The sequence below is a fragment of the Kitasatospora sp. NPDC093550 genome, assembly GCF_044764985.1.
In the GTDB taxonomy this organism is placed as follows: Bacteria; Actinomycetota; Actinomycetes; order Streptomycetales; family Streptomycetaceae; genus Kitasatospora.
In genome coordinates this window covers 1-56,119 of sequence record NZ_JBIWJF010000009.1, presented here as the reverse complement: position 1 = coordinate 56,119, position 56,119 = coordinate 1, and the positions used below count along the sequence as shown (strand labels likewise).

At 73.2% G+C, this 56,119-nt stretch carries 51 protein-coding genes and 1 tRNA gene (1 of these 52 cut by a window edge); 10 read left to right on the top strand and 42 right to left on the bottom strand.

Going from position 1 to position 56,119, the window contains the following annotated elements; translation table 11 throughout:
* From ACIRD3_RS16440 to arc, 22 genes are all read right to left on the bottom strand, one after another.
* Positions 1-856, bottom strand: the 5' portion of a protein-coding gene (locus tag ACIRD3_RS16440) for a proline racemase family protein (RefSeq protein WP_402216485.1). 173 nt of this gene lie to the left of the window's left edge; the window shows 856 of its 1,029 coding nt (coding positions 1-856); the start codon lies at positions 854-856; its stop codon lies off the left edge, out of view.
* Complete coding sequence (locus ACIRD3_RS16435) at positions 856-2,223, bottom strand: aldehyde dehydrogenase family protein (RefSeq protein WP_402216483.1); 1,368 nt, start codon at positions 2,221-2,223, stop codon at positions 856-858. The genes ACIRD3_RS16440 and ACIRD3_RS16435 overlap by 1 nt, the downstream gene beginning before the upstream one ends.
* Positions 2,224-2,319: 96 nt before the next feature.
* Positions 2,320-3,324: a proline racemase family protein gene (locus ACIRD3_RS16430; RefSeq protein WP_402216481.1), complete on the bottom strand. Its 1,005-nt coding sequence runs from the start codon at positions 3,322-3,324 to the stop codon at positions 2,320-2,322.
* Between the two features lie 88 nt (positions 3,325-3,412).
* On the bottom strand, positions 3,413-4,348 hold the full coding sequence (locus ACIRD3_RS16425; protein WP_402216478.1) for a dihydrodipicolinate synthase family protein: 936 nt from the start codon (positions 4,346-4,348) through the stop codon (positions 3,413-3,415).
* Between the two features lie 62 nt (positions 4,349-4,410).
* On the bottom strand, positions 4,411-5,922 hold the full coding sequence (locus ACIRD3_RS16420) for an NAD(P)/FAD-dependent oxidoreductase (RefSeq protein WP_402216475.1): 1,512 nt from the start codon (positions 5,920-5,922) through the stop codon (positions 4,411-4,413).
* Entirely contained in the window at positions 5,903-6,250 is a 348-nt protein-coding gene (locus ACIRD3_RS16415; protein ID WP_402216472.1) for a (2Fe-2S)-binding protein, read from the bottom strand. Before ACIRD3_RS16415 ends, ACIRD3_RS16420 begins: the two co-directional genes overlap by 20 nt.
* Before the next feature lie 82 nt (positions 6,251-6,332).
* Positions 6,333-7,493, bottom strand: coding sequence for an NAD(P)/FAD-dependent oxidoreductase (locus ACIRD3_RS16410; protein WP_402216470.1), 1,161 nt, complete (start codon positions 7,491-7,493; stop codon positions 6,333-6,335).
* 155 nt (positions 7,494-7,648) lie between these two features.
* Positions 7,649-8,542, bottom strand: coding sequence for a twin-arginine translocase subunit TatC (tatC, locus tag ACIRD3_RS16405; RefSeq protein ID WP_402217043.1), 894 nt, complete (start codon positions 8,540-8,542; stop codon positions 7,649-7,651).
* 165 nt (positions 8,543-8,707) lie between these two features.
* Positions 8,708-9,031: a Sec-independent protein translocase subunit TatA gene (gene tatA / locus ACIRD3_RS16400; RefSeq protein ID WP_402216468.1), complete on the bottom strand. Its 324-nt coding sequence runs from the start codon at positions 9,029-9,031 to the stop codon at positions 8,708-8,710.
* Between the two features lie 192 nt (positions 9,032-9,223).
* On the bottom strand, positions 9,224-9,415 hold the full coding sequence (locus ACIRD3_RS16395; RefSeq protein ID WP_402216465.1) for a hypothetical protein: 192 nt from the start codon (positions 9,413-9,415) through the stop codon (positions 9,224-9,226).
* A 48-nt stretch (positions 9,416-9,463) separates the two neighbouring features.
* Positions 9,464-9,694: a hypothetical protein gene (locus ACIRD3_RS16390; RefSeq protein WP_402216463.1), complete on the bottom strand. Its 231-nt coding sequence runs from the start codon at positions 9,692-9,694 to the stop codon at positions 9,464-9,466.
* Positions 9,695-9,697: 3 nt separating this feature from the next.
* A complete protein-coding gene (locus ACIRD3_RS16385) occupies positions 9,698-10,654 on the bottom strand; it encodes a WYL domain-containing protein (RefSeq protein WP_316520336.1) in 957 nt (318 codons plus the stop codon).
* On the bottom strand, positions 10,651-11,625 hold the full coding sequence (locus ACIRD3_RS16380) for a helix-turn-helix transcriptional regulator (protein WP_402216460.1): 975 nt from the start codon (positions 11,623-11,625) through the stop codon (positions 10,651-10,653). The genes ACIRD3_RS16385 and ACIRD3_RS16380 overlap by 4 nt, the downstream gene beginning before the upstream one ends.
* Before the next feature lie 259 nt (positions 11,626-11,884).
* Positions 11,885-12,292, bottom strand: coding sequence for an FKBP-type peptidyl-prolyl cis-trans isomerase (locus ACIRD3_RS16375; protein ID WP_402216458.1), 408 nt, complete (start codon positions 12,290-12,292; stop codon positions 11,885-11,887).
* Positions 12,293-12,444: 152 nt separating this feature from the next.
* Entirely contained in the window at positions 12,445-13,764 is a 1,320-nt protein-coding gene (locus ACIRD3_RS16370) for an FKBP-type peptidyl-prolyl cis-trans isomerase (protein WP_402216455.1), read from the bottom strand.
* Between the two features lie 215 nt (positions 13,765-13,979).
* The gene (locus tag ACIRD3_RS16365) at positions 13,980-14,969 is read right to left on the bottom strand and encodes an FKBP-type peptidyl-prolyl cis-trans isomerase (RefSeq protein WP_402216453.1); all 990 of its coding nucleotides are present in this window, start codon (positions 14,967-14,969) and stop codon (positions 13,980-13,982) included.
* A gap of 118 nt (positions 14,970-15,087) precedes the next feature.
* Positions 15,088-16,449 carry a Pup--protein ligase gene (pafA, locus tag ACIRD3_RS16360; RefSeq protein WP_402216451.1) on the bottom strand — a complete coding sequence of 454 codons (1,362 nt, stop codon included), beginning with the start codon at positions 16,447-16,449 and terminating at the stop codon, positions 15,088-15,090.
* A 120-nt stretch (positions 16,450-16,569) separates the two neighbouring features.
* A complete protein-coding gene (gene prcA / locus ACIRD3_RS16355; protein ID WP_402216449.1) occupies positions 16,570-17,325 on the bottom strand; it encodes a proteasome subunit alpha in 756 nt (251 codons plus the stop codon).
* Positions 17,326-17,356: 31 nt separating this feature from the next.
* On the bottom strand, positions 17,357-18,199 hold the full coding sequence (gene prcB / locus ACIRD3_RS16350) for a proteasome subunit beta (RefSeq protein WP_402216446.1): 843 nt from the start codon (positions 18,197-18,199) through the stop codon (positions 17,357-17,359).
* Between the two features lie 161 nt (positions 18,200-18,360).
* Entirely contained in the window at positions 18,361-18,579 is a 219-nt protein-coding gene (locus tag ACIRD3_RS16345; RefSeq protein WP_402216443.1) for a ubiquitin-like protein Pup, read from the bottom strand.
* 184 nt (positions 18,580-18,763) lie between these two features.
* The gene (dop, locus tag ACIRD3_RS16340; RefSeq protein ID WP_402216441.1) at positions 18,764-20,275 is read right to left on the bottom strand and encodes a depupylase/deamidase Dop; all 1,512 of its coding nucleotides are present in this window, start codon (positions 20,273-20,275) and stop codon (positions 18,764-18,766) included.
* Positions 20,276-20,505: 230 nt separating this feature from the next.
* Positions 20,506-22,272, bottom strand: a complete 1,767-nt coding sequence (gene arc / locus ACIRD3_RS16335; RefSeq protein WP_402216439.1) for a proteasome ATPase — start codon at positions 22,270-22,272, stop codon at positions 20,506-20,508.
* Between the two features lie 284 nt (positions 22,273-22,556).
* Here arc and ACIRD3_RS16330 point away from each other — a divergent pair, with 284 nt between their 5' ends.
* Positions 22,557-22,862, top strand: a complete 306-nt coding sequence (locus ACIRD3_RS16330; protein WP_402216436.1) for a ferredoxin — start codon at positions 22,557-22,559, stop codon at positions 22,860-22,862.
* 15 nt (positions 22,863-22,877) lie between these two features.
* Here ACIRD3_RS16330 and ACIRD3_RS16325 read toward each other — a convergent pair whose 3' ends face one another.
* The 3 genes from ACIRD3_RS16325 to ACIRD3_RS16315 form a co-directional block, all read right to left on the bottom strand.
* Positions 22,878-23,534 carry a hypothetical protein gene (locus ACIRD3_RS16325; protein WP_402216434.1) on the bottom strand — a complete coding sequence of 219 codons (657 nt, stop codon included), beginning with the start codon at positions 23,532-23,534 and terminating at the stop codon, positions 22,878-22,880.
* A gap of 78 nt (positions 23,535-23,612) precedes the next feature.
* Positions 23,613-24,572, bottom strand: a complete 960-nt coding sequence (locus ACIRD3_RS16320) for a tRNA (adenine-N1)-methyltransferase (protein WP_402216432.1) — start codon at positions 24,570-24,572, stop codon at positions 23,613-23,615.
* A 72-nt stretch (positions 24,573-24,644) separates the two neighbouring features.
* On the bottom strand, positions 24,645-25,856 hold the full coding sequence (locus ACIRD3_RS16315; protein ID WP_402216429.1) for a site-2 protease family protein: 1,212 nt from the start codon (positions 25,854-25,856) through the stop codon (positions 24,645-24,647).
* 165 nt (positions 25,857-26,021) lie between these two features.
* Here ACIRD3_RS16315 and ACIRD3_RS16310 point away from each other — a divergent pair, with 165 nt between their 5' ends.
* Complete coding sequence (locus ACIRD3_RS16310; protein WP_402216426.1) at positions 26,022-26,930, top strand: RecB family exonuclease; 909 nt, start codon at positions 26,022-26,024, stop codon at positions 26,928-26,930.
* Positions 26,930-27,601, top strand: a complete 672-nt coding sequence (locus ACIRD3_RS16305) for a response regulator (RefSeq protein ID WP_402216424.1) — start codon at positions 26,930-26,932, stop codon at positions 27,599-27,601. Before ACIRD3_RS16310 ends, ACIRD3_RS16305 begins: the two co-directional genes overlap by 1 nt.
* A 146-nt stretch (positions 27,602-27,747) precedes the next feature.
* On the opposite strand, the gene ACIRD3_RS16300 is transcribed toward ACIRD3_RS16305, so the two are convergent.
* From ACIRD3_RS16300 to metH, 3 genes are all read right to left on the bottom strand, one after another.
* Positions 27,748-29,343, bottom strand: coding sequence for an ABC transporter substrate-binding protein (locus ACIRD3_RS16300; protein WP_402216422.1), 1,596 nt, complete (start codon positions 29,341-29,343; stop codon positions 27,748-27,750).
* A 246-nt stretch (positions 29,344-29,589) separates the two neighbouring features.
* The gene (locus ACIRD3_RS16295; RefSeq protein ID WP_402216421.1) at positions 29,590-30,294 is read right to left on the bottom strand and encodes an HAD family hydrolase; all 705 of its coding nucleotides are present in this window, start codon (positions 30,292-30,294) and stop codon (positions 29,590-29,592) included.
* 139 nt (positions 30,295-30,433) lie between these two features.
* Positions 30,434-33,946 carry a methionine synthase gene (gene metH / locus ACIRD3_RS16290; protein WP_402216419.1) on the bottom strand — a complete coding sequence of 1,171 codons (3,513 nt, stop codon included), beginning with the start codon at positions 33,944-33,946 and terminating at the stop codon, positions 30,434-30,436.
* Between the two features lie 143 nt (positions 33,947-34,089).
* Between metH and ACIRD3_RS16285 the strand changes: the two genes are divergently transcribed.
* Positions 34,090-35,184, top strand: a complete 1,095-nt coding sequence (locus ACIRD3_RS16285) for a hypothetical protein (RefSeq protein ID WP_402216417.1) — start codon at positions 34,090-34,092, stop codon at positions 35,182-35,184.
* 28 nt (positions 35,185-35,212) lie between these two features.
* On the opposite strand, the gene ACIRD3_RS16280 is transcribed toward ACIRD3_RS16285, so the two are convergent.
* Positions 35,213-35,734 carry an SRPBCC domain-containing protein gene (locus ACIRD3_RS16280; protein ID WP_402216415.1) on the bottom strand — a complete coding sequence of 174 codons (522 nt, stop codon included), beginning with the start codon at positions 35,732-35,734 and terminating at the stop codon, positions 35,213-35,215.
* A gap of 356 nt (positions 35,735-36,090) precedes the next feature.
* Between ACIRD3_RS16280 and ACIRD3_RS16275 the strand changes: the two genes are divergently transcribed.
* Positions 36,091-37,044, top strand: a complete 954-nt coding sequence (locus tag ACIRD3_RS16275; protein WP_402216412.1) for a PAC2 family protein — start codon at positions 36,091-36,093, stop codon at positions 37,042-37,044.
* Between the two features lie 74 nt (positions 37,045-37,118).
* Here ACIRD3_RS16275 and mshC read toward each other — a convergent pair whose 3' ends face one another.
* The 6 genes from mshC to ACIRD3_RS16245 form a co-directional block, all read right to left on the bottom strand.
* Complete coding sequence (gene mshC / locus ACIRD3_RS16270; protein WP_402216410.1) at positions 37,119-38,348, bottom strand: cysteine--1-D-myo-inosityl 2-amino-2-deoxy-alpha-D-glucopyranoside ligase; 1,230 nt, start codon at positions 38,346-38,348, stop codon at positions 37,119-37,121.
* A gap of 241 nt (positions 38,349-38,589) precedes the next feature.
* On the bottom strand, positions 38,590-39,420 hold the full coding sequence (locus tag ACIRD3_RS16265) for a carbohydrate-binding protein (RefSeq protein WP_402216407.1): 831 nt from the start codon (positions 39,418-39,420) through the stop codon (positions 38,590-38,592).
* A 141-nt stretch (positions 39,421-39,561) separates the two neighbouring features.
* Complete coding sequence (locus ACIRD3_RS16260) at positions 39,562-40,491, bottom strand: AraC family transcriptional regulator (protein WP_402216405.1); 930 nt, start codon at positions 40,489-40,491, stop codon at positions 39,562-39,564.
* A gap of 182 nt (positions 40,492-40,673) precedes the next feature.
* Entirely contained in the window at positions 40,674-41,471 is a 798-nt protein-coding gene (locus ACIRD3_RS16255) for an SCO1664 family protein (RefSeq protein ID WP_402217040.1), read from the bottom strand.
* A gap of 44 nt (positions 41,472-41,515) precedes the next feature.
* A complete protein-coding gene (locus ACIRD3_RS16250; protein ID WP_402216402.1) occupies positions 41,516-42,085 on the bottom strand; it encodes a DUF3090 domain-containing protein in 570 nt (189 codons plus the stop codon).
* Positions 42,086-42,330: 245 nt separating this feature from the next.
* Positions 42,331-43,023, bottom strand: coding sequence for a histidine phosphatase family protein (locus ACIRD3_RS16245; protein ID WP_402216400.1), 693 nt, complete (start codon positions 43,021-43,023; stop codon positions 42,331-42,333).
* A gap of 169 nt (positions 43,024-43,192) precedes the next feature.
* On the opposite strand from ACIRD3_RS16245, the gene ACIRD3_RS16240 reads away from it, so the two are divergent.
* A complete protein-coding gene (locus tag ACIRD3_RS16240) occupies positions 43,193-44,173 on the top strand; it encodes a magnesium and cobalt transport protein CorA (protein WP_402216397.1) in 981 nt (326 codons plus the stop codon).
* A 24-nt stretch (positions 44,174-44,197) separates the two neighbouring features.
* On the opposite strand, the gene ACIRD3_RS16235 is transcribed toward ACIRD3_RS16240, so the two are convergent.
* Positions 44,198-45,244, bottom strand: a complete 1,047-nt coding sequence (locus tag ACIRD3_RS16235) for an LLM class F420-dependent oxidoreductase (protein WP_402216395.1) — start codon at positions 45,242-45,244, stop codon at positions 44,198-44,200.
* Between the two features lie 252 nt (positions 45,245-45,496).
* Between ACIRD3_RS16235 and ACIRD3_RS16230 the strand changes: the two genes are divergently transcribed.
* Positions 45,497-46,477: an aldo/keto reductase gene (locus tag ACIRD3_RS16230; protein ID WP_402216392.1), complete on the top strand. Its 981-nt coding sequence runs from the start codon at positions 45,497-45,499 to the stop codon at positions 46,475-46,477.
* A 59-nt stretch (positions 46,478-46,536) separates the two neighbouring features.
* Positions 46,537-48,615: a helix-hairpin-helix domain-containing protein gene (locus ACIRD3_RS16225; protein ID WP_402216389.1), complete on the top strand. Its 2,079-nt coding sequence runs from the start codon at positions 46,537-46,539 to the stop codon at positions 48,613-48,615.
* 113 nt (positions 48,616-48,728) lie between these two features.
* Here the strand turns inward: ACIRD3_RS16225 and ACIRD3_RS16220 are convergent, their stop codons facing one another.
* The gene (locus tag ACIRD3_RS16220) at positions 48,729-49,334 is read right to left on the bottom strand and encodes a hypothetical protein (protein WP_402216387.1); all 606 of its coding nucleotides are present in this window, start codon (positions 49,332-49,334) and stop codon (positions 48,729-48,731) included.
* Positions 49,335-49,697: 363 nt separating this feature from the next.
* On the opposite strand from ACIRD3_RS16220, the gene ACIRD3_RS16215 reads away from it, so the two are divergent.
* On the top strand, positions 49,698-49,907 hold the full coding sequence (locus ACIRD3_RS16215; RefSeq protein WP_402216385.1) for a DUF5703 family protein: 210 nt from the start codon (positions 49,698-49,700) through the stop codon (positions 49,905-49,907).
* Between the two features lie 140 nt (positions 49,908-50,047).
* Here the strand turns inward: ACIRD3_RS16215 and ACIRD3_RS16210 are convergent, their stop codons facing one another.
* From ACIRD3_RS16210 to ACIRD3_RS16200, 3 genes are all read right to left on the bottom strand, one after another.
* Positions 50,048-50,929: a chaplin gene (locus ACIRD3_RS16210; RefSeq protein WP_402216383.1), complete on the bottom strand. Its 882-nt coding sequence runs from the start codon at positions 50,927-50,929 to the stop codon at positions 50,048-50,050.
* Positions 50,930-51,227: 298 nt separating this feature from the next.
* Positions 51,228-51,470 (bottom strand): chaplin, encoded by a 243-nt coding sequence (locus ACIRD3_RS16205; RefSeq protein ID WP_402216381.1) that lies wholly within the window; start codon positions 51,468-51,470, stop codon positions 51,228-51,230.
* 296 nt (positions 51,471-51,766) lie between these two features.
* The gene (locus ACIRD3_RS16200) at positions 51,767-53,098 is read right to left on the bottom strand and encodes a M20/M25/M40 family metallo-hydrolase (RefSeq protein ID WP_402216378.1); all 1,332 of its coding nucleotides are present in this window, start codon (positions 53,096-53,098) and stop codon (positions 51,767-51,769) included.
* Between the two features lie 291 nt (positions 53,099-53,389).
* Between ACIRD3_RS16200 and ACIRD3_RS16195 the strand changes: the two genes are divergently transcribed.
* Positions 53,390-53,474 (top strand) — tRNA-Leu (locus tag ACIRD3_RS16195).
* Positions 53,475-53,640: 166 nt separating this feature from the next.
* Here ACIRD3_RS16195 and ACIRD3_RS16190 read toward each other — a convergent pair.
* Together ACIRD3_RS16190 and ACIRD3_RS16185 are read right to left on the bottom strand one after the other, a co-directional pair.
* Complete coding sequence (locus tag ACIRD3_RS16190) at positions 53,641-55,011, bottom strand: chloride channel protein (RefSeq protein ID WP_402216375.1); 1,371 nt, start codon at positions 55,009-55,011, stop codon at positions 53,641-53,643.
* A gap of 207 nt (positions 55,012-55,218) precedes the next feature.
* Positions 55,219-55,902, bottom strand: coding sequence for a TetR family transcriptional regulator (locus ACIRD3_RS16185; protein ID WP_402217039.1), 684 nt, complete (start codon positions 55,900-55,902; stop codon positions 55,219-55,221).
* Positions 55,903-56,119 lie beyond the last annotated feature (217 nt).

The following is a 56,119-nucleotide window of genomic DNA, read 5'->3' as shown; positions in this document are numbered from 1 at the left end:
GTTCTCCGGCCGCCAGCCGTCCCTCGGCGGCGAGCACGGCGAGCCGGGCCGAGGTGCCGGAACCGCAGGGCGAGCGGTCGATCTGCCCGTCCGCGAAGACGGTGACGTTCCGCTGGCTCAACACGCCGTCGGCGTCGGGGAGTTCGTCGAAGAGGATCACCCCGTACACCCCGGACAGCCGGGGGTCGCTCGGGTGCGCCACCGCCGCCGAGTCCGCCAGCGCCGCCCTGATCTCCCGCCCCAGGGCGGTGAGTTCGGGCAGCCGGGCCGGCTCCACGGCCAGTCCCAGGGAGGCGGCGGGCACCGAGGCGTAGCAGGCTCCGGAGTGCGCCACCGCGACCTCGACCGTCCCGCGCGAGGTCTCCACCGGCAGCTTGAGCGCGCTCACCCGGGTGGGAACGTTGCGGAAGGTCACCCCGGTGGTGCGCCCGCCGGCCCGGTGCACCAGCGCGGTGACCCGGCCGGAGGGCACGTCGATCCGCACCCGGGCCACGCCGTCGGCGGGGGCCGCGACCAGTCCGGAGTCCACCGCCCACGCGCCGAGCGCGATGGTGCCGTGCCCGCAGGCCGTCGAGTAGCCGTCCTTGTGCCAGAACAGCACGCCGAGGTGCGCCTCGTCGTCGTCCGGCGGCACCAGGAACCCGCCGTACATCCCGGCGTGGCCGCGCGGCTCGCGGGTGAGCAGCCGCCGGACGTCGTCCAGCGCACCGGGCCGGGGCTCGGTGGCGGTGCCGCCGGCGCCGAGCGCGATGGCCCGCCGCTCGGCCACGGTGTCCCCGGGGATGACCGGCGCGCCGTCCAGCACGATCCGGAACGGCTCGCCGGCGGTGTGGTAGTCCACCGTCCGCACGAACATCAGAGCACACCTCCGGCCGGCAGCACGCTGACCGTACGGCTGACGGTGTAGAAGTCCAGTGCCGCCCGGCCCTGTTCGCGCTCGCCGTGGCTCGCGCCCTTGGCCCCGCCGAAGGGGAGGTGGAAGTCGACGCCGCTGGACGGCGCGTTCACCCGGATCATGCCCGCGTCCAGCCGGTCGGCTGCGGCCAGTGCCACGTCCAGGCTGCGGGTGTGCACCGAGGTGGCGAGGCTGTGCGGGGTGTCGTTGGCGAGCGCGATCGCCTCGTCCAGGTCGGCCGCGGCGTGCAGCACGGCGATCGGACCGAAGAACTCCTCGCGCGCCAGCGGGTGTTCGGCCGGCACCTCGGCGAGCAGGGTCGGCTCGACGTACCAGCCGGCCCGCTCGGGCACCCGGCCGCCGGTCAGCACGCTCGCCCCGGCCTCGACCGCCGAGCCGACGGCGCCGGTCAGCCGGTCCCGCGCGGCGGAGTTGACCACCGGCCCGCACACCGCGTCGTCGACCGCCGCCAGCGCCTTGACCAGGGCCTCGCGCAGCGGCTCGTACGCCTCGCCGACCGCGATCACCCGGCTGGTGGCGGTGCACTTCTGCCCCGCGTACCCGGCGATGGCGGCCGCGATGTGCCCGGCGGCCTGCGCGATGTCCGCGTCGGGCAGCACCAACGCGGCGTTCAGGCCGCCGAGTTCGGCCTGCACCGGCACCCCGCGCTCGGTCGCGGCCCGCACCACGGCCCGGCCGACGCCGGTCGAGCCGGTGAAGGACACCACGTCCACCGCGTCGACCAGCGCCGCGCCCTCCTCCGCCCCGCCGGGCACCACCGTGAACACGTCCTCGGGCAGCCCGGCGGCGTGGGCCAGCTCCGCCAGCCGCAGCGCGCAGGCGGTCGCCTCCGGCGCCGGCTTGAGCACCGCCGTGTTGCCGACCGCCAGCGCCGGCGCGGCCTTCCAACTCGGGATCGCCAGCGGGAAGTTCCACGGCGCGATCAGCCCGGCCACCCCGTACGGGCGGCGCCGGGTGAGCAGCAGCCCGGGCCCGGCGGCGGTCTCGTGCACCGCCCCGGAGGGCGCGTACGGCGCCTGCGCGTAGTAGCGCCAGATCGCCGCGGTCCGGGCGACTTCGCCGCGCGCCTCGGCGAGCGGCTTGCCGACCTCGCGCACGATCAGCGCGGCCAGTTCCTCCGCGTGCGCTTCGACCGCGTCGGCGATCCGGCCGAGCGCCGCCGACCGGGCGCCGGCCCCGGCCGCGAGCCAGTCCGCCTGCGCCGCCCCGGCCCGCCCGACGGCGGCCCGCACGGCCTCGGCTCCGGGCTCCTCCACGGCGACCACGAGGTCGTCGGGGTCGGCGGGGTTGTACGAGGTGATGGTCACGACTAGCAGCCCTTCGAAGGAGGTTCGGAGCAGGCGGCCCGCAGGCGGGGTGCGTGCCCCGGCGTCGGCCCGCAGGCGGGGGTGTGAAGACGGGCCCTAGAGGAGGAACCCCGCCGGGAACGGGTCGCTCGGGTCGAGGAAGTACTGGGCGGTGCCGGTCACCCAGGCCCGCCCGGTGACGGTGGGCACCACCGCGGGCCGCCCGGCCACCTCCGTCCCCTCGACCAGCCGCCCGATGAAGGTGGTGCCGATGAAGGAGTCGTTGCGGAAGTCCTGCCCGAGCGGCAGTTCCCCGCGCGCGTGCAGCTGGGCCATCCGGGCCGAGGTGCCGGTGCCGCAGGGCGAGCGGTCGAACCAGCCGGGGTGGATGGCCATCGCGTGCCGGGAGTGCTCGGCGGTGGAGCCGGGGGCGAGCAGCTGCACGTGGTGGCAGCTGTGGATGGACGGGTCCTCCGGGTGCACCGGCCGGTCGGGACCCGCGTTGATCGCGTCCATCATGGCGAGCCCGGCGTCCAGGATCTCCTGCTTGCGCTCGCGCTCGAAGGGCAGGCCGAACTCGGCGAGCGGCAGGATGGCGTAGAAGTTGCCGCCGTACGCGAGGTCGTAGGTCACGGTGCCGTAGCCGGGCACCTCGATCTTCCGGTCCAGCGCGACGGCGTAGGAGGGCACGTTGCGGATGGTCACCGCCGTGGCGGCGCCGCCCTCGACCTTGACCTCGGCGACCACCAGCCCGGCCGGGGTGTCCAGCCGTACGGTGGTGACCGGTTCGACCACCGGGACCATCCCGGTCTCGACCAGGACGGTCGCGACTCCGATGGTGCCGTGCCCGCACATCGGCAGCAGCCCGGAGACCTCGATGTAGAGCACGCCGAAGTCCGCGTCCGGCCGGGTCGGCGGCTGCAGGATGGCGCCGCTCATCGCCGCGTGGCCGCGGGGCTCGTACATCAGCAGCGTGCGGAAGTGGTCCAGGTGCTGCTGGAAGTGCACCCGGCGCTCGGCCATGGTGGCGCCGGGGATGACGCCGAAGCCGCCGGTGATCACCCGGGTCGGCATGCCCTCGGTGTGCGAGTCGACGGCGTGGAACACGTGACGGCTGCGCATGGGTCACAACTCCCGTACAGGTCGTGGTGGTCGGTGGGGGCCGGGCCGGCTGCCGCCGCAGCCGGCCGGGAGGTCGGGGGCCACCGGGTTACGCCAGGCCCTCGGCCAGCGCCTTCTCGGTGGCCGCGCGCACGGCCGCCTCGATCTCCGGGGTGAGCGGCTGGCGCGGCGCCCGGACCGGACCGCCGGGGCGCCCGGCGATGTCCATGGAGAGCTTGATGGCCTGGACGAACTCGGTCTTGGAGTCCCAGCGCAGCAGCGAGTGCAGCGCCTTGTACAGCGGCAGCGCGGTGTCCAGGTCGTGCTTGACGGCGGCGTCGTAGAGCGCCACCGAGGCCTCCGGCAGCGCGTTGGGGTAGCCGGCGATCCAGCCGACCGCGCCGGCCAGCGCCAGCTCCAGCAGCACGTCGTCTGCGCCGATCAGCAGGTCCAGCCCGGGGGCCAGCTCGGCGATCTCGTAGGCCCGGCGGACGTCCCCGCTGAACTCCTTGACGGCGACGATCGAGCCCTCGGCGTGCAGCTCGGCCAGCAGCGCGGGGACGAGGTCCACCTTGGTGTCGATCGGGTTGTTGTACGCGACGATCGGCAGGCCCGCCTTGGTGACCTCGGCGTAGTGCGCGCGCACCGAGGCGTGGTCGGCCCGGTAGGCGTTCGGCGGCAGCAGCAGGACGGAGCCGGCGCCGGCCTCGGCGGCCTGCTCCGCCCAGCGGCGGGACTCCGCGCTGCCGTACGCGGCCACCCCGGGCATGACCCGGGCGCCGTCGCCGGCCGCCTCGACCGCCACCTCGACGACCCGGGCGCGCTCCTCGGCGGTGAGCGTCTGGTACTCGCCCAGCGAGCCGTTGGGGACGACGCCCTCGCAGCCGGAGTCGATCAGCCAGCGGACGTGCTCGGCGTAGGCGTCGTAGTCGACGGAGTGGTCCGGGCGCAGCGGGATCGTGGTGGCGACCATGATGCCGCGCCAGGGACGGGTGGTGTCGTGGGGGGTGATGGACACGGTGAACTCCTTGGTGAGGTGTGACATTTTATAAGCGTGGACGGGCCGGAGACAAGGTCCCCGGCCCGCCGGTTCGTCGACGGGCCCGTTCAAGACTCCGCGGTCGGCCCGGCGGAGGACTCCGCGGTCGGCCCGGCGGAGGACTCCACGGCCGGCCCGGCGGAGGACTCCGGGGGCAGCTCCGCACGGGGCCCGGCCGAGGGCCCCGCCGCCAGCTGCGCGAGCGGCACCGGGCAGCCCAGCGGGCGGCGGTCCGGCCCGGGCTCACCCGGGCCGGCCAGACAGGCCACGGCCGGACCGCACATCCGGCCCTGGCACCACCCCATCCCGGCCCGGGTGAGCAGCTTGACGGTGCGCGGATCGCCCGCGCCCAGCTCGTCCACGGCCTCCCGGATCGCCGCCACCGGCACCTCCTCGCACCGGCAGACGTCCGTGTCCGGGCGCAGCCACCCGGTCCACCCCGGGCCCGGCCGGTGGGCGGCGGCCATCAGCTCGGCGAAGGCCCGCAGCCGCGAGCGGCGGCGCAGCAGCGCGGCCGGCGGCAGCGCCCCGGCCACCGCGTGCGCGGCCAACTCGCCCTCGGCGAGCGCCAGATCGGCGCCGCCGACGCCATTGGTCTCGCCCGCCGACCAGAGGCCGGGCACGCTGGTGCGCAGCCGGGCGTCGACCTCCAGCGCGACCGCGCCGTCCGGCCCGGTGCGGGTCCGCGCACCCAGCTCGGTGGCCAGGTCGATCTGCGGCAGCAGCCCGTGGCCGACGGCGAGGGCGTCGCAGTCGATCCGCCGCTCGGTTCCGGGCACCGGCCGCCAGTCGGCGTCCAGCCGGGCCACCGTGACGCCGGTGACCCGGTCCGTCCCGTGCGCCTCGACCACGGCGCTGCGCGGGCGCAGCCGTACGCCGTGCCGTAGCAGCGCTCCGCCGTGCCCGGCGCCCTCGACCAGCTTCCCGGGGACGCCCGCGAGCACGCCGGGCCGCCGGGCGTACCCGAGGTAGGCGGTGGCCTCGACCACCGCGGGCACCTCGGCCCCGGCGGTGACCAGCGAGGAGGCCGCCGCCAGCAGCAGCGGCCCGCTCCCGGCGACCACGATCCGCCGCCCGGGCAGCACCAGCCCGGCCTTGAGCATCGCCTGGGCGCCGCCCGCGGTGACCACACCGGGGAGGGTCCAGCCGGGGAACGGCAGCTGCCGCTCGTACGCGCCGGTGGCGAGCAGCACCGACCGGGCCCGGACGGTGGCCCGGTCGGTGCTCTCCGGCCCGCGGGTCACGTGCACCGCGAAGCCGTCTCCGGTGCGCTCCAGCGCCCAGACCTGGTGCCCGCCCCGGAACGCGGCCCGCCCGGCCCGCTCGTGGGCGGCGAGCCGGTCGGCGAGGCCGGTGTAGGCGGACCAGTGGTGGTGCAGCCGGTCCGGACGGGCCGCGCCGAGACCGGGCGCCGGGTGGCGGTAGTACTGCCCGCCGGTGCTCGGCCCGCCGTCCAGCAGGACGCAGCGCTGCCCGAGGTCGGCGGCGGTGACGGCGGCGGCGAGCCCGGCCGGGCCGGCCCCGATCACCGCGACGTCGAACAGCAGGGGGTCGACGGCGTCAGACGGCGAGTTCGGCACGGCCGTGGCCCTCCTGGGTGGTGACGGTGGTGCCGGGCTCGGCGGGGAGCAGACAGGTGCGCTGGTTGGGCCGGCCGTCCACGGTGGCCAGGCAGTCGAAGCAGCTGCCGATCCCGCAGAACGCCCCGCGCGGCTTCCCGCCGACCCGGGTGGTGCGCCAGGCGAGCACGCCGTCGGCCCAGAGCGCGGCGGCGATCGACTGCCCGGGCAGCGCGGGGACGGGCCGCCCGTCGAACTCGATGTGGTGGGCGGGCCCGGGCTCGGCCTCGACCAGCGCGGCGGGGGTGCGGCGGCGCATCGGCGGCGTCTCCAATCCAGGACGGAACATCAGCGGAATCTCGTACGGGGCGGAGGCGAGCACGCACCCCCGCCGGGCGGACGCGGGCACGCGCTCACCCCGGGGCGGGCGCTCACCCGGCCGGGAACCGGTCCGCGCGGAACGGCGCGAGGTCCAGCTCCGGCTGTTTACCGGCCAGCTGCTCGCTGATCAGCAGCCCGGTCGCCGGGGCCAACCCGATGCCGGCCCCCTCGTGCCCGCAGGCGTGGTACAGCCCGGGCACCCGGGGGTCCGCGCCGATGGCCGGGAGGTGGTCCGGCAGGTACGGGCGGAAGCCCCGGTAGGCGCGCAGCACGCTGACGTCCGCGAGCACCGGGAAGAGCGCCGCGGCCTGTCCGGCCAGCCGGCGCAGCACCTCCTGGGAGAGCGTGCGGTCGAAGCCGACCCGCTCCCGGCTGGCGCCGATCAGCACCGGCCCGCCCGGGGTGCCCTCGACCACGGCGGAGGTCTCCAGCCCGGCCGAACCGCTGGCCACGTTGGCCACGTAGTCGGCGGCGTAGACCTTGTGCCGGACGATCCGCGGCAGCGGCTCGGTGACCAGCACGAAGCCGCGCCGGGGCATCACCGGCAGGTGCACCCCGGCCAGCGCGGCCAGCTCGCCGCCCCAGGTGCCGGCCGCGTTCACCACGGCGGGCGCGGCCAGCCGGCGGCGGTCGGTCCGTACGCCGCGCACGGCGCCGTCCGGCCCCCGGTCGACCGCCGTGACGGTCTCGCCGGTGATCAGCTCGGCGCCGCCGCGGCGGGCCTCGCGCAGCAGGTGGGCGGCGGCCAGGGCGGGCTGGACCTGGGCGTCCTGCGGGTAGTGGAAGCCGCCGGCCAGCCCGGGCGCGAGGTGCGGCTCCAGCTCGCGCAGCCGCTCGCCGGGCACCTCCTCGGCGACCACCCCGACGGCGCGCTGCCCGGCCGCGAAGGCCCGCAGCGCCTCCTGCCCGGCGGCGGTCGAGGCGACCACCACGCCGCCCTTGGGCTCGTACTCGACGGCCGCGCCGAGGTCCTGGGCGAGGTCGCGCCAGAGCCGGGTGCTGAGCAGGGCGAGGTCGAGTTCGGGCCCGGGCCCCTTGTCGGAGACCAGCAGGTTGCCCTCGCCCGCACCGGTGGTCCCGCCGGCCACCGGCCCGCGGTCCACGACGGCGACGGCGAGCCCGGCGCGGGCGGCGTAGTAGGCGCAGGCGGCGCCGACCACACCGGCGCCGACCACGACGACGTCCAGGGGAGGTCTCTCGGTCTTCAGCACGTCAGTAATATGTCACATGCCATCCACCCTGCCAAGACCGCCCCGCCGAAACCCCGGCGGTGCCCCACCGGAACCCGGCAACGCCCCCGACCAGCGGAAAGCCCCGGTCCGTCGCTCACTCGCGACGGACCGGGGCTCCCTCAGGACCTACCGGCTCAGGTGATGTCGTCCATCTGCTCGTGCCGCGCGGCCGGCACCGGGGCACTGCTCGCCGTCGGGGCCGCCGAGGCGTGGACGCTCTCCGCGCCGGCCACCGGCTGGACGGACAGGTCCAGGTGCGAGGCCTCCTCGTCGCCCAGGCCCGCGTCCGGGTTGCGGCGCGCCTTCCGCTTGTCGAAGACGATCGCGATGACCACCGCGGTGAAGTACAGCGCCCAGATCGGTGCGGCGAGCATCAGCATGCTGATCGGGTCCGCGCTCGGGGTGGCGAAGGCCGCGAACACCGTGATGCCCATGACCATGCCGCGCCACCAGCCGAGCAGCCGCTTGCCGCTCACGATGCCGACCAGGTTGAGCATCACCAGCAGCAGCGGGAACTCGAAGGCCAGACCGAAGACCAGCACCATCCGGGTGGCGATGTCGAAGTAGTCCTCGGGCGGGAGGATCGGCGTCGTCTCGTTCGGCGTGAACGAGATCAGGACCTCGACGGTGGTCGGCATCACCAGGAAGGCGCAGGCCACGCCCGCCAGGAACAGCGGGGCGCCGCAGATCATGAAGATGATCGTGTACTTCTTCTCGTGCCGGTGCAGACCCGGCGCCACGAAGGCCCACACCTGGTACAGCCAGACCGGGACGGCCGCGACCACGCCCGCCGTGAGCGCGACCTTGAGCATCCAGTTGAAGCCGGCGGTGAGACCGATGTTGGACACCTGGGCGCAGCGCCCGTGGTAGTCCCCCGCGTTCTGCTTGTCGCACTGCGGCAGCGGCTGCAGGAGGAAGTGCTCCAGCTGCTTGTGGTAGATCCCCGCGACGATCGTGAACACCAAGATCGCCAGGACCGACTTGACCACCCGGTTGCGCAGTTCCCGCAGGTGTTCGGCGAGGGCCATCCGCCCTTCAGGGTCCTTGGACGCCTTGGACGCCTTCGGCGCCTTGGAGAGCTTGCTCAACCCCGGTCCTCACATCGTGCGTCGAGGCCCGCCGGTCGACGGGCCTCCATGGTCGCGTGCGTCGCGCGCGTCGCGTACGTGGCGTCGGTCACGTTCGCCGCGCGCTCAGTGCGAGCGCTCGCCGTCGGGCTCCGCCACCGGACGGGCCGTGGCCGAGGCGCCGGGAGCGGCCTGGATGGTCTTGCCCTCCGAACCCGTCGAACCCGCCGAACCCGCCGAACCGTTCGTACCGGTCGAACCGTCCACCGTTGCCCCGCCGGCCCGCGCCGACGGCTCGGACTCGCCGTCCGTCCGCATCGCCTTGGCCTCGCTCTTCAGGATCCGCAGCGACTGTCCCAGCGACCGCGCCACGTCCGGGAGCCGCTTGGCTCCGAACAGCACGATGGCGAGGACCACGATCACCACGATCGCGGTCATCGAGATGCGCATGCGCGACCACCTTCAGTCAGCGGCGGCCCGACGGGCCGTCCGCTGCGGATGGTAACCGCTGCGGATGACGCCACGACGACGGCCGCCCGAACAGGACAGCGGCCCCCGGTCCACGGTTCAGGAGCCACCTGAGAGCGTAACCCGCCCTTACCCCCGCGCAGCAGCCCCCGTACCGCCGACGACCGATCCGTGCTACGCGGCCCGGACCCCCTGGCCCGGCACCGCGTCCGCCAGGTCCTCCGCCGCCGAGGCGAGCGCCCGCGCGGCCGTGTCCACGCCCTTGGCGAGCGCCCGCACGTCCAGCCAGAGCCGGATCGCGAGGACCCCCAGGACCAGCAGGCCCGCGGTGGCGAGCAGGACGGCGGCGACGAGCATCCAGGACATGCGCCCCACCCTATACGCGCACGAGGCCCGCTCTTTCGGCCTGACCGGCTAGCCCTCGGCCGGGACGAGCCGCATGGTGCGCACCCCGGCCCCGGTGAGCGCCTCGACGATCTTCTCCCCGGCGGGCTTGCGCACCGCCGCCCCGCACAGCGGGCAGCCGAAGCTGTAGTGCGCCTGGGCCGGGGTGCGACCGAGGGTCAGCCGGAACGCCTCGGCCGGCAGCTCCACCTTCTCCCGGCACTCCGAGCAGTACACCTTGAATCTGGTCCCGGGTTCCACCGCTCAGACCTGCCCCTCCCCGTAGGCGGCCAGCGCCTCCCGCGCGGCCGAGCGCGCCTGCTCGGCCAGTTCGGGCGGCGAGACGATCCGGCCGTCCCGGCCCAGCCGCAGCGCCAGCGGGCGCAGCTGGGAGGGGTCGGCGCTGCGCAGGGTGATCCGCAGCCCGCCGTCGGGCAGCTCCTCGGCCCGGTCGTGGGTGTAGTACTCGGCCACCCAGCGGCCGCCGGAGGAGACCTCGACGACCACCTCGGGGTCGTCCGCCGCCGGGTTGACCAGCCCGCCGCTCAGGTCGCGCGGCTCGCGCCGGGGCGGGTCGGCCGGGACGTCCAGGACGCGGATCTCGGCGACCCGGTCCAGCCGGAACATCCGGTGGTCCTCGGAGGTGCGGCACCAGGCTTCGAGGTAGGTGTGGCCCTCGGTGAGCAGCCGGATCGGGTCGACCTCGCGCTCCGTCATCCCGCCGCGCCCGTGCGAGTAGTAGCGCAGCCAGAGCCGGCGGCCCTCGCTGAGCGCGCGGTCGATGTCGGCGAAGACGTGGCTCTCCGCCTCGAAGGTCACGCCGACCCGGGCGCTGCCCTCGGCGCTCTCCCCCGCCGCGTTCTCGATCTTGGCGACGGCCCGGGTGAGCGCCTCCCGGTCACCGGCCCGCAGCCCCGGCAGGCCGGCCACCGCGCGGGCGGCCACCAGCAGCGCGGTGGCCTCGTCGGCGGCCAGCCGCAGCGGCTGGGCCACGTCGTCGACGTTGTGCCACCAGATCCGCTCGCCGTCGGTGTCGATGTCCAGCAGGTCGCCGCCGCGGAAGCTGGTGCCGCACATCGGCAGCACGTTGAGGTCGCCGATCAGCTCGCGCTCGCTGATCCCGAACGCCCGGGCCACCTCGGCGACCTCGGCCCCGGGCCGCTCGCGCAGGTAGGTGACCAGCGACAGCATCCGTCGCGTCTGGTCGATCGCATTGCTCATGCCCGCACATCCTCGATACCCGCGACCGCCCGCAGCCGGTCGACCACATCCGCCCGCAGCTCCTCCGGCCCGAGCACCAGCACGTCCGGCCCGAACTCCGCCAGGTCCGCGCCGAGCCCGTTGCCGTACGGGATCTCCAGCTCGTCCCAGACCTCGTCGACCCGGGTGCTGCCCAGCGCCTTGGTGCGCAGCGGGAAGCCGGCGCCCCGGCGGACCCGCACGGTCGCGGTGGCGGTGGCGCCCTCCCCCGCGAACTTCGCCACGGTGGCCCGGACGTCCACGTGCTCGGGCACGGTGCCGAGGAAGGCCCCGTTCTTCGCCCGGACCTTCCCGGTGATCCGGCTGAGCCGGAACACCCGGGCGTCGCCGCGGTCGCGGTCGAACCCGGCCAGGTACCAGTGCCCGCGCCAGCACTCCAGCGCCCACGGCTCGACGCTGCGCTGCTCGACGGCGGCGGCACCGGCCTTGCGGTACTCGAAGGTGACCGGACGGCGGTCCCGGGCGGCGGTGAGCAGCGGCTCGAACGCGGCCTCCCGGGCGGGGATGCGCGGCTCCAGGGCGGTACGGCCCTCGGCCTCGGCGAAGGGCACCCCGGCGGCGCGCAGCTTCTGCAGCGCGCCGCTGGCCGCGCCGGACATCTTGGCCTGCTGCCAGACCCGGGCCGCCAGGGTCAGCGCGGCCGCCTCCTCCGCGTCCAGCGCGATCTCGGGCAGCCGGTTGCGGTCGGCGCGGGCCAGGTAGCCGAGCTCGCCGTCCAGGGCGCTCTCGTCGACGTCGATCACCAGGCCGAGCTCGCGCAGGTCGTCCTTGTCCCGCTCGAACATCCGGTTGAAGGCGTCCTCGCTGCTGCTCTGCCAGGCCTCGCGGTACGCCTCGATGGATTCCCGCAGCTCCTTCTTGGAGAGCGGACGTCTGGTGTTCATCAGGCACAGGGCGAGATTCATCAGCCGCTCTGCCTTGGCGATCGCCATCGCTGACCCTTCCGGTGTGCCGCGCCGCGCGCGGGGTGCGCCAACCGGGCGATCACCACCCGGCGGGACCGACCGTACCGGTAGCGGTACGCAGTGCAAAAGCCGCGTCCCACACCCGGTCCCCGAGCCGTCCCGCGCCCGGCTCCCGAGTCGTCCCACACCCGGTCCCCGAGCCGTGCCCGGCGGGCCCGGAGACGCCCGTGGGCCGGGCCCCCGGAGGGGTCCGGCCCACGGTCACGACGGGCTCCGAGCGGGAGGCTCAGACGGCCAGCAGGTCGACCACGAAGATCAGGGTCGAGCCCTTCGGGATCGCCGGGGTCGGCGACTGGTCGCCGTACGCCAGGTGCGGCGGGATGGTCAGCTCGCGGCGGCCGCCGACCTTCATGCCGACGACGCCCTGGTCCCAGCCCTTGATGACGCGGCCGGCACCCAGCGGGAAGCGGAACTCGTTCGGGCTCCGGTTCCAGCTCGCGTCGAACTCCTCGCCGGTGGCGAAGGTCACGCCGACGTAGCGGACGCTGACGTTCTGACCCGGCTTCGCCTCGTCGCCCTCACCGACGACGATGTCGCGGATCTTCAGCTCCGACGGGGCGTCGCCGATCGGGAAGTCGATCTCGGGCTTCTCGTTGAGGTTGACGCTCACAGTCCCTCTTCTCACGTTTCGCATTGCATTCACGACCAAGCGGCGGGCGCCCGCACCCGGTCCACCCGAACAAGGAGTACGGGAGGACCACCGTACGGGCGCCCGCCGCCCGTCCGGGCCCGGCCACGCGGCCGGACCCGAAGGTCACACGCAGACCATTGTCACCCGAAAGTGGATCAGCCCTGTCCGGCGTCCAGGATGTCCACCACGAAGACCAGCGTCGCACCGGGCGGGATGTCGCCCTGGCCCTTGTCGCCGTAGCCCAGCGCCGCCGGGATCACCAGCTCGACCCGGCTGCCCACGGTCTGGCCCTCCAGGCCCTGGTCCCAGCCCTGGATGACCTGGCCGCCGCCCACCGGGAAGGTGAACGCCTGGCCCTTGCTGAGCGAGGAGTCGAAGACCTTGCCGTCCTTGAACAGCGCGCCGGTGTACTGGACGACGACCTTCTCGCCCTTCTCCACCTTCGGCCCGGTGCCCTTGATCAGGACGTGGCTCTTCAGCTCGGTCGGGTCCTTGGCACCGGCCACCGGGGTGATCTCGGCGGGCTTCTTGCCGTTGTCCTTGACCTGCGGGAAGTCCGCCGGCGGCGGGGTGACCGTACCGCTGACGACCGAGTCCGGTGCGTTGGCGTTGCGGATGTCGATCACGAAGATCAGGTTGTCCTTGGGCCCGATCGACATGTCGGCCTTGCCCTGGGAGCCGAACGCGGCGGCCGGCGGGGCCACCACCAGCACCCGGCTGCCGGCCTTCTTCCCGACCACGGCCTGGTCCAGCGCCGCGATCAGCGAGTCCGTGCCGGCCTGGAAGATCTGCGGCTTGCCGTTGGCGTCGTACGAGCTCGGGATGTCCTTGCCGGTGTTCCAGTCCTTGGCGGTGTAGTCCACCGAGGTCCAGGAGTTCTTCTCCACCTTGGGGCCGGAGCCCTCGGAGAGCACCTTCACCACGAAGCTGCCGTCGGACGCCTCGGTCGGCACCTGGATCTCGGCCTTCTTGCCGAAGTCCCCGGTGACGGTCGGCAGCACCTTCGCGCTGTCCTTGATCGGCGGCACCGGCTCGGCGCTGGGCGTGGGCGGCGCGGTCTTGGCCGCGTCCGGCTTGGCCGCGGAGGCGGCGTCCTTGCTGCCGCCGTCCTTGTTGACCATGTAGAGCGTCACGGCACTGCCGGCCAGCAGCACGGCCAGCACCGTGCCGAGGATCACACCGAGCTTGCCGACCCCGGGCGGGTTCTCGTCGTACCCGGCCTCGGAGGTGTCCGCGCGGCGCACGGTGGAGGCGAAGATCTGCGGGGCGTCGTCGGTCTTGGTCCCGCCCGGGGCCGTCGGCCGCTCACCGGGCTGCGCCCAGCCGGCCTGCTGCTTCAGGATCGACGGCGGAACGACGATCGACTCGCCGTCCCCCGGAAGCGGGCCGCCGGGACGCGAGGCGGCCGGGTCACCCGCAGAGCTGTCGTTCGCCGCGGTGCCGGCCCCGCCCGGGCTCGGCGTCTTCTCAGTCATGACTCCCCATCCATCTCGCCACAGGTCTTCCAGGTCTGCGCCCGGCGTGCTGAGCGCCGGCCTGCCGTCGCACCGCCCGCCCCGGACCTCGGCGCCGGACGGCGCCCGCCACAGCGCGAGGGCAGTATGACAGCTCAGGATGAGGGCGGACGCTTCGTTGTACGAGCGTCCGCCCAAGCGTACGGAATCCCCCCACCGACTTCCTAGGGCGTGTCCTACACCGCTTCCAGAATGTCGATCACGAAGACCAGCGTGGAGTTCGCGGGCACCGCGCCCTGCGCCTTGTCCTGGTACCCGAGCGCGGGCGGCACCACCAGCAGCACCCGGCTGCCGACGTTCTGCCCGACCAGGCCCTTGTCCCAGCCCTCGATCACGCTGCCGGTGCCGATCTGCACCGCCTGCGCGCCGCCGTGCGTCCAGGAGGAGTCGAACTGCTGGCCGTTGCTCCACAGCACCCCGGTGTACTGCACCACCAGCGTCTGCCCGGTCTTGACCTGCTTGCCCTCGCCCTTGATCAGCACCGCCTGCTGCAGGTCGGTGGGCGCCGGCTGCCCGGCCGGCACGGTGATCGTCACCGGCGCCTTGCCGTTGTCCTTGACCTGCGGCAGGTTCGCGGGCGGCTGGGTCATGTTCCCGGTCAGCGTGGAGTCCGGCGGCAGGCTCTCCATGATGTCCAGCACGAACACCACGGTGTCGTTCTTGTTGACGCCCAGCTGCTCGGAGCCCTGCTCGCCGAAGGCGGCCGCCGGCGGGGCCACCACCAGCAGCCGGGTGCCCACCTTCTTGCCGATCACGCTCTGGTCCAGCGCCGGCACCAGCTGTCCGCTGCCGGCCTGGTAGAGCTGCGGCTTGCCGTTGGCGTCGTACGAGCTGGGCAGGTCCTTGCCGGTGGTCCAGTCCTTCGCGGTGTAGTTGACCGTCACCCAGTCGCCCTTGTTGACGGTCGCGCGGTCGCCCTCGCTGACCGTGTTCACCACGAACTGGCCGCTGGGCTGCGCGCCCTCGGGGATCGTGATGGTCGCCTTGCTGCCGAATCCGCCACCCGAAAGGGTGGGCATCGGCGAGGCCTCGGCGACCGGCGCCGGCACCGTCGGGGCCGCGCTCGCGGGGGACGGCGTCGCCGGACCGGCCGCCTTGGGGGAACTGCTGCAGGCGACCGCCAGCAGCAGCGGCAGGGTGAGAAGCAAACCGGCGGTGCGGCGCACGGTGGTCCTAACTGTCGGTCGAAGTCGGCTCTCCTGACTCGACGGACAGCGTATGCCCGGCACGCGTCCGGCCCCGGTAGACACCACCGGGGCCGGACCGCCGTGATCACCGCGGGCGCTACATCCCCGCGATGAGCTTCTCCACCCGCTCGTCCACCGAACGGAACGGGTCCTTGCACAGCACCGTGCGCTGCGCCTGGTCGTTGAGCTTCAGGTGCACCCAGTCCACCGTGAAGTCCCGGCGCTGCTCCTGCGCCCGGCGGATGAAGTCCCCGCGCAGCCGGGCCCGGGTGGTCTGCGGCGGGATCGACTTGGCCTCGAAGGTCTTGAGGTCGGTGGTCACCCGCTGCGCCTGTCCCTTGCCCTGGAGCAGGTAGAACAGCCCGCGGCGGCGGTGGATGTCGTGGTACGCGAGGTCGATCTGCGCCACCCGCGGGTTGGACATGCTCATCTGGTGCTTCTCGCGGTAGCGCTCGATGAGCTTGTACTTCATGATCCAGTCGATCTCGGTGGCCACTCCGTCCAGCCGCTCGGTGCGGACGGCCTCCAGGGTGCGGCCCCACAGGTCGAGGATCCGGGCGACGGTACCGGTGTTGATGCCCTTGCGGTCGGCGAACTCCAGCGCCTTGGTGTAGTACTCCTCCTGGATGTCCAGCGCGCTGGCCTCGCGGCCGTTGGCGAGCCGCACCTGGTGGGTGCCGGTGAGGTCGTGGCTGACCTCGCGGATCGCCCGGATCGGGTTCTCCAGGGTGAGGTCGCGCATCACCACGCCGGCCTCGATCAACCGCAGCACCAGGTCGGTGGAGCCGACCTTGAGCAGCGTCGTGGTCTCGGACATGTTGGAGTCGCCGACGATCACGTGCAGCCGGCGGTAGCGCTCGGCGTCCGCGTGCGGCTCGTCCCTGGTGTTGATGATCGGCCGCGAGCGGGTGGTGGCGGAGCTGACGCCCTCCCAGATGTGCTCGGCCCGCTGGCTGACGCAGTAGACCGCGCCGCGCGGGGTCTGCAGCACCTTGCCCGCCCCGCAGATCAGCTGCCGGGTGACCAGGAACGGGATCAGCACGTCGGCCAGCCGGGAGAACTCGCCGTGCCGGGCCACGCAGTAGTTCTCGTGGCAACCGTAGGAGTTCCCGGCCGAGTCGGTGTTGTTCTTGAAGAGGTAGACGTCGCCGGCGATGCCCTCCTCGTGCAGCCGCCGCTCGGCGTCCACCAGGAGGCCTTCGAGGATGCGCTCGCCGGCCTTGTCGTGCGTCACGAGCTCGACCACGTCGTCGCACTCGGGGGTGGCGTACTCGGGGTGCGAGCCCACGTCGAGGTAGAGCCGTGCGCCGTTGCGCAGGAAGACGTTGCTGCTGCGGCCCCAGGAGACGACCCGGCGGAACAGGTACCGCGCCACCTCGTCCGGCGACAGCCGCCGCTGCCCGCGGAACGTGCAGGTCACGCCGTACTCGTTCTCCAGCCCGAAAATCCGGCGGTCCATGAGCACTCCATTCTGGTCGGAGCTGTCCGAAACCGCCTCCACGACGACTGGGCCGCCGCAGGGGCACCGGGGTCCCGTACGACGGCGTTCCGGCCGCCGTGCGGGACCCCTCAGGCACTGCTACTCCGGCGCGGTGTCCGCCGGGGTGTCCTCGTCGTCCGCCTCGGCGGACTGGTCCCCGTCGAGCAGCCGGCCGAGCTGGTTGCCGAGGATCCGCTTGAACTTGCGCTGCTGGAACCGCTGCCGGTCGAGGACCGCGACCTCCAGCTGCTCCGGGGTGAGGCTGCGCGGGCTTCCGCCGTTGGGGTCGCGGGCGAGCGAGTCGACCGCGACCTTCACCGCCTCGGTGAGGCTCAGGCCCACGCGGTGGCGCTGGCCGAGGTAGTTGCCGATGGAGTCGGCGTTGCCGCCGACCACCACGTAGTTCTTCTCGTCGACGACCGAGCCGTCCGGCGTGAGCCGGTAGATCTGGTCGTTGTCGGCGGTCCGGCCGACCTCGGCCACGATCAGCTCGACCTCGTACGGCTTCTCCCCGACCGAGGAGAAGATGGTGCCCAGGGTCTGGGCGTACACGTTGGCCAGGCCCCGGGCCGTGACGTCGGCCCGGTCGTAGGAGTAGCCGCGCAGGTCGGCGTAGCGGACGCCGCCGATGCGCAGGTTCTCGAACTCGTTGTAGCGCCCGACCGCCGCGAAGGCGATCTTGTCGTAGATCTCGGAGACCTTGTGGAGCGCTCTGGAGGTGTTCTCCGCGACGAAGACGATGCCGTCGGCGTAGGTGAGCACGACCACGCTGCGGCCGCGCGCGATGCCCTTGCGGGCGTACTCCGCGCGGTCCGCCATGGCCTGCTGGGGCGAGACGTAGAACGGTGTCGACACCGGCGGTCGTCCCTTTCCTGTGAGGTGATGGCTAGATCAGCGGGGCCTGCGGGCCGTTGGGTCGGGCCAGCCGCTCGTCGGTGATGGCGACGGCGACCTCGGTGACCTCCGCCTCGGTGAGCCGGCGGAAGCCGTCCTGGGTGATCAGCGAGACGATCGGGAAGATCTTGCGGGCGAGGTCCGGACCGCCGGTGGCGGAGTCGTCGTCGGCCGCGTCGTAGAGCGCCTGGACGACCAGGGTGACGGCCTGGTCGGCCGTCAGGCCCTCGCGGTAGAGCTTCTTCAGCGAACCGCGGGCGAAGACCGAGCCCGAGCCGGTGGCGGCGAACCCGCGCTCCTCGGAACGGCCGCCGGTGACGTCGTAGTTGAAGATCCGGCCGCGGCCGAGGTCCAGGTCGTAGCCGGCGAACATCGGCACGACCGCGAGGCCCTGCATCGCCATGCCGAGGTTGCCCCGGATCATGCTGGTGAGGCGGTTCGCCTTGCCCTCCAGCGAGAGCGTGGTGCCCTCGATCTTCTCGTAGTGCTCCAGCTCCAGCTGGAACAGCCGGACCATCTCGACCGCGAGGCCCGCGGTGCCGGCGATGCCGACCGCGCTGTACTCGTCGGCCGGGAACACCTTCTCGATGTCGCGCTGGGCGATCACGTTGCCCATCGTCGCCCGGCGGTCGCCCGCGATCACCACGCCGCCGTCGAAGACCGCGGCCACGATCGTGGTCCCGTGCGGCGCCTCGACGACCGAGCCCTCGGGGAGCCCGCGGTGGCCGGGGATCAGCTCCGGCCGGTGCTCGGCGAGGAAGTCGAGGAACGAGGAGGACCCCGGGGTCAGGAAGGCAGCCGGTAGACGCCCGGTGCCACGAGTGTTGGCTTCCACACGATTCCTTCCAGGTAGTTTGAAGCGCGCATTGCCCGCACCCTACCCGCCCGACGATCACTGTCCGCAGGAGGTGGGGAGGTGCCGGGCGGCCGGGCGGCGAGTGCCGCCCGACCGCCCTCGACGGTCACGACCGTGAATTCCCGAATACCGGGGACGGACTATTGACCGCCCTTCTGCACGAATCCGCGGACGAAATCCTCCGCGTTCGATTCCAGCACCTCGTCGATTTCGTCCAGCACCGCGTCGACGTCGTCGCCCAGCTTTTCCTGGCGCTCCTTGAGGTCCTCGGAATTCTGCGTTTCCGCGGCCTGCTCCTCGACCTCCTCGGAGGAGCGGTTTGCCCGCTGCTGGCCGCCGCCGGTGTCCTTGCTCGCCATTTCCCTCACCCCGCTCGAATCGTCTGGCACGGTTTGGTCGGTTGGGTCGTTGCCGGTTGGCACCGACCCTATACACAAGGTGCGACTGCCGCTCCCGGTTTGCCGGTGGCGCTTCCTGTCCAACACCCGCTGCCACCCCGGATGATTCCCATTCGGCGGACGTTCACCCGTGGTGATCGAAAAGTTACCCGCCGGCCAGGACCCGCAGCAGGTCCTCCGCCGTGCGGCAGCGGTCCAGCAGCTCCTTGACGTGGTTGCGGGTGCCGCGCAGCGGCTCCAGGGTGGGCACCCGCTGCAGCGAGTCCCGGCCCGGCAGGTCGAAGATCACCGAGTCCCAGGAGGCCGCCGCGACGTGGTCGGCGTACTGCTCCAGGCAGCGGCCGCGGAAGTAGGCCCTGGTGTCCTCCGGCGGCTTGGTGACGGCCCGCTCGACCTCGTCCTCGGTGAGCAGCCGCTCGAAGCGTCCGCGGGCCGCCAGACGGTTGTAGAGGCCCTTCTCGGACCGCACGTCGCTGTACTGGAGGTCGACCAGGTGCAGCCGCGGGTTGGACCACTCCAGGCCGTCCCGGCTGCGGTAGCCCTCCAGGATCTCCCGCTTGGCGATCCAGTCCAGCTGCCTGGACAGCGACATCGGGTCCCGCTCCAGCCGGCCGAGGACGTCCTCCCAGCGCGTCAGCACGTCCACCGTCTGCTCGTCCGCGTCGGTGCCGAAGCGGTCCTCGACGTACTTGTGGGCCAGCTCGAAGTACTCGAGCTGGAGCTGGACGGCGGTGAGCTTGCGCCCGTTGCGCAGGGTGATCAGGTGCTGGAGCGTCGGGTCGTGGGAGACCCGGTGCAGGGTGCGCACCGGCTGGTCGACGGCGAGGTCGGAGGCGATGAAGGAGTCCTCGATCATCGACAGGACCAGCGCGGTGGTGCCCAGCTTGAGGTAGGTGGAGATCTCGGAGAGGTTGGCGTCCCCGATGATCACGTGCAGCCGGCGGTACTTCTCGGCGTCCGCGTGCGGTTCGTCCCGGGTGTTGATGATGGGCCGCTTGAGCGTGGTCTCCAGGCCGACCTCGACCTCGAAGTAGTCCGCCCGCTGGCTGATCTGGAAGCCGTGCGCCGAGCCGTCCTGGCCGATGCCGACCCGGCCGGCGCCGGTGACCACCTGGCGGGAGACGAAGAACGGGGTGAGGTGGCGGACGATGTCGGCGAACGGCGTCGCCCGCTTCATCAGGTAGTTCTCGTGGGTGCCGTAGGAGGCGCCCTTGTTGTCGGTGTTGTTCTTGTACAGGTGGATGTTCTGCCCGTTGGGCAGCTCCAGGGCGCGCTGCGCGGCCGCCGCCATGATCCGTTCGCCGGCTTTGTCCCACAGCACGGCGTCGCGCGGGTTGGTGACCTCGGGCGAGCTGTACTCGGGGTGCGCGTGGTCCACGTAGAACCGGGCCCCGTTGGTGAGGATGACGTTGGCGAGGCCGATGTCCTCGTCGGTCAGCTGGCTGGCGTCCGCGACCTCGCGCGCCAGGTCGAAGCCCCGCGCGTCGCGCAGCGGATTCTCCTCCTCGAAGTCCCAGCGGGCCCGCCGTGCCCGGTGCATCGCCGCCGCGTAAGCGTTGACGATCTGGGACGAGGTGAGCATGGCGTTGGCGTTGGGGTGCCCGGGCACGGAGATCCCGTACTCGGTCTCGATGCCCATCACGCGCCGTACGGTCATGCGGCCCTCCTTGCCCGGTGCTCCGCCCCCGGCGGGCGGAACACGCTGACGTACCGCTGAACAACACCGGGCGCCGGCCATCTGCCCGCGAACGGTGGGTCGAGCCTAGAACCCGGCGCCGGACGGCGGGCCCCGAGACGCGCCGTCCGGCTGCGGGGCCGCGAGGCGCCACAGCCGGACGGTGTGCGTACAGCTCCGGGGACCGCTGCCCGGCCCGGGTAACCGTGTGCTTACAGGTACTGCCCCGTGTTGGCGACAGTGTCGATCGAGCGGCCGGACTCGGCGCCCTGCTTGCCGGTGACCAGCGTGCGGATGAAGACGATCCGCTCGCCCTTCTTGCCGGAGATGCGGGCCCAGTCGTCCGGGTTGGTGGTGTTCGGGAGGTCCTCGTTCTCCTTGAACTCGTCCACGCAGGCGGCGAGCAGGTGGGAGACGCGCAGACCGCGCTGGCCGTGGTCGAGGAAGTCCTTGATGGCCATCTTCTTCGCGCGGTCGACGATGTTCTGGATCATCGCGCCGGAGTTGAAGTCCTTGAAGTACAGGACCTCCTTGTCACCGTTGGCGTAGGTGACCTCCAGGAAGCGGTTCTCCTCGGTCTCGGAGTACATCCGCTCCACCACCGACTGGATCATCGCGGCCACCGTGGCCTCGACGGAGCCGTCGTGCTCCTTGAGGTCGTCCGGGTGGAACGGCAGCGACTCCTTGAGGTACTTGGAGAAGATGTCCTTCGCGGCCTCGGCGTCCGGGCGCTCGATCTTGATCTTGACGTCCAGCCGGCCGGGCCGCAGGATCGCCGGGTCGATCATGTCCTCGCGGTTCGAGGCGCCGATGACGATGACGTTCTCCAGGCCCTCCACGCCGTCGATCTCGGCGAGCAGCTGCGGGACGATGGTGTTCTCCACGTCCGAGCTGACACCGGAACCGCGGGTGCGGAACAGCGACTCCATCTCGTCGAAGAAGACGATGACGGGCGTGCCCTCGCCCGCCTTCTCCCGGGCCCGCTGGAAGACCAGGCGGATCTGCCGCTCGGTCTCGCCCACGTACTTGTTGAGCAGCTCGGGGCCCTTGATGTTGAGGAAGTAGCTCTTCCCCTGGGGGCGGCCGGTGACCTCGGCGACCTTCTTGGCCAGCGAGTTGGCGACCGCCTTGGCGATCAGCGTCTTGCCGCAGCCGGGCGGGCCGTAGAGCAGCACGCCCTTGGGCGGGCGCAGCTCGAACTCCTTGAAGAGGTCGGCGTGCAGGTACGGCAGCTCGACCGCGTCGCGGATCTGCTCGATCTGGTTGCTCAGGCCGCCGATCTGGCGGTAGTCGATGTCCGGGACCTCCTCGAGGACCAGCTCCTCGACCTCGGCCTTCGGCACGACCTCGTACACGTAGCCGGAGCGGGGCTCCAGCAGCAGGGCGTCCCCCGCCCGGATGGTGAGCTCGCGCAGCGGTTCGGCGAGCCGCACCACGCGCTCCTCGTCGGTGTGGCCGAGAACCAGGGCGCGCTCGCCGTCCTCCAGGACCTCCTTGAGGGTGACGATCTCGCCGATGCGCTCGAAGGCCATCGCGTCCACGATGTTGAGGGCCTCGTTGAGCATCACTTCCTGGCCGCGCCGAAGCTCGTCGAGGGCGACGTTGGGGCTGACGTTCACGCGGAGCTTGCGCCCACCGGTGAAGATGTCGGCGGTCCCGTCCTCGTTCGCTTCGAGGAAGGTGCCGAAGCCCGCCGGGGGCTGTGCCAGCCGGTCCACTTCCTCCTTGAGGGCCACGATCTGGTCGCGGGCCTCGCGCAGGGTGGAGGCGAGCCGTTCGTTCTGGGCGGTCACGCCCGCCAGGTTGGTCTGGAGCTCGACGATCCGCTCTTCGAGGATCCTCGAATTGCGCGGCGAGTCGGCGAGCTTGCGGCGCAGCACGGCGATTTCCTGCTCAAGGTACGAGACCTGAGCGGCCTCGTCGGAACCACGAGCGGGCCTGCCGGTGCTGCGGTTGTAGTCGTCATCGTGGGCTGCCACGGTCCTCACCTCCTCCGGGGAGCTGGACGCTTCCAGACCCTACCTGGGACCAGGGGTCCGTAAACCCCTAGATCAAGAAAGATGGAACGGGCGTGTCCGATCTTCGCCCCAGCGTGCTTCCCCTCTGCTAAGGGGATACCCACCGCGCACCGCCCAAAGCGGGCCAGATGTATCGTCGAGCGAAGCGATATCCGATCGCGACCACAACGCGAGGTCCGATCGTTGTACGAATGGCGGGATTGCTCCCAGAAATGGGCGACCCGGGACAGAAACGGCAGGGGACCATGTCGGTGACCGAGCAGACCGCGGCGGCGACCGAGGAGCTGGAGGTGTGGATCGACCAGGACCTGTGCACGGGCGACGGCATCTGCGTCCAGTACGCACCGGAGGTCTTCGAGCTCGACATCGACGGCCTCGCCTACGTGAAGGGGCCGGACGACGAGCTGCGCCAGCAGCCCGGGGAGACCGCCCCGGTGCCGCTGACGATCCTTCAGGACGTGGTGGACTCGGCGAAGGAGTGCCCCGGCGACTGCATCCACGTGCGCCGGGTCGCCGACCGGGTCGAGGTGTACGGCCCGGACGCGGAGTGACCCGCCCCGAGCCCCTCAGGTCTGGCTGACCGGGGCGGCGGCCTGGGAGCGTTCCCAGCCGCCGCCCTTGCGCGTCCAGGTGAGTTCCAGTGAGATGTCGGGCCGGAAGCGCGGCACGTCCTCGCTCGAATACCCCTGCGCGCGGCCGGTGATGGCGCCGTCCGAACGCACCGCGAGCCGGCTCACGGTGAGGTTCTCGCGCTCGGTGAGCAGGGTGGCCAGCACCGTCGGGCGCTCACCGGGGCCGAAGCCGAGCAGGAAGACGGCGTCCGGCGGGGTGCCGGTCTCGGTGGCGCAGTGCGCGGCGACCACGGTGCCCGGGCGGCCGTCAGCCAGCTCGGCGGGCACGCTGATCGCCGCCTTGACCGGGAACGGGCCGCAGTCGAGGGGCAGTTGGGCCTGGGCCGGGTCGGGGGCCGCGCTCGCGGCGAGGGCCTTGGGGGTGCCGTGGGCGGGCACCGGGGTGCCGGTCGCCGGGGAGGCGGCGAGGGCGGCGCCCGTCAGCGCGGCGCAGCCGGCCACGGAGAGGGCCCAGTGCCAGGGAGTGGTGCGCGCGTGCCCGGTCCGGGTGCCGCCGCGCGGTGTCTGCTGTCCAGCCGTCGCCTTCGTCCCGACCGCGGTCTCCACCAGGCGTCCCCTCCAGAGCTCCAGGAGCTGTCTGCGAGCGAGCATCGTCCCACACCCGGTCGACGGGAAGACCGAGGGGTGGCACGAGATCGCTCGTGCCACCCCTCCGCGGTGAGTGCGGGCTCAGCCCAGGTCGGGCTGGTCGCCCTCGACGGCGCGCGAGGCCTTGCGGGCCGCGGCGCGCTCCTGCAGGGTCGGCTCGGGCGACCCGCTGTCGTAGTCCTCGCCGTACGCGCCCTTGGCCGGACGGCGGCGGCGCAGCGGCGGCTCGACGCCGTCCGCCAGGCGGCGGGCGGTGAGCAGGAAGCCGGTGTGGCCGATCATCCGGTGGTCCGGGCGGACGGCCAGGCCCTCCAGGTGCCAGGTGCGGACCATGGTCTCCCAGGCCTGCGGCTCGGTGAAGGTGCCGTGCTCGCGCAGCGCCTCGACGGTCTTCGACATCTGCGTGGTGGTGGCCACGTAGCAGCAGATGAGGCCGCCGGGGACGAGCGCCTTGGAGGCGACGTCCAGGCACTCCCAGGGGGCCAGCATGTCGAGGATGACGCGGTCGACGTCGGTCTCGACCAGGTTGTCCTGGAGGTCGCCGACGGTGAGCTTCCACGCCGGGTGCGGACCGCCGAAGTAGCGCTCGACGTTGCCCTGGGCGATGTCGGCGAAGTCCTGCCGGCGCTCGTAGGAGGCCAGCATGCCCTGCTCGCCGACGGCGCGCAGCAGGTAGGTGCTGAGCGCGCCCGAGCCGACGCCGGCCTCGACCACGCGGGCACCCGCGAAGATGTCGGCCATCGCCAGGATCTGACCCGCGTCCTTGGGGTAGATCACGGCGGCGCCGCGCGGCATGGACAGGACGTAGTCGGGGAGCAGGGGGCGCAGCGCGAGGTACGGGACGTTCCCCGTGGTGCGCACGACCGTGCCTTCGGGGGCGCCGATCAGCTCGTCGTGGGGGAACGCACCCTTGTGGGTGTGGAACTGGTTCCCGGCCTGGAGCGTGAACGTGTAGTGGCGACCCTTGGGGTCGGTCAGCTGGACCTGGTCCCCGACCTGGAAGGGCCCGCGTCGGCGGGCGGCACCGGTCGGTTCGGACATGCGGACAATCCTAAGGGAAGCGGAGCGTCCCGCCCGACCACGGTGATCATCCGGTCCGCCCGGGCGGGCGGCTCAGCGCCCGGAGACGGCGGCGGTCAGGCGCTGCTCGATGTCGCTGAGCGCCGCGACGCCGTACACCCGGCCGTCCGCCTCGACCACCAGGTACTCCCCGGCCGGGGTGGTCTGGACGGCCCGCAGCAGGTCCTCGCCGCCCAGGTCGGCGTCCAGCCGCAGCCCGGGTTCGAGGTCGCGGGAGAGCGGGCCGACGGCCACCCAGGGGCGGCGGTGCTCGGGTACGGCCCGGACGGCGGACTCGCGGACGAGGGCGATCGGCTCGCCCCGGCCGTCCACCACGACCACGGCGCCGGCCTGGGCCTCGTGGGCGCGGCGCATCGCCTCGCCGAGCGGGGTGTCGGCGGTGACCTCGACGGCCCGGCGGGCGAGGTCGCGCAGCCGCAGGCCGGGCAGCGCCTCCTTGAGCCGGGCGTTGCGCACGCTGCCGGTGGCACCGTTCCAGATGATCGCGGCGAGCACGGCGGCCAGCACCGCGTCGACCAGGGTGTCGGTGGTGGTGCGCTCGACCCCGCGGGCGGCGCTGACCAGCGGCAGGCCGAACAGCACGACGACGGCCAGCGCCCGGCCGACCCAGGCGGCGGCCACCGTGCCGGTCATCGGCTTGCCGGTGACCGCCCAGACGACGGCGCGCAGCATCCGCCCGCCGTCCAGCGGCAGGCCGGGCAGCAGGTTGAAGGCGGCGACGACCAGGTTGGACACCATCAGGCCGGTGAGCAGCACTCCGGGCACGCTGGACAGGTCCACGGCCCGCACCCCGAGGTAGAACAGGCCGCCGAGCACGAGCGAGAGCAGCGGGCCGACGAAGGCCAGCCAGAACTCGCGCCAGGGCGTGGTGGCCTCGTTCTCGATCTCGGAGACGCCGCCGAAGAACTGCAGCTGGATCCGCCGCACGCCGAGCTTGTAGCGCAGCGCGACCAGGGTGTGGGCGAGCTCGTGGACCAGGACGGAGGCGTAGAAGGCGACCGCGAAGGAGAACGCGACCAGGTAGCGGGCGCCGCCGAGGTCGGGGAGCACGTCGTCCAGCTGTCCGCCGAACACCCAGGTGATCAGCGCGGCGATGACGAACCAGGAGGGGGTGACGTAGATCGGCACGCCGAACGGCCGGCCCATCAGGAGGCCGCCGCGGCGCTCCGGCGGCTGCCCGGCCGGGCGCCCGCGGTCGTCCCGCGGCGGCTGGTCGGAGGTCTGCTGCCCCCTGCTGTCGCTCACCGTGATCCCTTCGGTCGTCTCCCCCGTCGTGCCCCGGTGCGCCCACGCTACGTGATCGCGGCCCTCCGGCGCCGTGCGCCCCTCTCTCCGGCTCATACCCGTTGTGCGGGGTCCCGGCAGCACGGTGGCAGCGGGATGACAGCGAAGGGCAATAGGGTCATAGCCATGCAGCAGACCGACACCACCGCCGCCCCGGAGGCCCCGGAGCGCCCGGCCGCGCCGCCGACCGGCCTGTCCCCGTCCCGGGCGGGGGACTTCCTCACCTGTCCCCTGCTGTACCGGCTGCGGGTGATCGACCGGCTGCCCGAGCCGCCGAGCGCGGCGGCCACCCGGGGCACGCTGGTGCACGCGGTGCTGGAGCGGCTGTTCGACAGCCCGGCGGCCGAGCGCACGCCGGAACGGGCGCTGGGTCTGCTGCGCCCGCAGTGGGAGCGGCTGCTGGGGGAACGGCCGGAGCTGGGCTCGTTGTTCCCGGACGACCCGGACGGCGCCGCCCTCACCCGCTGGCTGGCGGACGCCGAGAAGCTGGTCGGCCAGTGGTTCCGGCTGGAGGACCCGACCCGGCTGCACCCGGTGGAGCGCGAGCTGTACGTGGAGACGGCCCTGGAGTCGGGGCTGCTGCTGCGCGGCTACATCGACCGGGTCGACGTCGCCCCGACCGGCGAGGTCCGGCTGGTGGACTACAAGACCGGCCGGGCGCCCTCGCGGGACTTCGAGGGCAAGGCGATGTTCCAGATGAAGTTCTACGCACTGGTGGTGTGGCGCTGGAAGGGCGTGATCCCCAAGCGCCTCCAGCTGGTCTACCTCGGCGGCGGCGGGGACGTGGTCAGCTACGACCCGGACCAGGCCGACCTGCTCGCGGTGGAGCGCAAGCTGCAGGCGCTCTGGGAGCGGATCACCCACGCGGTGGCCACCGGGGACTTCCCGGCCACCCGCAACCGCCTCTGCGACTGGTGCGACCACCAGGCCAGCTGCCCGGAGTTCGGCGGCACGCCGCCGCCGTACCCGCTGCCGCTGGCCCGTACGTCTGATGAAGACGATCCCACGGGGGATCCGATGAGCAAGGAGTCCTAGTGACGATCCGAGTGCTGCTGGTCGACGACCAGCCGCTGCTGCGCACCGGTTTCCGGATGATCCTGGAGGCCGAGTCCGACCTGGTGGTGGTCGGTGAGGCCGGCGACGGTCAGCAGGCGCTGGACCAGGTGCGGGCGCTGCAGCCCGACGTGGTGCTGATGGACATCCGGATGCCGCGGATGGACGGCGTCGAGGCGACCCGCCGGATCGCCGGCCCGGGGCGGGACGGCCCGGCCAAGGTGCTGGTGCTGACCACCTTCGACCTGGACGAGTACGTGGTGGAGGCACTGCGCGCGGGCGCCAGCGGCTTCCTGCTGAAGGACGTCCCGGCCGAGGAGCTGGTGCAGGCGATCCGGGTGGTCGCGGACGGCGCGGCGATGCTGGCGCCGAGCATCACCCGCCGACTGCTGGACATGTACGCCACCAAGCTGCCCTCGGGCGACGAGGCGCCGCCGCAGGCGCTGGGCGCGCTGACCGACCGTGAGCTGGAGGTGCTGAAGCTGGTGGCGCGCGGGCTCTCGAACGCGGAGATCGCGGCCGAGCTGTTCGTCAGCGAGACCACGGTGAAGACCCACGTCGGCCATGTGCTGACGAAGCTGCAGCTGCGCGACCGGGTGCAGGCGGCGGTGTACGCGTACGAGAGCGGCCTGGTGCGCCCGGGCACCCTGTAGGCGGCCCGCGGGCCCGCCGCAGCCCCTCCCGGCCCGCAGTGGCCCGCGGTGGCCCGCAGTGGCCCGCAGTGGCCCGCGGAAACGTGACGGCGGCCCGTCCGCTCCCCCGGTGACGGGGGAGCGGACGGGCCGCCGTGCCGCGTTCGCTACTTGGTGCGGCCGATCTCCCAGAAGCGGAAGACGCCGGTGGTGTCGACGGTGGACTCGACACCGGTGACGTACGAACGGAACGCGTAGAAGGCCTTGTTCTGGTACAGCGGGATCAGCGGCGCGTTCTCGGCCTCGATCTGCTGGATCTGGCCGTAGCCGGCCGCGGCCGCGCTGCGGTCGGCCTGCTTGAGCGCGTCCGGGACCAGCTTGCCGCTGATCCGCGGGTCGTCCCAACCGTGGTGGTAGGCACCGCCGTTGACCAGCAGCGGGGCGATGTAGTTGTCCGGGTCGGGGTAGTCTGCGAACCAGCCGATCACGTACGCCTGGTACTTGCCGTCGGCCCAGCCCTTCTTGTAGGCCTCCCAGTCCGCCTCCTGCTGGACGGTGACCTGGAAGAGGCCGCCGGCCTCCAGCTGCTTCTTGAGGGTGTCGGCCTCGTTGCTGCCGGCCCGCGAACGGGACCAGGTGAGGTTGAGCTTGACCGGGGTCTGGACCTTGGCGTCGGTCAGGATCTTCTTGGCCTTGGCCACGTCCTGGTCGCCGTAGCGGTCGAAGAAGGCGGTGGTGTGGCCGGTGACGCCGGCCGGGACCATCGCGTAGAGCGGCTGGACGGTCCGGGCGAAGACGTCGCGGGCGAGCGCCTTGCGGTCCACCAGCTGTGCGGCGGCCTGGCGGACGGCGACGTTGCCGCCGACCGGGTCCTTGGTGTTGAAGACCAGCGAGCGGGTGTCGTTGCTGTCGCCCTCGGTCACCTGCAAGTCGGCCTTGCCGCCCTGCTGGTCGGAGCGGATCTGGGCGGCGGTGTTCGGCTCCAGGCTGTTGTCGGTGAGGTCGACGTCGCCCTTGTCCAGCGCGGCCTTCAGGTCCTCGGCCTTGTCGAAGTACCGCACGGTGAACTTGTTGTTCCGCAGCTTGGCGTCGCCGGTGAACTTGTCGTTGGGCAGCAGCACGACCTTGCCCAGCTGCTTGCCGGCCATCTCGACCGAGTCGACGCGGTACGGGCCGGAGCCGATCACCTTGTCGTTGGCGAGCGCCTTGTCGGCCGGGAAGACCTGGTGGTCCACGATGGCGCCGGCCGGGCTGGCCAGCTTGGCCGGCAGGGTGGCGTCGGGCGTGTTCAGGTGGAAGAGCACCTCGGTGTCGCCCTTGGCCTCGACCGACTTGATCGAGGAGAGCAGGGAGACCGGGCCGCCCGGGTCGTTGATCTTCTTGACCCGCTCGATCGAGAAGACCACGTCCGCGGCGGTCAGCGGGTGACCGTTCGAGAACTTCAGCCCGGACCGCAGGGTGCAGTGGTACTCGGTGGCGTCGCCGCCGGTGAACTCACAGGACTGCGCGGCGTCCGGGGTGGGCGTGCTGGCCGCGGCGGGGAAGGCCAGCAGCGACTGGAAGGTGTTGCGCAGGACCAGCCAGGAGCCGGAGTCGTAGGAGACCGCGGGGTCCAGCACGCCGCTCAGCTGGGCGGTGCCCATGGTGATCGACTTGCCGCTGTCCCCCTTCACGGCGTCGGTCACCGATCCGCAGCCGGCCACCGTCACGGCGACCAGACCGGCACAGCCGAGTACTGCGAGGCGTTCAGCTGAAGTCTTCACGGGGCGCGTCCTTATCGGTGGCACGAAACCCGAGTAGCGTGCCATATCGAACACGCACGACCGATACCCGCGAAGATGACGTTTGGGAAACGGCGCGGTGGGGCATCACGGCACGCCCGACGAGATGTCAGCCAATGCCCGTTTTCTCCCCCGAACCCCCGGGGCGGGAGCCCCGCCGGACTCCGTACCGGCCGGTAAGGGCGGTCGGCAATGAGATGACAATCACACTCGCGAGGGCCCTCTCCCTCAGACCCGCGAGGCCACCAGCGAACGCAGCAGGTCGAGGTCGACCTGTTCCAGCGAGGGCAGCACCAGCCGTCCCGGAGCCGGCTCGATCACCGCCACCGAGGGCACCGCGACCACCGGACAGCCGGCCGCCTCGCCCGCGCGCACGCCGGTCGGGGTGTCCTCGACCACCACGCAGCGGGCCGGCTCCGCGCCCAGCCGACGGGCCGCCTCCAGGTACGGGTCCGGGAACGGCTTGGTGCGCGCCACCTCGTCCCCGCCGATGGTGAAGGCGAAGTGGTGGGCGCCCAGGGAGCGCAGCACGATGTCGATCACATGCCGGTGCGAGGCGGACACCATCGCGGCCGGGATCCCGTGCGCGGCAAGGGTGTTGAGCAGCCGCTCGGCGCCCGGCATCAGTGGCACGCCGTCGGCCAGCAGGTCCACGAAGCGCTGGTTGACCAGCACGCCCAGGTCGGCCGGGGCGATGTCCGCGCCGGTCCGGGCGACCAGGTAGTCCATCACCCTGGTCATCGGTCCGCCGACCACGTGCGCCCGGTCCGCCTCGTCCAGCTGGTGCCCCAGCTCGGCGAAGAGCGAGACCTCGGCCTGCCACCAGAAGTCCTCGGTGTCCACCAGCGTGCCGTCCATGTCCAGCAGCACCGCCTGCAGGCCGCGGTCGTCGCCGTGGTCGAGGACGCGGGTGGCAGTGGGGCTGGTGGTCATGGCGGGATCCCTTCGACAGGCCCCGGGCGGGCCCGGGGATGGCACGGGCCGGCCCGCTGGTCAGCGGACCGGCCCGTTCAGGATCATCAAGGATACGCCCGCTTCGTCCGGAAAGAGCGAACGGAGAAGGACGTACGGGTTACCGCGCGTTGAAGTACTTCGCCTCCGGGTGGTGGATCACGATCGCGTCGGTGGACTGCTCGGGGTGCAGCTGGAACTCCTCGGAGAGCACCACGCCGATCCGCTCGGGCTTCAGCAGCTCGGCGATCTTGGCGCGGTCCTCCAGCTCGGGGCAGGCCCCGTAGCCGAGCGAGAAGCGGGCGCCCCGGTACTTGAGCGCGAACATGTCCTTGACGTCCTGCGGGTCCTCGCCGGAGAAGCCCAGCTCGTAGCGGACCCGGGCGTGCCAGAACTCGGCCAGCGCCTCGGCCAGCTGCACCGACAGGCCGTGCAGCTCCAGGTAGTCGCGGTAGGAGTTCCCGGCGAACAGCTCGTTGGCCGCCTCCGAGATCCGGTTGCCCATGGTGACCACCTGCAGGCCGACCACGTCCCGCACGCCGGACTCCTCCGGGCGGAAGAAGTCGGCCAGGCAGAGCCGGCGGCCACGGCGCTGGCGCGGGAAGGTGAAGCGGGTGCGCTCGGTGCCGTCCTCGTGGAAGACGATCAGGTCGTCGCCCTTGGAGTTGGCCGGGTAGTAGCCGTAGACCACGGCCGCCTCCAGCCAGCCCTCGGTCTGCAGCCGGTCCAGCCACGCCCGCAGCCGCGGCCGGCCCTCGGTCTCCACCAGCTCCTCGTACGACGGGCCCTCGCCGCTGCGTGCGGCCTTCAGGCCCCACTGGCCCTTGAACAGCGCGTCCTCGTCCAGCCAGGAGGCGTAGTCGGCGAACGGGATGCCCTTGACGATCCGGTCGCCCCAGAACGGCGGGGTGGGCACGGCGTTGTCGACGGCGACGTCGGAGCGGATCTGGCCGAGGTTGACCTCCGGCTCCGGCTCCTCCACCTCGACCCGGGCGTGCCGGCGCTGCTTGAGCTCCGGCAGGGTCGCGCCGGGCACGCCGCGCTTGACCGCGATCAGCGCGTCCATCAGCCGCAGGCCCTCGAAGGCGTCCCTGGCGTAGCGGACCTCGCCCTCGTAGATCTCGTGGAGGTCCTGCTCGACGTAGGCCCGGGTGAGGGCGGCGCCACCGAGGATCACCGGGTAGCTGGAGGCCAGCTTGCGCTGGTTGAGCTCCTCCAGGTTCTCCTTCATGATCACGGTCGACTTCACCAGCAGGCCGGACATCCCGATCACGTCCGCCTTGTGCTCCTGCGCGGCGTCCAGGATCGCCGAGACCGGCTGCTTGATGCCCAGGTTGACCACGTTGTAGCCGTTGTTGGACAGGATGATGTCGACCAGGTTCTTGCCGATGTCGTGGACGTCGCCCTTGACGGTGGCGAGCACGATGGTGCCCTTGCCCTCGCTGTCGGACTTCTCCATGTGCGGCTCCAGGTGGGCCACTGCGGTCTTCATCACCTCGGCGGACTGGAGCACGAACGGCAGCTGCATCTGGCCGGAGCCGAAGAGTTCGCCGACCACCTTCATGCCGGCCAGCAGGGTGTCGTTGATGATCTCCAGCGCCGGGCGCCCGGCCAGCGCCTCGTCCAGGTCGGCCTCCAGGCCGGCCCGCTCGCCGTCGATGATCCGGCGCTGCAGCCGCTCCTCCAGCGGGAGCGCGGCCAGCTCCTCCGCCTTGGAGGCCTTGACCGAGGCCGAGGAGACGCCCTCGAACAGCTCCAGCAGGCGCTGCAGCGGGTCGTAGCCGTCCCGGCGACGGTCGTAGACCAGGTCGAGGGCGGCCTCGCGCTGGTCCTCGGGGATCCGGGAGATCGGCAGGATCTTGGAGGCGTGCACGATCGCCGAGTCCAGACCGGCCTCCACGCACTCGTGCAGGAAGACCGAGTTGAGCACCACGCGGGCGGCCGGGTTGAGGCCGAAGGAGATGTTCGACAGGCCGAGCGTGGTCTGCACCTTCGGGTGCCGGCGCTTGAGCTCGCGGATCGCCTCGATGGTCTCGATGCCGTCCCTGCGGGACTCCTCCTGGCCGGTGGCCAGGGTGAAGGTGAGGCAGTCGACCAGGATCGAGCCCTCGTCGATGCCGTAGTCGGCGGTGAGCTCGGCGATCAGCCGCTCGGCGATCTCCACCTTGGTGTCGGCGGTGCGGGCCTGGCCCTGCTCGTCGATGGTCAGCGCGATCAGGCCGGCGCCGTGCTCGCGGGCCAGCGAGGCGATCCGGCCGAAGCGCGAGTCGGGGGCGTTGCCGTCCTCGTAGTTGACCGAGTTGAGCACCGCGCGGCCGCCGAGCGCCTCCAGGCCGGCCCGCAGCACGTCCGGCTCGGTGGAGTCCAGCACGATCGGCAGGGTGGAGGCGGTGGCCAGCCGGCCGGCGATCTCCTTCATGTCGGCGACGCCGTCGCGGCCGACGTAGTCCACGCAGAGGTCCAGCAGGTGCGAGCCGTCCCGGATCTGGTCGCGGGCGATCTCCACGCAGGCCTGCCAGTCGCCGGCCAGCATCGACTCGCGGAACTTCTTCGAGCCGTTGGCGTTGGTGCGCTCGCCGATCGCCAGGTAGGAGGTGTCCTGGCGGAACGGCACCGCCTGGTACAGCGAGGCGGCGGAGGGCTCGGGCTGCGGCCGGCGCGCGGTGAGCTCCCGCCCCTGGACCCGCTCCACCACGGCGCGCAGGTGCTCGGGCGTGGTGCCGCAGCAGCCGCCGACCAGCGAGAGGCCGTACTCACGGGTGAACACGTCGTGCGCCTCGGCCAGTTCGGCCGGGCTCAGCGGGTAGTGGGCGCCGTCCTTGCCGAGCACCGGCAGGCCCGCGTTGGGCATGCAGGACAGGCCGATCCGGGCGTTCTTGGCCAGGTAGCGCAGGTGCTCGCTCATCTCGGCGGGGCCGGTGGCGCAGTTGAGGCCGATGTAGTCCACCCCGAGCGGCTCCAGCGCGGTGAGCGCGGCGCCGATCTCGGAGCCGAGCAGCATGGTGCCGGTGGTCTCCACCGTGACCTGCACCAGCACCGGCAGGTCCAGTCCGGCCTCGGCCAGGGCGCGCTTGGAGCCGAGGATGGCGGCCTTGGTCTGCAGCAGGTCCTGGCTGGTCTCGACCAGCAGCGCGTCGGCGCCGCCCGCGATCAGACCGGCCGCGTTCTGCTGGAAGCCGTCGCGCAGCGTCGCGTACGGGGCGTGGCCGAGGGTCGGCAGCTTGGTGCCGGGGCCGATCGAGCCGAGCACCCAGCGGATGCGGCCGTCGGCGGCGCTGTGGCCGTCGGCGCACTCGCGGGCGATCCGGGCTCCGGCCTCGGACAGCTCGAAGATCCGCTCGGAGATCTCGTACTCGCCGAGGGCCGCGAAGTTGGCGCCGAAGGTGTTGGTCTCCACGCAGTCCACGCCCACGCCGAAGTAGGCCTCGTGGACGGAGCGGACGATGTCGGGCCGGGTGATGTTGAGGACCTCGTTGCAGCCCTCGAGGTTCTGGAAGTCCTCCAGCGTCGGGTCCTGCGCCTGGAGCATGGTGCCCATCGCACCATCGGCGACCACCACCCGGGTGGCGAGCGCTTCACGCAGGGCGTTCGCGCGACTCTGCTGAGTGATGGACGGGTCGGCTGCAGTGGCCATGGGGCTTCTCCCTGGTGCGACGGCTGTCGGCTTTGCACGCCCGCTTGGTCGGGCACGCACGTGGCCAGCGTATCCGGCCGACGGGTCGGCTTGCGGACCCATTCCGTATCCTGAGCGCTCGACCGCAAGGGGGGAGCAAGTGCGTGACGCGGTTCCGGGCCTTCGGGCGGCAAACCGGCAAGACCCTGACGGCCCCGTTCCGGGGGCTGCGTGACCGCTGGCGCCGGTGGTCCCGGTGGCGGCGGGCCCTGTTGGTCCTGGCCCTGGTGGCGGCCGTGCCGGTCGCCGCACTGGGCTCGCTGTTCGTCTCGATCCGACTGCACTACTCGGGTGAGCCCGCCGCCGAGGCCCGCACCCGGGGCCGGGACGCGGTCTGGCTCGGCCACGCCTGGGTGGACGGCCGCAAGACCGAGGCCGACGTCGACGCCCTCGTCCGGCAGCTCTCCGGCACCGGCGTTCGCGACCTGTACGTGCACACCGGCCCGCTGGAGCACGACGGCTCGCTGCCGCCCGCCGTCCACCCGCGGGCCCGCTGGTTCACCGACGCCGCGCACCGGGCGCTGCCGGGCGTACGGCTGCAGGCCTGGCTGGGCGACGAGGTCAAGCCGGAGAAGGACGCCCTGGACCTGGAGGACGCGCCCACCCGGGACCGGGTCACCGCCTCCGCCCGGCAGGTGCTCGACCTCGGCTTCGACGGCGTGCACTTCGACCTGGAGCCGATCCGCCCCGGTTCGGCCGGCTGGCTGGCCCTGCTCGACCGGGTCCGCCCGGTCACCGCGGCGCGCGGCGCCGTGCTCTCGGTGGCGGCCCCGCAGATCGACCCCGTCCCGGGCCTGCACACGGCCGGCATCCTGCTCACCGACCACGGCAAGTGGTGGGACCGGGCGTACTTCGCCGCCACCGCCCGCCGGGTCGACCAGATCGCCGTGATGACCTACGACACCTCGATGCCGACCGAGCCGCTGTACGGCGGCTACGTCGCCCAGCAGACCGAGCTCGCCCTGCGGGCCACCCCGGCCGACGTGGACCTGCTGATCGGCCTGCCGTTCTACTGGGACGACAAGTGGGGCCACTGGGGCCGCGCCGAGACCGTCGACGCGGCCGTCCGCGGTGTCCGGCTCGGCCTGGGCCGCCAGGACCTGCGGCGGCCCCGCTTCGGCGTCGCCCTGTACGTGGACTTCGCCTCGACGCCGGAGAACTGGGCGTCCTACCGGCGCGGCTGGGTGGACGCGACGTAGCCCCCCCTTCGGGATCCGGCCGGCCTGGTCAGGCGGCCATCCGGTGGGCCAGCGCGCCCAGGTAGCGGTGCACGGTCGCGTCCTCACCGGTGACGTAGTGCGAGACGGCCCGGTAGAGCGGCCGGCGGACCTCGCCGCGTTCGGTGACGGTCAGCGAGCAGCCCGGCCCGGCCGGGGTGAGCACGTACGTCCAGGTGCCGCCGTACGGCAGGTCCGGGTCGGCGATGCCGGTGACCAGCCGGCGCGGGGCCTCGCTGGCCACCACCTCGTACGTGGTGTGCCCGTGCCGGTCGTACTCGCGCCAGCGCACCCGGCCGCCGGCCGCGGCGGGCAGCCGCTCGACGTGGGTGAGGCCCGGGCGCCAGGCCGGGTAGAGGTCGATGTCGGTCAGCACGTCCCAGACCGCGCCGGGCGCCTGGGCGAGGTCCAGGCCGCCCTCCGTGACGTGTTCCACCGGCAGCCGGCGCCCGGCCCGGTCCGCCGCCAGCACGGCGGCACCGGCCAGGGCGGCCACACCCGCGCCGGCGCCGATCCACAGCCATCGGTTCATCGCTCGGCCCCTTCCACCCGGCCCCCGCCCGTTCATCATCGCGCCGCCGGGCCGGGGCGGCACGCCCGTCGCGCTGCGCCACCGGGCGGACGCGGCCCGCGCCCGCCCGACGCCCTGACGGTCCGTCAGCCGCCCGGGGCGTGATATCCGCTGGATCGGGGCGGCCGGCTCCCCCAGACTGTCCCGGTGCCCGGCCGCGGAGCGCATCAAAGCCCGTAGGCTGGGCAGGTAGGGACCATGGGGCGAGGCGTTCCATGGGAGACGAGAGGTTCGACAGTCGGCAGCCGGCCCGTCGGCGCCCCGGCAAACCAGCCGGGGCGGCACCGGTCCAGCCGCCGACCGGAGGGAGACGCTGGGTGATCGAGCTGGAAGATGTTCCCGAGTTGATCGACCCGGTGATGGTCTGCGCCTTCGAGGGCTGGAACGACGCGGGCGACGCCGCCTCCGCGGCCCTGGCGCATCTGGACGAGACCTGGGGCGGCAAGGTGTTCGCCGCCCTGGACGCGGAGGAGTACTACGACTTCCAGGTCAACCGGCCCACGGTCTGGCTGGACGGCGGGATCCGCCGGATCACCTGGCCGACCACGCGGCTCTCGGTGATCCGGGTGACCGAGCCGACGACCAGGGACGTCGTGCTGGTCCGCGGCATCGAGCCGAGCATGCGCTGGCGCTCGTTCTGCAACGAGCTGCTGGGCTTCGCGCACGAGCTGGGCATCGAACTGGTGGTGATCCTGGGCGCGCTGCTGGGCGACACCCCGCACAGCCGCCCGGTGCCCGTCAGCGGGGTCACCTCCGACCCGGAGCTGGCCCGTCGGCTGGACCTGGAGGAGAGCCGCTACGAGGGCCCGACCGGCATCGTCGGCGTGCTCCAGGAGGCCTGCACGCACGCCGGGGTCCCGGCCGTCACGCTCTGGGCGGCGGTGCCGCACTACGTCTCGCAGCCGCCGAACCCCAAGGCCACGCTGGCCCTGATCAACAAGCTGGAGGACCTGCTGGACCTGCGCATCCCGCCGGGCGAGCTCGGCGAGGACGCCCGGGCCTGGCAGCTCGGTGTGGACCAGCTGGCCGCCGAGGACAGCGAGGTCGCCGAGTACGTCCAGCAGTTGGAGGAGGCGCAGGACACCGCGGAGCTGCCGGAGGCGTCCGGGGACGCCATCGCCCGCGAGTTCGAGCGCTACCTGCGCCGCCGGGAGAACGTCGGGCCGACCGGCGAGAAGCCGGTGTCCGGGCACGCCACGGCGGAGCGGCCGGCCGAGCCTGAGCCGCCGGGCGGCAGCCGGGAGAGCCAGGACGGCGCCGAGGAGGAGTAGTCCTCGGCGGGAGAACGCCGAAGGGGCGTCAGGACGACGGTCCTGACGCCCCTTCGGCGTTGTCGGCTCCCGGCCTACAGTGCGACGCCCAGCAGGGCGTCCACGGTGCGGCTCACCAGACCGGGCGCGCCGATGTCGGTACCGCCCCCGGCCTCCTGCCGCTCCGCCCAGCGGTCGACCGCGGCCAGCGCGGCGGGCGCGTCCAGGTCGTTCGCGAGCGCGGCGCGGACCTCGGCGAGCAGCTGCTCGGCCGGCGGGCCGTCCGGGCGGGAGACCGCGGCGCGCCAGCGGGCGAGGCGCTCGACGGCCTCGTCCAGGACGTCCTTGGTCCACTCCCAGTCCGCGCGGTAGTGGTGCGAGAGCAGCGCCAGGCGGATCGCCGCCGGGTCGACGCCCTCACGGCGCAGCGCCGAGACGAACACCAGGTTGCCGCGCGACTTGGACATCTTGTGGCCGTCCAGGGCGACCATGCCGGCGTGCACGTACGCCTTGGCGTACGGGTGGGTGCCGGTGGCGGCCTGGGCGTGCGCGGCGCCCATCTCGTGGTGCGGGAAGGAGAGGTCGCTGCCGCCGCCCTGGATGTCGAAGGACATGCCGAGGTACTGCAGCGCGATGGCGACGCACTCGATGTGCCAGCCGGGGCGGCCGTGGCCGAGCTCGGTGTCCCAGGCCGGCTCGCCGGGGCGGGCGGCCAGCCAGAGCAGGGCGTCCAGCGGGTTGCGCTTGCCCGGGCGGTCCGGGTCGCCGCCGCGCTCGGCGAAGACCGGGCGCATGGCCTCGCGGGTGAGGCCGGAGACCTCGCCGAAGTGCGGGTCGGCGTCGACCGAGAAGTAGATGTCGCCGTCCACCCGGTAGGCGGCGCCGGAGGCCAGCAGCTTCTGGACGATCGGGACGATCCACGGGATCGACTCGACGGCGCCGATGTAGTGCGCCGGCGGGAGCAGCCGCAGCGCGGTCATGTCCTCGCGGAACAGCGCGGTCTCGCGCTCGGCCAGGGCGGTCCAGTCCTGGCCGGTCTCGACCGCGCGCTGCAGCAGCGGGTCGTCCACGTCGGTCACGTTCTGGATGTAGAGGACGTCGTGGCCGGCGTCCTTCCAGACGCGCTGGACCAGGTCGAACGCGTTGTAGGTGGCGGCGTGGCCCATGTGGGTCGCGTCGTAGGGGGTGATGCCGCAGACGTAGATCCGGGCGGTGCCGTCCTGCGGCACGACCTCTCGGACCGTACCCGCTGCGGTGTCGTGGATGCGGAGGGGGAGCCCCTGACCAGGCAGGGCGGGAACCTCGGAGGCGGGCCAGGCATGCATGGAAACAACTTTAACCTTGCGAACATTTGAAAGCCTAACCAGTGCGCAAGATCGACTGGATTCGGTTCCTGTCATTGCCCGACCGCTTCCCGACTGGTATGGCGCGATTCTCCGGTCAATCAGTGACTGTTTCCGCCCTGGTCCGGGCAGGCATGAGCTCCCTGGTCCGGGCGGGCATGAGCGCCCGGCCGGCCCTGCCGCCGACCGGGCGCCCGGCTCCCCGGGGACGCGACCGGAGCCGCTACGGCCGCTGCCAGAGGGCCGGCACGTTCGGCGGCTCCCAGCCGACCATGGCGGTGTGCGCCTGGAGGCAGAGGTAGGAGACGCCGGAGTAGGTGACGCGGTCGCCCGCGCGGTAGGAGGTGCCGGGGGCCCAGCTGCCGCCCGGCGGCGTGCCGGGCGTCCCGGTGGGGGTGGCGGTGGGCGTGGGGCTCGGCGTGCCGGGGGTCTGCGGCACGTTCAGCACGAAGTCGTAGCTGCCCTCGCGCACCGGGCCGTTCTGCCGGACGTTCATCAGCAGCCGGGCGTCGTAGATGCTGTCGGTGCTGTTGCGCGGCTCGCCCGGGAAGTACAGCTGGGTGGTGACGACCGGGCGGCCGGGGGCCTGGAGCTTGACGTGGAGGTGCCGGGTGCGGCCCGGGTAGAGGCCGGGCACGATGGTGTCCAGCCGGAACGCGCCGTTCGCGCCGGTGAACTGGTGGCCGCGGAAGGTGTAGCCGACGTTGTCGTAGGCGCCGTTGCCGTCGGCCTGCCAGAAGTCCAGCAGCACCCCGGGGACGGGGCGGCAGGCGCGGCCGAAGACGTAGCCGCTGACGGTCAGCCGGGTGCCGGGGCCGTCGTCGACCATCGAGCCGCGCAGCGGGGAGTCGGGCTTGAAGTAGGGGCCCTCGGTCTGCTCGACCGTCGGGTCGTCGCCGTCGTGGCACTCGGGGGTGAGGTCCGGGGTCCGGCCGGTGCCGGCCTGCTCGCGGGCCAGTGCGGCCCCGCCGCCGATCAGCAGCGGGGCGGCCCCGAGCACGGCGGCGGCCTTCAGGACGGTCTTGCGGCTGATCATGCCGTCGGGCTCGGGCATGCGCCGTCTCCTTCTCGTGAGGCGGGGTGGTGGGGGCGGGCGGGGGTGGGGGCGGCCCTTGCCATGGTGGGGGCATGACAAGGGCCGGACCGGTCGCCCGCCCGTGCGCACCGGACCGGCCACCGGTGGCCAGCAGCAAAACTACGGGCCGTCCGGCGCCACCGCGATGGACATGATCCGGGGATCGTGGTGATTTCCGTCGACCCTGGCCCGGAACTCCCCCGGCGTCATCCCGGTCTCCCGCCGGAAGAAGCGGCAGAAGTACGCCGGATCCGCGAAGCCCGCCTCCTTGGCGACCTGACGGATCGTCAAATCCGTGCAAGCGAGCAGCCGTTTGGCCTCCAGGGTCTGCTGCCGGCGGATGAGACCGCCCGGGGTGCGGCCGGTGGCCTGCTTCACCAGGGTCTGCAAGTGCCCCGGGGAGACGCCGAGTTCCTGGGCGATGGAGGCCACCGAGTGCCGGACCCCGCCCGGCCGGGCGATCAACCGGGTGAAGGCGGCGGCGACTTCGGCCGGCCGGCCGGGCACCGCGGGGCGGTCGGCCGGGGCGCAGGCACGCAGCGCCCGGACGATCAGGATGTGCAGACTGGCCCGCAGCACGCCCTGGTAGCCGGGCGCCCTGGTCAGGAACTCGTGCTCCATGTCGGCGAACAGGGCGCCGATCGCCCCGGCCTGGTCGCCGAGCCCGCGGGCCGGGCGGGCGGCCAGCGCCCGTAAGGCGGCGAGGTCCTGCGGATGGCCGAGCAGGAAGTCCTCGTTGAACAGCAGGACCCGGCCGGTGAGGTCCTCGGCGTCCGCCCAGTAGTGCACCTGGCCGGGTGTGATCACGCACAACTGCGGTGGCTCCAGCGGCCGGTGGACCAGGTCCAGGACGTGGGCGCCGCGGCCGCCGGTGACGTGGACGATCTCGTGGAACGAGTGCCGGTGGGGGAAGCCCGCCCGGGAGAGCGGGCCGATCGCGTCGAAGCTGCCGATGGCGAAGGGGAGCACGTGCGGCAGCGGGACCTGCAGGCGGTGCAACGGCAGGTCCGGCGTGGTTCGGGGGGTGGGGGTGGTCCGTCGCGCGTCCATCGGAGCAGTGTGCGACCTGTTCCGGCGACAGGTCCAGACCATCGACCCGCCACCCTCACCGTCACCGCCCTGGGCACCGTCACCGTTGCCGCCCTGGGCACCCTCACCGTTGCCGTCAGGTCACCGCCGCCGTCAGGTCACCGCCACCGCCGACGCGCGGGCGCTCGCCCGACCGGCGGACGCTACACCGGCGGCCAGGGGATCGCGGGCCAGTCCTCGGAGGGCAGCGGGTGCCGACCGGAGCCGCGCAGCTCGGCGACCCGGGCCCGGGTGGCGTCCAGCTCCGCCTCGGTCAGGTGCGGGGCGAGCCGCTCGGCCAGCTCGCCGTCCAGCTGCCCGGCCAGTCGGGTCAGCACCTCCAGCGCCTCGGCGGGCAGCGGATCGCCCGCCCAACCCCACAGCAGGGTGCGCAGCTTGCCCTCGGTGTTGAAGGTGACGCCGTGGTCGATGCCGTACACCCGGCCGTCGGCGGCGGGGATCAGGTGGCCGCCCTTGCGGTCGGCGTTGTTGAGCACCGCGTCCAGGACGGAGAGCCGGCGCAGCCGCCGGTCGTCGTGGTGCACCAGCAGCGCGGTGCGCCCACCCTCGACCTCGGCCCGGACGATCGGCAGCCAGCCCTCCTCCGGGCCGCGCGGGTCCTGAAGCGCGAGCAGCGGCTCGGCGCCCGGATCCGGTTCGACCCACAGCTGCACCATGCCGGGCCCGTGCGGGCCGTCGCGCAGCACCGTGGGCGGGATCAGCGCCCAGCCGGTCGCGGCGGACAGCTCGTACGCGGCGACCTCGCGCCCGGCCAGCGTGCCGTCCGGGAAGTCCCAGAGCGGGCGCTCTCCGGCCACCGGCTTGTAGACGGCCTGCGCGCTCAGCGAGCCGTGCGCGACCGTGCAGTACAGCGCGGCGTTGGAGGCGTCGGTGAGCCGGCCGTGCACGGTCAGTTCGCCCTGGTGCAGCAGCGCGAGGGCGGTGGGCACGTCGGCGGCCAGTGCGGCGGCGGCCGCCGGGTCGGCCTGCGGCGGGGTCTCGGTGTTCAGCGCCGGTAGCCGTTCGCGCGCGGGCACAGGTGGCCCTCCGGGTCGAGCGGCAGGTTGCAGAACGGACAGGGCTTGCGGCCGGCCGCGACCAGGTCCAGCGCGCGCTTGGCGAACACCCGGGCCATCGCGCCCGACAGCCGCACCCGCAGCATGTCCGGGCCGGTGTCGTCGTCGGTGAAGACGGCCTCGGCGGCCTCCTCCTCGTCCTCCTCCTCGACCAGCGCCTGCGCCTCGACCACCAGGCAGCCGTCCACGCTGTCCCAGGCCAGGGCCATGGTGCCGACCCGGAACTCCTGCTCCAGCGGCAGGTCCAGCGGGGCGGTGTCGAGCAGGTCCTTCGGGGCGGTGGCCGGGATGGTGGCGTCGCCGCCGCTGCGCCGCAGCGCCTCGTCCAGGACCTCCTCGATGCGCTCGGCGAGCGCCGCGACCTGGGTCTTCTCCAGCAGCACACTGGTGATCCGGCCCCGGGCGCTGGCCTGCAGGTAGAACGCCCTGGCACCGGGCTGGCCGACGGTGCCGGCCACGAACCGTTCGGGCTGGTCGTAGAAGAAGACCTGACGGGGCACGCTCTCGCTCCGGATCGTGTCGGTCGGCGCGGATCCGCCGTGGGGGATCGCGGGTATTCGGACTCGTTAGTCACCCTACGACCTCCGGGCTCCGGCCGGGGAGCCGAGCCGACGGCCGCGGGCGGGGTGGCACTCGGGGGCTGGGGCGGTGCCGCCCGGACGGGTGCCCGGGGCTTGCGCCTGCGGGTTCGTCCGGCGGCGGCGCGGCACGGGGCCGCGCGAGGGGGCCGCGTGGGCCGCACGGCTCAGGCGGTGCCGCCGACCACCGCGTCCCCGGCCGGGGTGGCCGGGGCCGGGCCGGCCTTCGGCGCCAGCGAGGTGAGGTCGCCGGTGTCGCCCATTCTCAGCACGAAGGGCCGGTGCGGGGTGTAGCGGATCGCGGTGACCGAGCAGGGCTCGACGCTGATCCGCTGGAAGTGGTCCAGGTGCAGGCCGAGCGCGTCGGCCACCACCGCCTTGATCACGTCGCCGTGCGAGCAGGCGATCCAGACCGCGTCCTCGCCGTGCTCGGCGGCGATCTTCGCGTTCCACTCGCGCACCGCGCTCACCGTCCGGTGGCTCAGCTCGCGCAGCGACTCGCCGCCGGGGAAGGCCGCGGCGGCCGCGTGGTCCTGCACCGTGCGCCAGAGCGGCTCCTTGGCCAGCTCGGCCAGCGGACGGCCGGTCCACTCGCCGTAGTGGCACTCCCCCAACCGTTCGTCCTCGGCCGGCGGGGCCAGCTCGGGCCGGGCGGCCAGCAGCGGCTCCAGCGTCTGCCGGCAGCGCTCCAGCGGGCTGCTGACGGCCTGCGCCAGCGGAACGCCGGCCAGGCGGTCGGCCAGCGCGGCGGCCTGGGCGCGTCCGGTGTCGTCGAGGTCCACGCCGGGGGTCCAACCGGCCAGGATCCCGGCGGTGTTCGCGGTGGAGCGGCCGTGACGGACGAGCAGCAGGGTGGGCATGGGGCTTAGCCTACGGCCTCCGGACACGGCCGTGGGGGGAGGTCACCGTCCGGTTGCCCGTCCGACCGTCGCCCGTACCGGTGGTGCCTCCGGTGGCCCGCCGTCCCGGCCGGTGGGACGGCGGGCCCGGATCCGTGTCCGGGAGCCGTGATCGGGGACAATGGCCCGCATGATCGTCCACTGCGCCGCCTACGCCGCCGGCCGCCGGATCGAGGCCCCCGAGGACCTGCCGGGCGCGCTGGCCGCCGCCCGCGCGGCCGGACCGGACGGCTTCGTCTGGATGGGCCTGTTCGAGCCGACCGCCGAGGAACTCGAGCACGTCGGCAAGGAGTTCGCGCTGCACCCGCTGGCCGTCGAGGACGCCGTCAGCGCCCACCAGCGCCCCAAGGTCGAGGCCTACCAGGGCTCGCTGTTCGTCGCCCTGAAGACCCTCGGCTACGCCCCCGGCGCGCACGTCGTCACGATCGGCGAGGTGATGGTCTTCCTCGGCCCGGACTTCGTGATGACCGTCCGGCACGGCGAGGACAGCCCGCTCGGCGGCCTGCGGGACCGGCTGGAGCAGGATCCCGAGCTGCTGCGCTACGGCCCCAGCTCGGTGCTGCACTCCGTCGCCGACACCATCGTGGACGGCTACGTCGACGTGGCCACCGCCCTCCAGGCCGACCTGGACGAGCTGGAGTCGGACATCTTCGCCCCCGGCCGGGTCGGCCGCGACACCGCCGGCCGGATCTACGGCTACAAGCGCCAGGTGATGTCCGTGCGCCGTGCCACCGGCCCCCTGCTGGAGCCGATGCTGACGCTGGAGCGCGGCGCCCGCTTCGTCCGGTCCGAGACCGCGCCCTACCTGCGGGACGTCGCCGACCACGTGGCCCGGGTGAACGACCAGGTGGACGGCATGGACCGGCTGCTGTCCGACATCCTCAACGCCAACCTGGCGCAGGTCAGCGTGCAGCAGAACAACGACATGCGGAAGATCTCGGCCTGGGCGGCGCTGGCCGCCGTGCCGACGATGATCGCGGGCGTCTACGGGATGAACTTCGACCACATGCCCGAGCTGCACCAGCCCTGGGGGTACCCGGCCGTGCTGCTGCTGATGCTCGTGGTCTGCGTCGTCCTCCACCGGGTGTTCAAGCGGCACGACTGGCTGTAGTGCCGCCCGCCCGGCCCCTCGCCGTCACGCCAGACCGGCGCGCTCCAGCGCCTCGACGCCCGTGCGCAGCGCCCGGATCCGCTCGTCCAGGGTGAAGCCGGACGGCGCCAGGGTGAGCGTGGTGACGCCCGCGTCGGCGTAGGCCTGCATCCGGTCCGCGATCCGGGCGGTGTCGCCGATCAGCGAGGTGGCGTCGATCAGGTCGTGCGGGACGGCGGCCGCGGCGCCGGCGTAGTCCTTGGCCAGGTACTTCTCCTGGATCTCGTCGGCGGCCTGCTCGTAGCCCATCCGCCGGGTCAGCTGGTTGTAGAAGTTCTTCTCCTTGCTGCCCATGCCGCCGATGTAGAGCGCGGCGTACGAACGCAGCGCGTCCGCCCCGGCCTTGACGTCCTCGCCGACGGCGAGGTTGACGGTCGGGCAGAGGTCGAAGCCCTCCAGCGTCCTGCCGCTCCTGGCGCGGCCGGCCGTCAGCGGGTCGAGGGACATCGCGGCGTGCTCGGGCGAGAAGAAGATGCCGAGCCAGCCGTCGGCGATCTCACCGGTCAGCTCCAGGTTCTTCGGGCCGATCGCGGCGATGTACAGCGGGATGTGCTCGCGCACCGGGTGCACGGTGAGCTTGATCGGCTTGCCGGGGCCGCCGGGCAGCGGCAGCGTCCAGTTCGCGCCCTCGTGGACCAGGCGCTCGCGGGACATCGCCTTGCGGATGATCTCCACGTACTCGCGGGTGCGGGCCAGCGGCTTGTCGAACCGCACGCCGTACCAGCCCTCGGACACCTGCGGGCCGGAGACGCCGAGGCCGAGCCGGAACCGGCCGCCGGAGAGGGTGTCCAGGGTCGCCGCGGTCATCGCCGTCATGGCCGGCGTGCGGGCCGGGATCTGGAAGATGGCCGAGCCGACGTCGATCCGCTCGGTCTTCGCGGCGACGTAGCTGAGCACGGTCGCGGCGTCCGAGCCGTACGCCTCCGCCGCCCAGCAGACCGCGTAGCCGAGCCGGTCCGCCTCCTGGGCCACGGCGATGTTGTCGGCGTCCATGCCGAGTCCCCAGTAGCCGAGGTTGATCCCGAGTCGCATCTGCCGCACCTTCCAGTGGGTTTGGGGGTCGGGCCGAGGGTAACCGGGCCCGCGCCGGACATGCTACTGACGGGTAGTGGTGGGCTGGGTCACAGCGGCACCACGTCGGCCCCGGTGATCCTCCTGCGGGTCTTCCCCTCTGTCCGCGCGACGGCCGCTACGCTCAGCCGACGTGGGGACCGCTCTCCCCACCTGCGCGTTCACAGGGCTGCCGGGGCTCCCGCGGCCACCGGCCAGTGGAGGGCCCGTCCGATGGAACAGCGTCACCTCGGCCGCACCGGCCTGCAGGTCTCCCGGCTCGGCCTCGGCACCATGACCTGGGGCCGCGACACCGACGAACACGAGGCCGCCGAGCAGCTCAAGGAGTTCGTCGACGCCGGCGGGAACCTGGTCGACACCGCCGACGTGTACGCCGACGGCGGCGCCGAGTACCTGCTCTCCCGGCTCACCGACAGCCTGGTCCCCCGCTCCGACCTCGTCATCGCCACCAAGGCCGGCAGCGTCCCCGGCTCCGCCCGCCGCTTCGACGGCTCGCGCGGCCACCTGCTCGCCGCCCTGGACGCCTCGCTGCGCCGCCTGGGCACCGACTACGTCGACCTCTGGCAGGTGCACTCCTTCGACCCGGCCACCCCGGTCGAGGAGACGCTCAGTGCCCTCGACATCGCCGTCACCTCGGGACGCGCCCGCTACGTCGGGGTGTGCGACTTCAGCGGCTGGCAGCTCGCCAAGGCCGCCACCTGGCAGCGCGCCCACCACGGGCGGGTGCCCTTGGCGGCGGCGCAGCTGGAGTACTCGCTGCTGCAGCGCGGGATCGAGCGGGAGGCGCTGCCCGCAGCGCTGGACGCCGGGACCGGGGTGCTGGCCGGTTCGCCGCTCGGCCGCGGGGTGCTCACCGGCAAGTACCGGCACGGCGTCCCGCAGGACTCGCGCGGCGCCTCGGCGTACCTGGCCGGCTTCGTCCAGCCGTACCTCGGGGACCGCTCGCGGCGGATCGTCGACGCCCTCGCCACCGCCGCCGACGGGCTCGCCAGCAGCCCGCTGGCGGTCGCCCTGGCCTGGGTCCGGGACCGGCCGGGGGTGGCGAGCGCGCTGGTCGGGGCGCGGACGGTGACCCAGCTGCAGGCGGCACTGTCGGTGGAGGCGCTTACGCTTCCGGGTGAGATCCGCGGCGCGCTGGACGACATCTCCTCGCCCGTGCACCGCTACCCGGACCAGGGGTGGACCGAGCTGTGAGGCCCGGGCCGGATCGCCGAGCAGAACGCGCAGTGGAGTGACCTTTGGAGCGGACGACGATGACTGACACGGGCAACGGCGCTCCGGGGGACGCCGAGAAGGCCGCGAAGTTCGCGCAGCTGGCGGAGCAGATCCGGGGGATGGCGCCGTTCAAGTCGCCGGGCACGCCGCCGCCGGTCGAACTCCCGGAGCCGACGGCCGGGCCGGAGGCCGAGGAGGCCGACGAATCCGCCGAATCCGCCGAGACTCCGGAGGCCCTCGCACCCCGGGTGCCGACTCAGGTCCCCGCCCCGACGCCCGCCGCGCCCCGTCCGGCCGCACCCGCCCCTGCCCGGGCCGCCGCGCCCGCTCCGGTGGACGCCGACACGCTCCGGGCCGTCGCCGAGGTGCTGGCCGCCGGCGGCGCCCCCGCCGACCTCGCGGCGCCCGCCGTGGCCGCCCTCGGCGGCGACGCCGCCGAGCGGCTGCGCGAGGACCCGTGGGCGGTGCTCGGCCTGCCCGGTGTCCGCCCGGAGCACGCGGACGGCTTCGCCCGGGGCCTGCTCGGTGCCGAGGCCCGGCCCGAGGACCCCCGCCGCGCCCACGCGCTGGTGCTGTGGCTGCTGGCCCAGGCGTCCCTGCGCGGGGACTCGGCCCTGGAACTCAACGAGGTGGCGGCCGAGCTCGGCCGACTCCGCGTGCCCGACCCGGCCGGCGCGATCGGTGCCGCCGTGGACGAGGGGCAGGTGCTGCCCTTCCAGGAGGAACTGACCGGCGCCGAGGGGCGCAGCGCGCAGAGCGACGACGAGGAGGAGGTCCCGACCCGGACCCTGCTCGCCCTGGAGGGGCTGGCGATGGCGGAGGTCAGCCTCGCCGAGAAGCTGCTTCAGCTGATGGCCACCTTCGTCCCGGGCGGGGACGCGGCGGAGGAAGCGGCCGAGGAGTCCGGGGAGAAGAGCTCCCCCGCCGCCTGGGAGGCCGCCGCCGAGGCCGCGCCGTCCTCCTCCGCCACCGCCCTGGTCCGCGCCGTCGCCGACAGCGCGCTGGTGCTGCACACCGGCGGCGAGGCGGCCCGCGCCGAACCGGCCGCACTGATCGCCGCAGCCCGGGGCCTCGGGCTGCGGGCCTGCGCCACCACCTGGACCGACCAGGGCCGGGACTCCTTCGCCGCGCTCGCCGGGGGCGGGACGGCCGGGGCGGACGCCCCCGTGGTCACCCTCGCCGAGCTGCTCTCCGGCGCCGCCGGCCCCGGCCGCGCGCCGGACGGCACGCTCGCGCTGGACCTCCTGGTCGTCCTGGACGCCCCCCTGCTGGACGTCGAACTGGCCGCGACCGTCCTGGAGTCGCTCGCCGACGGCACCCGGCTGGTGCTCAGCGGCGACCCGGGCCAGCTCTGGTCCGCCGGGCCCGGCCGCGTCTTCGCCGACCTGCTGGCCGCCAAGGTCTGCCCGGCGGTCGCCTCCCGCACCCCGGACTTCGGCCCGATCGGAGAGCTGGTGTCCGGCGTCGGCATCGGCGAGCTCCAGCAGGTCGAGGCGCCGGACAAGGAGGTGGTCATCCTGACCGCCAAGGACGCCGGCGAGGCCGTCCACCGTGCCGTCCAGCTGCTCACCGACTCCATCCCGCGCGCCCTCGGCATCCCCGCCGAGCAGGTGGTGCTGCTCACCCCGGGCCACGGCGGCGCGGCCGGCACCCGGGCACTGAACGCCGCCGCCAAGGCGCGGCTCAACCCCGGCCCGGGCCGGTTCGCCGGCTTCGACCCGGGTGACCGGGTGGTCGACTCCCCCGCGCCCGGAATCACCCGCCCGGCCCGGGTGCTGGACGGCGACGCCACCGGTCTGCACCTGGAGTACGCGGACGGCTCGCGCCGGACGGTCCCGCCCGCCGAGGCCTCCCGGCTGCGGCACGGCTGGGCGCTGACGGTCCACCAGGCCCTCGGCCGCCGCTGGCCGGGCGCGGTGGTGGTGCTCCCGGAGGACGCCGCCCCGGCGCTCACCCGGCAGTGGGTCTACACCGCCTTCGGCCGGGGCGAGCGGCACCTGTCCGTGGTGCACGCGGCGGGCCCGGCGCTCGTCCAGGCCGTCGCCGAGCGCCCGGCGCAGCCGCGTACCACCCGGCTGCGGTCGGTCCTCGCCGAGAACACCGCCTCGGAGTACTGAGGCTCCGGTTCCGCCGAGGTCCGGTACCGCTGCGACCCGGCGCCGCCGAGGCGGACGCGCGACGGGCGGGCCCCACTGGTCGTGGGGCCCGCCCGTCGTCCGTCCCGGACGGGTCAGTCGTCCGGGTCCTCGTCGTCGTAGACCTCGCTCACGTCGAACCGGCAGATCAGCAGCTGCGGATCGGCGTGCTCGAAGGGCTCCGGCAGCCACTCCCCCGGCTCGGTCGGTTCGGCGGCCGCGACCCAGAGCGTCGAGTCGGCCTCCTCCAGGCCGAACTCCTCGCTGCGGGCGGCGATCTCGTCCGGTTCGTACTCGCCGAACAGCACCCCGATCGCGGCGTTCACGCCGCTCGCGCCGGCGCCGCCCGGGGTCAGCGACTCGTCCAGCCGCTCGGCCTGGGCGCGCAACCGCTTGGGGTCGACCACGTGGTAGTCGCGGCGGATCAACACGCTGATCGCCTCGGGCTGTTCGGGGCCGTGGTACCCGCCGGGCCCCTCGTCCCCGGGGATCTCGAAGGGCGTGACCTCGTCGTAGGCCTCGTACAGGAGCTGGTCGTAGGCGATGGCCGCCGTCGCGAGCTGCTCGTAGGCGGCGGACACGGCGGGATCATCGGCTGCGTTGGGGCTTGACACCGCTTCCAGATGACGGTCGATGGCGGCCTTGACCGCCTCAGCGGCGGCGCGTACCTCGGCAATGGTGGGCTGCGCGGCATCAGACATGGTGCAGACGCTATCTCCCCGCGGCGGCGGTACGCACAGCGGTTGTCACCTACACCCGCGATTTCACCGCAACTTCCCCCCTGATGTCCGATCTGCACAGGTACGTCCCCCTGCGGTACCGGCGTGGAGCGGGCGCAGAGGGCGCGCGGCGGGGCCGACGGGGCCGTCCCGGCCCCGCTTCGTGCGCCGGGATCGGGGTATCCCCTCCACAGCAGCAACAGAACTGATGCACTGTCAGTCGATCCCCCGGGTCGCGGGCCCCGGGCCGCCGCTTCCGCCCGGGAGGACGGCCGGAAATACCCGGGCCGACTGTCCGGGGCAGGCCGTAGGCTTGCCCGAAGGTGATCCCCCAGGAGGAGCGTTTTGACCCCACGCAAGCCGGTCCGGCAGCCGGAGTACGAGTACCAGTCGCTGCGCATGCCGCGCGGGACGACGCGCAGCGCGGCCCGCCAACTACTCACCGAGCACGCCGAGTACGGGCACTGGGAGCTCGACCGGCTGAGGCTGTTCCCCGACGGCAGCCGGACGGTCCGGCTCAAGCGGAGGATCATCCGCCAGGTCCGCAGCTGGTGAGGGGCGGCTCGCGCCGCACCGGGCGGGGGCCGGCACCGAAGCCTCACGCACCCGCGGCCGCCGGACGTACGGGCGGCCGCGGGTGCGTCGTCTCCACGGCGGGTGCGCGCGGCCCCGGGTGAGGCGCGCGGCTCAGCCGGTCAGCGGGCCCCGGCGCGGGCGCGGCGGTAGAGCACGCCGCCGCCGAGCAGCAGCGCGAGGCCGGCCGCGCCGAGCAGCTCGACGTCGCCGGCACCGGTGGAGGCCAGCTGGCTGCCGACGGGGGCACCCGGCGCGGTGGCGGCCGGGGCCGTGCGGTCGGCGACCGGAACGGCCTGGACGCTCGGGGCGCCATGCGCGGCCGGGGCACTGGTCGGGGTGGTCGGGGTCCCGGTGGACGGACCACCGTTGCGCGGGTAGCCCGGGGTGGTCTCACCGCCGGTCTGCGGCGGGGTCGTGGCCGGCGGCGTCGTGGCCGGCGGGCTCGGGTGGCTGCTCTCGGGGCAGTCGTCGCTCGGCTTCGGGGCGGGAGCCGGGGCGGGGTGCGCCACGTTGTCGCAGCCGTTGCCGAAGGCGGGGTTGCCGACGCCGACCACGTTGACGGAGTTTCCGCAGGCGTTGACCGGGACGTGCACCGGAGCCTGGACGCTGTTGCCGGAGGCGACGCCGGGCGAGTGGGCGGCGGTGCCGGAGGCGGAGGAGCCCGCGGCGGTGGTGCCCCGGTTCCCGCCGGCGCCGGAGCCGTCGGTGCCGCCGGCCCAGCCGGACTGACCACCCTGGGGGGCCGCGTGACGACCGCCGCTGACGTTGGCGCAGTGGTTGCCGAACGACGGGTTCAGCGCCCCGACCACGTCGACCGTGTTGCCGCACGCGTTGATCGGCACCTCGACCGGGACCTGCACCGAGTTGCCCGAGGCGACACCCGGGGAGCCGACCGCACCCCCTTGTGCCTCGGCGCCCGCGTAGGCGTAGCCGGCGGTCGAGGCCAGCACACCGCCGGCGGCCACGGCCGTGAGGATCCCCTTCTTGGCTACATTCCTCATATTTTCCCCTGACGTTTCGAGACGAGATGGTGACGCTTGACGTGAACCTTATGAAAGTCGGAATTTTGATACATCCGTAAATCACGCAAGGCATTCGGCTGCACAGGAGTTAACGAGGGGCGAACGGGGAGGTTGGGCCGATTGCGGCAACTTCACCCGATCGAGCGATCGTGTCGTCGATCGTGTATCAGGGCCGACCGGAACCGGTCGGACACGCGAACGCCCCCGGTGCGGCGCGTCCGCCGCCCGGGGGCCGGGTCGAGTCCACTCAACAGGCCTCAGCGGCCCGGAGGTCGGCTCAGAAGTTGGCGCAGTGGTTGCCGAACGCCGGGTTCAGCACGCCGATCACGCTGACGGTGTTGCCGCAGGCGTTCACCGGAACGTGCACCGGGACCTGGACCAGGTTGCCGGAAGCGATGCCCGGGGAGCCCAGAGCCGCACCCTCGGCACCGGCGCCGCCGTGAGCGGACGCCACACCGGCGGCGGCGAGGACCAGGCCACCGGTGGCGGCGGCGACGGCGGCGATCTTCTTGACCTTCATCATTCCTCCTGTATGGACAACGCAACCCGTTCGGCGGGCTGCACAGGGATGAACGACGCTGCGGCCAAACGGGGTACGGAACAGATTTCCCATTCACTCGCAACGGTGAGGTCTCGCACATATGGTCGGCGCGAATTTCAGGGAAGAATCGTTTCTCTGGATCTCCCTGAACCCGTCCCACAATCATCCGCTCCGACAATGCGGTCGGCCCGCCCCCGGCACCCCGGGAACGGGCCGACCCAGTCGTCTGATCAGCGGGCGCCCGACGAGGAGGCGTCTGATCAGCAGCGGTCCGATCAGCAGGCGTCGATGAACCGGTCCAGCACCCGGACGCCGAACTTCAGGCCGTCCACCGGCACCCGCTCGTCCACGCCGTGGAACATCCCGGCGAAGTCCAGCTCCGGCGGCAGCTGCAGCGGCGCGAAGCCGAAGCAGCGGATCCCCAGGTCCTGGAAGGACTTGGCGTCCGTCCCGCCCGAGAGGCAGTACGGCACCGCGCGGGCGATCGGGTCCTCCGCCCGCAGCGCGGTCTGCATCGCCTCGACCAGCGCGCCGTCGAACCCGGTCTCGATCGCCTTGTCCGAGTGCAGGCTCTCGCGCTTCACGCGCGGGCCGAGCACGCTGTCCAGCTCCGCCAGGAACTCCTCCTCGTAGCCGGGCAGGAAGCGGCCGTCCACATGGGCGGTGGCCTGACCGGGGATCACGTTCACCTTGTAGCCGGCACCGAGCATGGTCGGCTGGGCGGTGTTGCGCAGCGTGGTGCCGATCATCTTGGCGATGCCGCCGAGCACGCGCAGCGTCTCGTCCATGTTCTCGGGGTCCAGCTCGACCCCGAGCGCGTCCGACAGCTCGTCCAGGAACGCCCGGACGGTCTTGGTGATCCGCAGCGGGAACTGGTGCCGGCCGAGCCGGGCGACCGCCTCGCACAGCTCGGTGATCGCGTTGTCGTCGTTCTCCATCGAGCCGTGCCCGGCCCGGCCCTCGACCGTCAGGCGCATCCAGTGCATGCCCTTCTCGGCCGTCTCCACCAGGTAGAGGCGCACCTGGTCGTTGACGGTGAAGGAGAAGCCGCCGACCTCGCCGATCGCCTCGGTCACGCCCTCGAACAGCCCGGGGTGCTTGTCGACCAGGAAGCGCGCGCCGAAGGTGCCACCGGCCTCCTCGTCCGCGAGGAAGGCCAGCACGATGTCGCGCGGGGGCTTGCGCCCGGTGCGCAGCCGGTCACGGATGACCGCCAGGGTCATCGCGTCCATGTCCTTCATGTCGACCGCGCCGCGGCCCCAGACGCAGCCGTCGGCGATCTCGCCGCCGAACGGGTCGTACGTCCAGTCCGCGGCGTTGGCCGGCACCACGTCGGTGTGGCCGTGGATCAGCAGGCCCGGGCGGGAGCGGTCCTCGCCCTCGATCCGCACCACCGTCGAAGCCCGGCCCTTGGCCGATTCGAAGATCTGGGGCTCGACCCCGAACTCGGCGAGCTGCTCGGCGACGTACTCGGCCGCCTTGCGCTCGCCCGGGCCGGAGCCGTCGCCGTAGTTGCTGGTGTCGATCCGGATCAGATCGCGACAGATCCCGGCGACCTCCGACTCAGCCGTCACCCTCGGCGCCGTCGACTCGCTCCGCTCGCTCACGGTCACTCCTCGTCTCTGGCCCGCACCGACGCACCAGCGCGCCACCCCCGGGACCTGCACCCGGGCCGTACGAGCACGTCCGCCCATCCTCCCCCAGCCCCCGACCCGGATCCACCCCCCGCACGGCCCCGAAACCCCCTGGTCACGCCCCCGCCACACGCCGACCCTTGCTCCCGCCACCCGGCCCGCCCCCGGCCCGGAAACCGTTTTGGGAGCCCAAGCCGATCTTTGCTACAGTTACATCTGTCAGCGCGACGGACGAGAGATCGGAAGCCGCGAGGACGACACCCGGTCCGGGTGGCGGAATGGCAGACGCGCTAGCTTGAGGTGCTAGTGCCCTTTATCGGGCGTGGGGGTTCAAGTCCCCCCTCGGACACCGGCAGGAACCCCAGATTCGTCTGGGGTTCTTTTCGTTTCGGGCCCCGGTGGGCTCGGCGGGCTCGATGTTCGGATCGACCCGGGAACCGGCCCAACTGCGGCACCTCCGCCTGCGGCTGGTGGAGAACCAGCAGCGGATCGAGCGGTACCTCGGGCGGCCGACGTCACGGGGGCGCTCCGGGCCCGGCCGCTCCGGCGCGGTGGGCCTCCGCCCGGTGCCACTCCCGACGGCCGCGGAGTGCCTCGCCGGTGATGAACGCCGTCACCGTGGCCACGATCAGCAGGGGCATCGCCTCGGCCGCCTCGGCGCCGAGGAGGGCGGTGGCGAGGACGGCGCTGGTGACCGGCAGACGGGTGACGGCGGCTCCGGAGGCGGCCAGGCCGACGGCCAGGGCGGGTGCGGTGCCGAAGCCGGGCAGCGGTGCGCAGGCCACGCCGAGCGCGGCGCCGAGCAGGATCGCCGGGAAGATCGGGCCGCCGCGCAGGCTGCCGAGCGCGATCGACCAGCCGAGGCCCTTGCAGAGCACGAGGGCCAGCAGCGCACCGATCGGCCAGGCGGCCGGGTCGGCGGCCAGTGCGCCGAGGGTGGCCTGGCCGGAGAGCGCGGCCTCCTCCGGTGAGCGGTCGGTGAGCAGGGCGTAGAGCGCGATGCAACCGCCGACGGCGACCGCGCACAGCACCGTGCGGGCGGCGGTCATCCGGGCGGTGTCCGCCGCGGTGAAGGCCTTGACCCGCCGGCCTAGCGTCTGCCCGGCCACGCAGACCAGGGCGACGGCGGCGGCGAGCGGGACGCCCCACAGGAAGTCGCCCGGGTCGGGGGGGCCGGTGCTGGGCACCTGCGGGAGTGAGAGCGCGCCGATCGCCAGGCCGGTCCAGTGGCCGAAGCCGGTGAACACCAGGGCACCGACACCGCTGGCCAGCAGGCTGGGCAGGATCAGCGCGATCAGCTGCGGGCCGCCCAGCCCGGCCGCCTCGATCAGCATCACCGCGGCCACCAGCGGGCTGCCGAAGATGGTGGAGATCGCGGCGGCCGCGCCCGCCGTGCCCAACACCGCGACCAGCTGCGGCTGTTCGGCGCGTCTGGCGGAGCGGACGGCGAGCAGGGCGAGCCCGCCACCGAGCGCCATCAGTGGCGCCTCCGGGCCGAGCACCGCGCCGAGCGGCAGACAGGCGAGTGCGGCCAGCACCACGCCGGGGACGGCCCGCGGCGGGGTGGGTGGGCCGCCGATCCCGTCCACCGGGACGTGCCCGCCGTTCCCGGGCAGCCGGGTGACGACCGGGGCGAGCAGCAGTCCGGCCAGCAGCAGCGCGGGCAACGGCCACCACCAGGGGGCGCGGCCGTAGCCGGCGGTCTCCGGCAGGCTCTCCCAGATCCAGTGCTGGAGTTGGTGCTCCAGACCGACGAAGCCGAAGGCGGCCAGCGAGACCGGGATGCCGACCAGCGCCGAGACCAGCAGCAGGCCGAGGTAGCCCTTGTGCAGCAGCACGTCGCGCAGGGTCGGACCGCCGTCGTGCTGCGGGGGCGTCCCCGGCATGGCCGCTCCTTCGCGCCGGCGGGCCGCCGCCGCTCGGGGCCCGTCCTGCGACCGAGTCTCGCCCGGGGCCGGGAGCGCCGCACGGCGCGCGGGCCGTCGGCCGGGCAACGGCCGGAGCGCGGTGCCGCCGGACGGGTGAGTCGGAGCGCGGCCCGGCGGAGCACGACGCGGCGCAGTACGACGCGGCGAGCGCGCCGTCGGAACCGCTCAGACCTGGCGGGTCTCGCCGCCGAGGGCGCTCTCGATGCCCTGGACCATCCGCCACAGCGGCGCCCGCCGGCTGGCGACCAGGACGACCACCTCGTCGGCCTCGCCGTCGCCGGCGGGATCGGACGGACGGTCGCTCCACGTGCCGGTGACGAAGGCCATCGCGGCGTCCACCTCGGCCACCCAGTCGCTCTCCCCGCCCGAGCGCAGCCAGGTGCGCAGGGCGTGGTTGTGCGCGGCGACGACGGCCGCGGCGATGACGTCCGCCCGCAGCGGGCCGTCCGGGCGGTCGGCGAAGCGGTCGCGCAGGTAGGCGGCCAGGGTGTGCTCGTAGCGCCAGACCACCGACAGCTCGTACGCCCGCAGGCCCGGCACCTTGCGGGTGAGCCGGTAGCGCTGGACGGAGAAGGAGGGCTGCTCGGCGTACATCCGCAGGACCAGGCGGGCCGCGTCGCAGGCGTGCTTGACCGGGTCCTCCTCACCGCTGCCGGACTCCAGGAACTCCGTCATCTCGGCGAGGCTGCGCTCGTGGTCGGGGAAGACCACGTCCTCCTTCGCCGGGAAGTAGCGGAAGAAGGAGCGCCGGCCGACGCCGGCCAGCGACACGATGTCGTCGATGGTGGTCTGCTCGAAGCCGCGCTCCAGGAAGAGCTCGAAGGCCGCGGCCACCAACGCCTCGCGCATCGCGGGCTTGTTGGGCCCGTCGTTCATGGGCAGGTCCTGCTCTTCCTTCTCGCTCATTCTCCGGAACTTAACACCGGCGCACCGCGGGGACACCGACGGCCGGACCGCGCATTGCGGCCGGCCCGTCGGGGCAGGTCAGGCCTGGTTACGGGAGGTTGCGGGCCATCACGATGCGCTGGACCTGGTTGGTGCCCTCGTAGATCTGCGTGATCTTCGC

Excerpts from the sequence above, each read along its gene's own strand:
- ACIRD3_RS16425 (WP_402216478.1), bottom strand. The coding sequence starts at position 4,348 with ATGTCACACCTCACCAAGGAGTTCACCGTGTCCATCACCCCCCACGAC.
- ACIRD3_RS16380 (WP_402216460.1), bottom strand. The coding sequence starts at position 11,625 with ATGGCGATCGCCAAGGCAGAGCGGCTGATGAATCTCGCCCTGTGCCTG.
- ACIRD3_RS16230 (WP_402216392.1), top strand. The coding sequence starts at position 45,497 with ATGGAACAGCGTCACCTCGGCCGCACCGGCCTGCAGGTCTCCCGGCTC.
- ACIRD3_RS16260 (WP_402216405.1), bottom strand. The coding sequence starts at position 40,491 with ATGGACGCGCGACGGACCACCCCCACCCCCCGAACCACGCCGGACCTG.
- ACIRD3_RS16235 (WP_402216395.1), bottom strand. The coding sequence starts at position 45,244 with ATGCGACTCGGGATCAACCTCGGCTACTGGGGACTCGGCATGGACGCC.
- ACIRD3_RS16245 (WP_402216400.1), bottom strand. The coding sequence starts at position 43,023 with ATGCCCACCCTGCTGCTCGTCCGTCACGGCCGCTCCACCGCGAACACC.
- metH (WP_402216419.1), bottom strand. The coding sequence starts at position 33,946 with ATGGCCACTGCAGCCGACCCGTCCATCACTCAGCAGAGTCGCGCGAAC.
- ACIRD3_RS16220 (WP_402216387.1), bottom strand. The coding sequence starts at position 49,334 with ATGTCTGATGCCGCGCAGCCCACCATTGCCGAGGTACGCGCCGCCGCT.
- pafA (WP_402216451.1), bottom strand. The coding sequence starts at position 16,449 with ATGGACCGCCGGATTTTCGGGCTGGAGAACGAGTACGGCGTGACCTGC.
- ACIRD3_RS16295 (WP_402216421.1), bottom strand. The coding sequence starts at position 30,294 with ATGACCACCAGCCCCACTGCCACCCGCGTCCTCGACCACGGCGACGAC.
- ACIRD3_RS16330 (WP_402216436.1), top strand. The coding sequence starts at position 22,557 with ATGTCGGTGACCGAGCAGACCGCGGCGGCGACCGAGGAGCTGGAGGTG.
- ACIRD3_RS16205 (WP_402216381.1), bottom strand. The coding sequence starts at position 51,470 with ATGAAGGTCAAGAAGATCGCCGCCGTCGCCGCCGCCACCGGTGGCCTG.
- ACIRD3_RS16345 (WP_402216443.1), bottom strand. The coding sequence starts at position 18,579 with ATGGCGAGCAAGGACACCGGCGGCGGCCAGCAGCGGGCAAACCGCTCC.
- ACIRD3_RS16265 (WP_402216407.1), bottom strand. The coding sequence starts at position 39,420 with ATGCCCGAGCCCGACGGCATGATCAGCCGCAAGACCGTCCTGAAGGCC.
- ACIRD3_RS16320 (WP_402216432.1), bottom strand. The coding sequence starts at position 24,572 with ATGTCCGAACCGACCGGTGCCGCCCGCCGACGCGGGCCCTTCCAGGTC.
- ACIRD3_RS16240 (WP_402216397.1), top strand. The coding sequence starts at position 43,193 with ATGATCGTCCACTGCGCCGCCTACGCCGCCGGCCGCCGGATCGAGGCC.
- ACIRD3_RS16415 (WP_402216472.1), bottom strand. The coding sequence starts at position 6,250 with ATGTTCCGTCCTGGATTGGAGACGCCGCCGATGCGCCGCCGCACCCCC.
- dop (WP_402216441.1), bottom strand. The coding sequence starts at position 20,275 with ATGACCGTACGGCGCGTGATGGGCATCGAGACCGAGTACGGGATCTCC.
- ACIRD3_RS16310 (WP_402216426.1), top strand. The coding sequence starts at position 26,022 with ATGCAGCAGACCGACACCACCGCCGCCCCGGAGGCCCCGGAGCGCCCG.
- ACIRD3_RS16430 (WP_402216481.1), bottom strand. The coding sequence starts at position 3,324 with ATGCGCAGCCGTCACGTGTTCCACGCCGTCGACTCGCACACCGAGGGC.
- ACIRD3_RS16370 (WP_402216455.1), bottom strand. The coding sequence starts at position 13,764 with ATGACTGAGAAGACGCCGAGCCCGGGCGGGGCCGGCACCGCGGCGAAC.
- ACIRD3_RS16395 (WP_402216465.1), bottom strand. The coding sequence starts at position 9,415 with ATGTCCTGGATGCTCGTCGCCGCCGTCCTGCTCGCCACCGCGGGCCTG.
- ACIRD3_RS16325 (WP_402216434.1), bottom strand. The coding sequence starts at position 23,534 with ATGCTCGCTCGCAGACAGCTCCTGGAGCTCTGGAGGGGACGCCTGGTG.
- ACIRD3_RS16375 (WP_402216458.1), bottom strand. The coding sequence starts at position 12,292 with ATGCGAAACGTGAGAAGAGGGACTGTGAGCGTCAACCTCAACGAGAAG.
- mshC (WP_402216410.1), bottom strand. The coding sequence starts at position 38,348 with ATGCATGCCTGGCCCGCCTCCGAGGTTCCCGCCCTGCCTGGTCAGGGG.
- ACIRD3_RS16190 (WP_402216375.1), bottom strand. The coding sequence starts at position 55,011 with ATGCCGGGGACGCCCCCGCAGCACGACGGCGGTCCGACCCTGCGCGAC.
- ACIRD3_RS16385 (WP_316520336.1), bottom strand. The coding sequence starts at position 10,654 with ATGAGCAATGCGATCGACCAGACGCGACGGATGCTGTCGCTGGTCACC.
- ACIRD3_RS16185 (WP_402217039.1), bottom strand. The coding sequence starts at position 55,902 with ATGCGCGAGGCGTTGGTGGCCGCGGCCTTCGAGCTCTTCCTGGAGCGC.
- tatA (WP_402216468.1), bottom strand. The coding sequence starts at position 9,031 with ATGCGCATCTCGATGACCGCGATCGTGGTGATCGTGGTCCTCGCCATC.
- ACIRD3_RS16225 (WP_402216389.1), top strand. The coding sequence starts at position 46,537 with ATGACTGACACGGGCAACGGCGCTCCGGGGGACGCCGAGAAGGCCGCG.
- ACIRD3_RS16210 (WP_402216383.1), bottom strand. The coding sequence starts at position 50,929 with ATGAGGAATGTAGCCAAGAAGGGGATCCTCACGGCCGTGGCCGCCGGC.
- ACIRD3_RS16280 (WP_402216415.1), bottom strand. The coding sequence starts at position 35,734 with ATGAACCGATGGCTGTGGATCGGCGCCGGCGCGGGTGTGGCCGCCCTG.
- tatC (WP_402217043.1), bottom strand. The coding sequence starts at position 8,542 with ATGGCCCTCGCCGAACACCTGCGGGAACTGCGCAACCGGGTGGTCAAG.